Source organism: Pseudoalteromonas sp. SR43-5, assembly GCF_014163835.1.
GTDB lineage: Bacteria > Pseudomonadota > Gammaproteobacteria > Enterobacterales > Alteromonadaceae > Pseudoalteromonas > Pseudoalteromonas distincta.
The window spans coordinates 1-57,671 of sequence record NZ_JACJEA010000012.1; the positions used below are offsets into that span (position 1 = coordinate 1).

At 39.3% G+C, this 57,671-nt stretch carries 55 protein-coding genes and 1 tRNA gene (1 of these 56 running past the window's edge); 23 read left to right on the plus strand and 33 right to left on the minus strand.

Annotated features, from left to right (window positions below; translation table 11 throughout):
* The 9 genes from H5090_RS08745 to H5090_RS08785 all read left to right on the plus strand — a co-directional run.
* A partial coding sequence (locus tag H5090_RS08745; RefSeq protein WP_182695494.1) for a 50S ribosomal protein L11 methyltransferase occupies positions 1-223 on the plus strand: 223 nt, incomplete at its 5' end.
* Positions 224-483: 260 nt separating this feature from the next.
* Positions 484-1,455, plus strand: a complete 972-nt coding sequence (gene dusB, locus H5090_RS08750; protein ID WP_024603689.1) for a tRNA dihydrouridine synthase DusB — start codon at positions 484-486, stop codon at positions 1,453-1,455.
* A 19-nt stretch (positions 1,456-1,474) separates the two neighbouring features.
* Positions 1,475-1,765 carry a DNA-binding transcriptional regulator Fis gene (gene fis / locus H5090_RS08755; protein WP_002957804.1) on the plus strand — a complete coding sequence of 97 codons (291 nt, stop codon included), beginning with the start codon at positions 1,475-1,477 and terminating at the stop codon, positions 1,763-1,765.
* Positions 1,766-2,090: 325 nt separating this feature from the next.
* A complete protein-coding gene (gene purH, locus H5090_RS08760; protein ID WP_024603688.1) occupies positions 2,091-3,677 on the plus strand; it encodes a bifunctional phosphoribosylaminoimidazolecarboxamide formyltransferase/IMP cyclohydrolase in 1,587 nt (528 codons plus the stop codon).
* A gap of 106 nt (positions 3,678-3,783) precedes the next feature.
* Positions 3,784-4,605 carry a class I SAM-dependent methyltransferase gene (locus tag H5090_RS08765; RefSeq protein WP_024603687.1) on the plus strand — a complete coding sequence of 274 codons (822 nt, stop codon included), beginning with the start codon at positions 3,784-3,786 and terminating at the stop codon, positions 4,603-4,605.
* Positions 4,606-4,620: 15 nt separating this feature from the next.
* Positions 4,621-5,904, plus strand: a complete 1,284-nt coding sequence (gene purD / locus H5090_RS08770) for a phosphoribosylamine--glycine ligase (protein WP_138489712.1) — start codon at positions 4,621-4,623, stop codon at positions 5,902-5,904.
* 112 nt (positions 5,905-6,016) lie between these two features.
* Complete coding sequence (locus tag H5090_RS08775; protein ID WP_182695495.1) at positions 6,017-8,557, plus strand: EAL domain-containing protein; 2,541 nt, start codon at positions 6,017-6,019, stop codon at positions 8,555-8,557.
* A 22-nt stretch (positions 8,558-8,579) separates the two neighbouring features.
* Complete coding sequence (locus H5090_RS08780; protein WP_024597548.1) at positions 8,580-9,389, plus strand: DUF2797 domain-containing protein; 810 nt, start codon at positions 8,580-8,582, stop codon at positions 9,387-9,389.
* A gap of 6 nt (positions 9,390-9,395) precedes the next feature.
* Positions 9,396-9,689, plus strand: coding sequence for a hypothetical protein (locus tag H5090_RS08785; protein WP_182695496.1), 294 nt, complete (start codon positions 9,396-9,398; stop codon positions 9,687-9,689).
* A gap of 13 nt (positions 9,690-9,702) precedes the next feature.
* On the opposite strand, the gene H5090_RS08790 is transcribed toward H5090_RS08785, so the two are convergent.
* From H5090_RS08790 to H5090_RS08815, 6 genes are all read right to left on the minus strand, one after another.
* Complete coding sequence (locus H5090_RS08790; RefSeq protein ID WP_076925013.1) at positions 9,703-10,620, minus strand: histone deacetylase family protein; 918 nt, start codon at positions 10,618-10,620, stop codon at positions 9,703-9,705.
* A 100-nt stretch (positions 10,621-10,720) separates the two neighbouring features.
* Complete coding sequence (locus H5090_RS08795) at positions 10,721-12,262, minus strand: serine hydrolase (protein WP_024605482.1); 1,542 nt, start codon at positions 12,260-12,262, stop codon at positions 10,721-10,723.
* A gap of 15 nt (positions 12,263-12,277) precedes the next feature.
* Positions 12,278-12,772, minus strand: a complete 495-nt coding sequence (locus H5090_RS08800) for a gamma-glutamylcyclotransferase family protein (protein ID WP_182695497.1) — start codon at positions 12,770-12,772, stop codon at positions 12,278-12,280.
* A gap of 27 nt (positions 12,773-12,799) precedes the next feature.
* Positions 12,800-13,438 carry a LysE family transporter gene (locus H5090_RS08805; protein ID WP_182695498.1) on the minus strand — a complete coding sequence of 213 codons (639 nt, stop codon included), beginning with the start codon at positions 13,436-13,438 and terminating at the stop codon, positions 12,800-12,802.
* An 11-nt stretch (positions 13,439-13,449) separates the two neighbouring features.
* Positions 13,450-14,223, minus strand: a complete 774-nt coding sequence (locus H5090_RS08810) for a hypothetical protein (RefSeq protein ID WP_002957816.1) — start codon at positions 14,221-14,223, stop codon at positions 13,450-13,452.
* 47 nt (positions 14,224-14,270) lie between these two features.
* Positions 14,271-14,756 carry a CreA family protein gene (locus H5090_RS08815; protein ID WP_002957817.1) on the minus strand — a complete coding sequence of 162 codons (486 nt, stop codon included), beginning with the start codon at positions 14,754-14,756 and terminating at the stop codon, positions 14,271-14,273.
* Positions 14,757-14,963: 207 nt separating this feature from the next.
* Here H5090_RS08815 and H5090_RS08820 point away from each other — a divergent pair, with 207 nt between their 5' ends.
* On the plus strand, positions 14,964-15,293 hold the full coding sequence (locus H5090_RS08820; protein WP_002957818.1) for a 5-carboxymethyl-2-hydroxymuconate Delta-isomerase: 330 nt from the start codon (positions 14,964-14,966) through the stop codon (positions 15,291-15,293).
* Positions 15,294-15,603: 310 nt separating this feature from the next.
* Here the strand turns inward: H5090_RS08820 and H5090_RS08825 are convergent.
* The 4 genes from H5090_RS08825 to H5090_RS08840 form a co-directional block, all read right to left on the minus strand.
* Positions 15,604-15,680 (minus strand) — tRNA-Ile (locus H5090_RS08825).
* Positions 15,681-15,933: 253 nt separating this feature from the next.
* Complete coding sequence (locus H5090_RS08830) at positions 15,934-16,431, minus strand: hypothetical protein (protein ID WP_259395074.1); 498 nt, start codon at positions 16,429-16,431, stop codon at positions 15,934-15,936.
* A gap of 369 nt (positions 16,432-16,800) precedes the next feature.
* The gene (locus H5090_RS08835; RefSeq protein WP_002957822.1) at positions 16,801-16,959 is read right to left on the minus strand and encodes a YqaE/Pmp3 family membrane protein; all 159 of its coding nucleotides are present in this window, start codon (positions 16,957-16,959) and stop codon (positions 16,801-16,803) included.
* A 72-nt stretch (positions 16,960-17,031) separates the two neighbouring features.
* Positions 17,032-17,598 carry a BON domain-containing protein gene (locus tag H5090_RS08840; protein WP_182693927.1) on the minus strand — a complete coding sequence of 189 codons (567 nt, stop codon included), beginning with the start codon at positions 17,596-17,598 and terminating at the stop codon, positions 17,032-17,034.
* A gap of 328 nt (positions 17,599-17,926) precedes the next feature.
* On the opposite strand from H5090_RS08840, the gene H5090_RS08845 reads away from it, so the two are divergent.
* Complete coding sequence (locus tag H5090_RS08845; RefSeq protein WP_076924056.1) at positions 17,927-18,589, plus strand: LiaF domain-containing protein; 663 nt, start codon at positions 17,927-17,929, stop codon at positions 18,587-18,589.
* A gap of 38 nt (positions 18,590-18,627) precedes the next feature.
* Here the strand turns inward: H5090_RS08845 and H5090_RS08850 are convergent, their stop codons facing one another.
* Complete coding sequence (locus H5090_RS08850) at positions 18,628-19,044, minus strand: VOC family protein (RefSeq protein WP_182695499.1); 417 nt, start codon at positions 19,042-19,044, stop codon at positions 18,628-18,630.
* 243 nt (positions 19,045-19,287) lie between these two features.
* Between H5090_RS08850 and suhB the strand changes: the two genes are divergently transcribed.
* Positions 19,288-20,091 (plus strand): inositol-1-monophosphatase, encoded by an 804-nt coding sequence (suhB, locus tag H5090_RS08855; RefSeq protein WP_002957826.1) that lies wholly within the window; start codon positions 19,288-19,290, stop codon positions 20,089-20,091.
* 53 nt (positions 20,092-20,144) lie between these two features.
* Here suhB and H5090_RS08860 read toward each other — a convergent pair whose 3' ends face one another.
* The 7 genes from H5090_RS08860 to queA form a co-directional block, all read right to left on the minus strand.
* Positions 20,145-20,954, minus strand: a complete 810-nt coding sequence (locus H5090_RS08860; protein WP_182695500.1) for an ABC transporter substrate-binding protein — start codon at positions 20,952-20,954, stop codon at positions 20,145-20,147.
* A gap of 19 nt (positions 20,955-20,973) precedes the next feature.
* Positions 20,974-22,761 carry a bifunctional diguanylate cyclase/phosphodiesterase gene (locus H5090_RS08865; RefSeq protein ID WP_182695501.1) on the minus strand — a complete coding sequence of 596 codons (1,788 nt, stop codon included), beginning with the start codon at positions 22,759-22,761 and terminating at the stop codon, positions 20,974-20,976.
* Between the two features lie 129 nt (positions 22,762-22,890).
* Entirely contained in the window at positions 22,891-23,838 is a 948-nt protein-coding gene (gene secF / locus H5090_RS08870; RefSeq protein WP_002957828.1) for a protein translocase subunit SecF, read from the minus strand.
* Between the two features lie 9 nt (positions 23,839-23,847).
* A complete protein-coding gene (gene secD / locus H5090_RS08875) occupies positions 23,848-25,707 on the minus strand; it encodes a protein translocase subunit SecD (protein ID WP_182695502.1) in 1,860 nt (619 codons plus the stop codon).
* Positions 25,708-25,726: 19 nt separating this feature from the next.
* A complete protein-coding gene (gene yajC, locus H5090_RS08880; protein WP_002957830.1) occupies positions 25,727-26,062 on the minus strand; it encodes a preprotein translocase subunit YajC in 336 nt (111 codons plus the stop codon).
* 25 nt (positions 26,063-26,087) lie between these two features.
* A complete protein-coding gene (tgt, locus tag H5090_RS08885) occupies positions 26,088-27,215 on the minus strand; it encodes a tRNA guanosine(34) transglycosylase Tgt (RefSeq protein WP_182695503.1) in 1,128 nt (375 codons plus the stop codon).
* 183 nt (positions 27,216-27,398) lie between these two features.
* Positions 27,399-28,430: a tRNA preQ1(34) S-adenosylmethionine ribosyltransferase-isomerase QueA gene (queA, locus tag H5090_RS08890; RefSeq protein ID WP_182695504.1), complete on the minus strand. Its 1,032-nt coding sequence runs from the start codon at positions 28,428-28,430 to the stop codon at positions 27,399-27,401.
* Positions 28,431-28,616: 186 nt separating this feature from the next.
* Here queA and H5090_RS08895 point away from each other — a divergent pair, with 186 nt between their 5' ends.
* Together H5090_RS08895 and H5090_RS08900 are read left to right on the plus strand one after the other, a co-directional pair.
* On the plus strand, positions 28,617-31,148 hold the full coding sequence (locus H5090_RS08895; RefSeq protein ID WP_182695505.1) for a GGDEF domain-containing protein: 2,532 nt from the start codon (positions 28,617-28,619) through the stop codon (positions 31,146-31,148).
* A 191-nt stretch (positions 31,149-31,339) separates the two neighbouring features.
* Entirely contained in the window at positions 31,340-31,552 is a 213-nt protein-coding gene (locus H5090_RS08900) for a hypothetical protein (protein ID WP_002957835.1), read from the plus strand.
* 18 nt (positions 31,553-31,570) lie between these two features.
* On the opposite strand, the gene H5090_RS08905 is transcribed toward H5090_RS08900, so the two are convergent.
* The 7 genes from H5090_RS08905 to H5090_RS08935 all read right to left on the minus strand — a co-directional run bounded on the left by H5090_RS08905 (position 31,571) and on the right by H5090_RS08935 (position 40,217).
* Positions 31,571-32,497, minus strand: a complete 927-nt coding sequence (locus tag H5090_RS08905; protein WP_002957836.1) for a hydrogen peroxide-inducible genes activator — start codon at positions 32,495-32,497, stop codon at positions 31,571-31,573.
* An 81-nt stretch (positions 32,498-32,578) separates the two neighbouring features.
* The gene (locus H5090_RS08910) at positions 32,579-33,847 is read right to left on the minus strand and encodes an inorganic phosphate transporter (protein ID WP_024597536.1); all 1,269 of its coding nucleotides are present in this window, start codon (positions 33,845-33,847) and stop codon (positions 32,579-32,581) included.
* A gap of 39 nt (positions 33,848-33,886) precedes the next feature.
* A complete protein-coding gene (locus tag H5090_RS08915) occupies positions 33,887-34,564 on the minus strand; it encodes a TIGR00153 family protein (RefSeq protein WP_002957838.1) in 678 nt (225 codons plus the stop codon).
* Positions 34,565-34,714: 150 nt separating this feature from the next.
* On the minus strand, positions 34,715-35,416 hold the full coding sequence (phoU, locus tag H5090_RS08920) for a phosphate signaling complex protein PhoU (RefSeq protein WP_007586465.1): 702 nt from the start codon (positions 35,414-35,416) through the stop codon (positions 34,715-34,717).
* 46 nt (positions 35,417-35,462) lie between these two features.
* On the minus strand, positions 35,463-36,290 hold the full coding sequence (gene pstB / locus H5090_RS08925) for a phosphate ABC transporter ATP-binding protein PstB (RefSeq protein ID WP_002957840.1): 828 nt from the start codon (positions 36,288-36,290) through the stop codon (positions 35,463-35,465).
* Positions 36,291-36,317: 27 nt separating this feature from the next.
* Positions 36,318-37,967 (minus strand): phosphate ABC transporter permease PstA, encoded by a 1,650-nt coding sequence (gene pstA / locus H5090_RS08930; protein WP_182695506.1) that lies wholly within the window; start codon positions 37,965-37,967, stop codon positions 36,318-36,320.
* 15 nt (positions 37,968-37,982) lie between these two features.
* Positions 37,983-40,217, minus strand: a complete 2,235-nt coding sequence (locus H5090_RS08935; RefSeq protein ID WP_024597535.1) for an ABC transporter permease subunit — start codon at positions 40,215-40,217, stop codon at positions 37,983-37,985.
* A gap of 380 nt (positions 40,218-40,597) precedes the next feature.
* Here H5090_RS08935 and H5090_RS08940 point away from each other — a divergent pair, with 380 nt between their 5' ends.
* Positions 40,598-41,104, plus strand: coding sequence for a glycine cleavage system protein R (locus H5090_RS08940; protein WP_002957843.1), 507 nt, complete (start codon positions 40,598-40,600; stop codon positions 41,102-41,104).
* A gap of 137 nt (positions 41,105-41,241) precedes the next feature.
* Here H5090_RS08940 and H5090_RS08945 read toward each other — a convergent pair whose 3' ends face one another.
* The 7 genes from H5090_RS08945 to H5090_RS08975 form a co-directional block, all read right to left on the minus strand.
* Entirely contained in the window at positions 41,242-41,697 is a 456-nt protein-coding gene (locus tag H5090_RS08945; protein ID WP_182695507.1) for a hypothetical protein, read from the minus strand.
* Positions 41,698-41,897: 200 nt separating this feature from the next.
* Positions 41,898-45,017 (minus strand): efflux RND transporter permease subunit, encoded by a 3,120-nt coding sequence (locus H5090_RS08950; RefSeq protein WP_182695508.1) that lies wholly within the window; start codon positions 45,015-45,017, stop codon positions 41,898-41,900.
* Positions 45,018-45,025: 8 nt separating this feature from the next.
* On the minus strand, positions 45,026-46,588 hold the full coding sequence (locus H5090_RS08955) for an efflux RND transporter periplasmic adaptor subunit (RefSeq protein ID WP_182695509.1): 1,563 nt from the start codon (positions 46,586-46,588) through the stop codon (positions 45,026-45,028).
* The gene (locus tag H5090_RS08960) at positions 46,578-47,954 is read right to left on the minus strand and encodes a TolC family protein (protein ID WP_182695510.1); all 1,377 of its coding nucleotides are present in this window, start codon (positions 47,952-47,954) and stop codon (positions 46,578-46,580) included. The genes H5090_RS08955 and H5090_RS08960 overlap by 11 nt, the downstream gene beginning before the upstream one ends.
* Before the next feature lie 257 nt (positions 47,955-48,211).
* On the minus strand, positions 48,212-48,574 hold the full coding sequence (locus tag H5090_RS08965) for a hypothetical protein (protein ID WP_259395075.1): 363 nt from the start codon (positions 48,572-48,574) through the stop codon (positions 48,212-48,214).
* 94 nt (positions 48,575-48,668) lie between these two features.
* Positions 48,669-49,283, minus strand: coding sequence for a paraquat-inducible protein A (locus H5090_RS08970; RefSeq protein WP_182695511.1), 615 nt, complete (start codon positions 49,281-49,283; stop codon positions 48,669-48,671).
* Between the two features lie 2 nt (positions 49,284-49,285).
* Positions 49,286-50,551 carry an EAL domain-containing protein gene (locus tag H5090_RS08975; RefSeq protein WP_182694109.1) on the minus strand — a complete coding sequence of 422 codons (1,266 nt, stop codon included), beginning with the start codon at positions 50,549-50,551 and terminating at the stop codon, positions 49,286-49,288.
* A gap of 149 nt (positions 50,552-50,700) precedes the next feature.
* Here H5090_RS08975 and H5090_RS08980 point away from each other — a divergent pair, with 149 nt between their 5' ends.
* The 3 genes from H5090_RS08980 to H5090_RS08990 all read left to right on the plus strand — a co-directional run bounded on the left by H5090_RS08980 (position 50,701) and on the right by H5090_RS08990 (position 53,035).
* On the plus strand, positions 50,701-51,450 hold the full coding sequence (locus H5090_RS08980) for an ABC transporter substrate-binding protein (RefSeq protein ID WP_024595823.1): 750 nt from the start codon (positions 50,701-50,703) through the stop codon (positions 51,448-51,450).
* 78 nt (positions 51,451-51,528) lie between these two features.
* Positions 51,529-52,095, plus strand: coding sequence for a PhnA domain-containing protein (locus H5090_RS08985; RefSeq protein ID WP_007586451.1), 567 nt, complete (start codon positions 51,529-51,531; stop codon positions 52,093-52,095).
* 121 nt (positions 52,096-52,216) lie between these two features.
* Entirely contained in the window at positions 52,217-53,035 is an 819-nt protein-coding gene (locus tag H5090_RS08990) for an META domain-containing protein (protein ID WP_182695512.1), read from the plus strand.
* A gap of 107 nt (positions 53,036-53,142) precedes the next feature.
* Here the strand turns inward: H5090_RS08990 and H5090_RS08995 are convergent, their stop codons facing one another.
* The gene (locus tag H5090_RS08995; protein WP_182671457.1) at positions 53,143-53,982 is read right to left on the minus strand and encodes a 23S rRNA (adenine(2030)-N(6))-methyltransferase RlmJ; all 840 of its coding nucleotides are present in this window, start codon (positions 53,980-53,982) and stop codon (positions 53,143-53,145) included.
* Positions 53,983-54,220: 238 nt separating this feature from the next.
* Between H5090_RS08995 and zapB the strand changes: the two genes are divergently transcribed.
* From zapB to H5090_RS09020, 5 genes are all read left to right on the plus strand, one after another.
* Positions 54,221-54,451, plus strand: coding sequence for a cell division protein ZapB (zapB, locus tag H5090_RS09000; RefSeq protein WP_002957855.1), 231 nt, complete (start codon positions 54,221-54,223; stop codon positions 54,449-54,451).
* Positions 54,451-54,756, plus strand: coding sequence for a cell division protein ZapA (locus H5090_RS09005; RefSeq protein WP_002957856.1), 306 nt, complete (start codon positions 54,451-54,453; stop codon positions 54,754-54,756). The genes zapB and H5090_RS09005 overlap by 1 nt, the downstream gene beginning before the upstream one ends.
* A 63-nt stretch (positions 54,757-54,819) precedes the next feature.
* Positions 54,820-55,842 (plus strand): MBL fold metallo-hydrolase, encoded by a 1,023-nt coding sequence (locus H5090_RS09010; protein ID WP_182695513.1) that lies wholly within the window; start codon positions 54,820-54,822, stop codon positions 55,840-55,842.
* A gap of 55 nt (positions 55,843-55,897) precedes the next feature.
* On the plus strand, positions 55,898-57,367 hold the full coding sequence (locus H5090_RS09015; protein WP_182695514.1) for a LysM peptidoglycan-binding domain-containing protein: 1,470 nt from the start codon (positions 55,898-55,900) through the stop codon (positions 57,365-57,367).
* 66 nt (positions 57,368-57,433) lie between these two features.
* Positions 57,434-57,671, plus strand: the 5' portion of a protein-coding gene (locus H5090_RS09020) for a peptidylprolyl isomerase (protein ID WP_002957860.1). Its footprint extends 251 nt past the window's final position; the window shows 238 of its 489 coding nt (coding positions 1-238); the start codon lies at positions 57,434-57,436; its stop codon lies off the right edge, out of view.

Consider the following 57,671-nt stretch of genomic DNA (forward strand, 5'->3'; position numbering starts at 1 on the left):
GGCCAATATTTTAGCCCAGCCACTTCGCGAATTACATAGTGTGATTTTAGGGTTATTAAAGCCAGGTGGTAAAATTGCCATGTCAGGTATTTTAGAAGAACAAGCACAATCGGTTGCTGACATTTATGCACCGTTTATTGAACTAGATGACATTGCCGTTGAAGGTGATTGGACTCGAGTAAGTGGCACTAAAAAGTGTAATAAATCGAACAATCAAATCTAGAGTATTAACTCAAAACATGCATGTAAAGCCTGTATTTAACAGGCTTTACTATTTTTTTACATATCAAAAAATTTTCTAGTTATCTTGTAAAAAATAAAATCTGTATGAATTTCAAACAAATCAACCTACTTGTCATGTGGTTATCAAATGTCAATACGAAAAGGGCAAAAAAAAGTTACTTTTGTTCAATTTATAGCCTTTGATTTTTGTGAAAAAAACCGTAAACTTAGCGCCCCTTGAAAAGAGGCCTATTGAATATAGTGCGTATCGGTAAATACCAACTTGAGAATAATGTAATTGTCGCGCCAATGGCAGGCATTACAGACAGACCATTCAGACAACTTTGTCGACGCTTAGGTGCGGGCTTAGCTGTGTCTGAAATGCTATCGTCAAATCCTAAGGTTTGGAAAACAGAAAAGTCGATGAACCGTATGGATCACAGCGGTGAGTCGGGTATACGCGCGGTGCAAATTGCAGGAGCAGATCCTGAGCTTATGGCGCAGGCCGCACAATTCAATGTTGCTAATGGTGCACAGATCATAGATATCAATATGGGGTGCCCAGCAAAAAAAGTGAACAAGAAACTCGCAGGCTCTGCCTTATTACAGTTTCCTGAACTTGTGGAAGAGATTATTGATGCAGTTGTTAATGCTGTTGATATACCTGTGACACTTAAAATCCGTACAGGATGGGATCCGGATAACCGTAATGGTGTAGAGATTGCGAGAATAGCTGAACGTTATGGCATTGCATCACTTGCTGTACATGGGCGTACGCGCGCATGTATGTACAAAGGTGATGCTGAGTACGCCACGATTAGGGATATAAAACGTTCAGTGTCGATTCCTGTTGTTGCCAATGGTGATATTACATCACCAGAAAAAGCAAAACAGGTTTTAGACTATACGGGTGCAGATGCCATTATGATTGGCCGAGCCGCCCAAGGTCGCCCTTGGATATTTAGGGAGATAGACCACTATTTGCGAACTGGGGAACATTTACAGCCACCTGCTATTGCAGAGGTGCGCAGTATATTAATGGAGCATTTAACAAACCTCCATATGTTTTACGGTGAGCCAATGGGAGCGCGAATTGCTCGCAAACATGTATCTTGGTATTTGCAAACCCATGACAGTGATGGTCAGTTTAGGCGAGTATTTAATGCGCTCGACAACCCACAGGCACAGGTCGTCGCATTAGAGCAATACTTTAAAACACTAGCAGCTAACTAAGAAAGAAAGAGACTTAATAATGTTCGAACAAAACGTGACTTCTCCATTTATCACTAACCCTCATGTTCAGTCACACGAGAAACCGCAGCCATTGCGTGATGCAGTAAAAAAAGCTGTTCACCACTATTTAAAGCAGCTTAACGGTCAAGATGTGCAAGACGTTTACGACCTTGTTCTTTCAGAGCTAGAAGCGCCATTACTTGAAGAAGTAATGACATATACACGTGGTAACCAAACTCGTGCAGCAATTTTACTAGGTATCAACCGTGGTACTTTACGTAAAAAGCTTAAAAAATACGGCATGAACTAATACCAATTATATTGAAAGCGTAAGTATTCTAACGAGCTAAACAAGCCCATAACGTCGCTAAAAGTTTTTTATGTAGAATAACTACACTGCAAAATTTTTGCCTTGTTATAGACTTGTTTTTCTATCGTTATTACTACTTACTAATCCAATACAACTGGTATTATGCAAAAAAAGCACCTTAGGGTGCTTTTTTTATGCCTACAGTTTATTAACTAAATTGCAAAATGCTCACGCTTATTGAGCCTTTATAAGTCGTTTTTTGAGTAGTAATCAGTTAAAATGCCCGCTTCTAAGCTAGCTCATTAACTGAGGAAATCAAACTACAATGGATACTCATCGTCCCATTCGTCGCGCACTATTAAGTGTGTCTGATAAAACCGGTATTGTTGAATTTGCCCGCGCACTTGAAGCGCAAGGCGTTGATATTTTATCAACTGGCGGCACATGTAAACTACTTGCTGATAACGCCATAAAAGTGACTGAAGTATCAGATCACACAGGCCACCCTGAAATCATGGATGGTCGCGTAAAAACTCTTCACCCAAAAATTCACGGCGGCATATTAGCCCGTCGCGGACAAGATGAAAGCGTAATGGCAGATAACAACATTTCTGCTATCGACATAGTTGTAGTTAACTTATACCCCTTTGCGAATACAGTCGCTCAAGAAAACTGCAGCCTTGAAGATGCCATTGAAAATATTGATATTGGCGGCCCTACAATGGTTCGTGCAGCCGCTAAAAACCACAAAGATGTAACAATCGTGGTAAACGCGAGCGACTACGACCGTGTTATTAGCGAAATGCAAAACAACAATGGTTCAACAACGTACAAAACACGTTTTGATTTAGCGATTGCCGCCTACGAGCACACTGCACAATACGATGGCATGATTGCTAACTACTTCGGTAAAATGGTGCCTGATTACACCGAGGAAGCTGCTGTAGAGACTAAATTCCCACGTACTATCAATATGCAGTTCACTAAAAAGCAAGATATGCGTTACGGTGAAAACTCACATCAAGATGCTGCTTTTTATGTTGAAAATGACATTGCTGAAGCATCAGTTGCAACAGCAACTCAATTGCAAGGTAAGGCCCTTTCGTTTAACAACATTGCAGATACCGATGCAGCACTTGAATGTGTTAAAGAATTTGACGTACCTGCGTGCGTAATTGTAAAACATGCTAATCCGTGTGGTGTTTCAATTGGCGACAATATTCTACAAGCATACGAGCGCGCTTTTAAAACAGACCCTACATCAGCATTTGGTGGCATTATTGCCTTTAACCGAGAGCTAGATGCAGCAACTGCACAAGCAATTGTTGACCGTCAGTTTGTTGAAGTAATTATTGCACCTAGTATTTCGAGCGACGCTGCAAAAATTGTTGAAGCTAAAAAGAACGTGCGCCTATTAGAATGTGGACAGTGGACAGGTAAAGCAGCTGGCCAAGATATTAAACGCGTTAACGGCGGTATTTTAGTTCAAGACCGCGACTTAGGCATGGTAACGCAAGGCGACTTAAAAGTTGTTTCTAAGCGCCAGCCTTCTGAGCAAGAACTTAAAGATTTACTGTTTTGCTGGAAAGTAGCTAAATTTGTTAAATCAAACGCAATTGTTTATGCCCGTGACGGTATGACCATTGGTGTAGGCGCAGGCCAAATGAGCCGCGTATACTCAGCTAAAATTGCAGGTATAAAAGCCGCCGACGAAAACCTTGAAGTTAAAGGTTCAGTTATGGCGTCTGACGCATTCTTCCCATTCCGTGATGGCATTGACGCAGCCGCAGCCGCTGGCATTACTGCGGTAATTCAGCCTGGTGGCTCAATGCGTGATGAAGAAGTGATTGCAGCTGCTGATGAAGCTGGCATGGCAATGGTACTAACTGGTATGCGCCATTTCCGCCACTAATCACACAAAGGGTTAAACGTTGGTTTAACCCTTTTTGTTTGCTATAAATTCACGTATTCTGATTATTCAATAACCTATTTAAAATTATAATGTGAAGGAACAAACAATGAAATTTGCGCTAAAATCGCTACTTGTAGCCACACTAACAATGACATCGACTATGGCGCTTAGCCATAACCACGAATCAAGCCTTGAACATGCACTTCAATCAAGCGAACGCAGTGCTAAAAACAGCGCTCGTGATGAATATCGTCACCCAGCTCAAACACTTGCATTTTTTGGCTTTAAACCAACCATGACAGTTGTTGAAATTGCACCCGGTGGTGGTTGGTATAGTGAAATTTTAGCGCCAGCATTAAAAGAACAAGGCACTTATTTTGCCGCGCACTTTCCTGCTGATTCATCAGTTGGCTACTACCAACGCTCTCTTGCAGGCTTTAAACAAAAAGTAGCAGAAGATGAGCGCTTTAGTAGCGTTAAAATTACTGAGTTTGCACCTGTAACACATTTAGATATTGCGCCAGCTGGCAGTGCCGATATGGTTTTAACATTTCGTAATGTACATAACTGGTATATGGGCAAAGATAAAAGCGGTGCACTAAGTGCATTCCAAGCTTTTTATAAAGCCCTTAAACCAGGCGGTACATTAGGTTTAGTTGAACACCGTTTAGCTGAAGAGCGTGCTGATGAAGATCAAAAAACATCAGGTTATATGAAGCAAAGCTACGTAGTAGACCTTGCTGAACAAGCTGGGTTTGAATTAGTAGCAAGCAGTGAAATAAATGCAAATCCAAAAGATACAGCCGATCACCCTAAAGGTGTATGGACGCTACCACCAAGCTTAAGACTCGGCGAACAAGATGCTGACAAATATAAAGCCATTGGTGAAAGCGACCGCATGACGCTGAAATTTAAGAAACCGCTTTAAATAGGAATTTTCGCCATGAATGTTTTAGTCATTGGCAGCGGCGGCCGCGAACACGCACTTGCGTTTAAAGCCGCTCAAAACACCAAAGTAAATACTGTATTTGTAGCCCCTGGTAATGCAGGTACTGCACTTGAACCAAAACTTGAAAACGTAGCAATAAACGTTGACGACTTAGATGGTTTACTTAGTTTTGCACAGCAAAATAAGGTAGAGCTTACTATTGTAGGTCCAGAAATACCGTTAGTACTGGGTGTTGTTGATAAGTTTCGTGAACATAACATGGCTATTTTTGGACCAACGGCGGGCGCAGCTCAGCTTGAAGGTTCGAAATCGTTTACTAAAGACTTTTTAGCACGTCATAAAATCCCAACGGGCGACTACCAAACGTTTGAACAAATTGAGCCTGCCCTTGCTTATTTAAAAGAGAAAGGCGCGCCAATTGTTGTAAAAGCAGATGGTTTGGCTGCGGGTAAAGGCGTAATTGTAGCCATGACGGAGGCCGATGCCGAAGAAGCTATTCGCGATATGCTTGCGGGTAATGCTTTTGGCGATGCGGGAAGTCGTGTTGTTATTGAAGAGTTTTTAGACGGTGAAGAAGCGTCTTTCATTGTAATGGTTGATGGTAAAAACGTATTACCATTTGCAACAAGCCAAGATCATAAACGCGCTTACAATGGCGATGCGGGTCCTAACACGGGTGGCATGGGTGCATACTCACCTGCGCCAGTTGTTACTGATGAAATCCACCAGCGTATTATGAACGAAGTGATCTACCCTACGGTAGAAGGCATGGCAAGCGAAGGCCATCCGTACACCGGCTTTTTATATGCAGGTTTAATGATTGACGAAACAGGCACCCCTAAAGTAATTGAGTACAATTGTCGCTTTGGCGATCCTGAAACTCAACCAATGATGCTACGTTTGCAATCAGATTTGGTTGAATTGATTGAAGCTGCTAACCGTGTAGAACTTGATAAAACAACAATTGAGTTTGACCCACGCGCAGCCGTTGGTGTTGTACTTGCCGCTAAAGGCTACCCTGGTGATTACCCTAAAGGTGACGCTATTTCGGGGCTAAAAGTGGATTACCCTGCAGGTGAAAAAGTGTTTCATGCGGGTACTAAACAAAGTGGCAATGACGTTGTAACCGCAGGCGGTCGCGTATTATGCGCAACAGCACTTGGTAACACTGTTACGCAAGCGCAGCAACGCGCCTATGAGCTTGTTAAACAAATTAGCTGGGATGGTATGGAATATCGTACAGATATAGCTTACCGTGCTATTGCACGCGAGCAATAGCCTATAATACCTATTCATTGGTATAACCAATTAATTTAACTAAAAAAGCGCAGTTTCCCTGCGCTTTTTTAGTGCTACACTAATTAAAAGGTTTTTTAAAAGTAAATTAACGTTGGAACTAAGAACTTTACGTTACCATGCAATTGCTGTTGCCATACTGATTTTTATATTTTTTATAATCAGTACATTGGCATCAAACTTAGTCGTGCCTACACGATATACAATTGATAAAACGGCTCCAATGTACCTCGATTACGCCTACTATATTGACGAAACCAAAACTAAAACATTCGATACCATCATTAACCAACCTGAATTACTTACTCATCAACCATTTTCAGATGTTCCATGGAGCTTTAGCCAACAAAATTATTGGTTGTTTCTTGATTTAGAAAATAAAAGCCTTAACAAGCAAAATGTTGTAGCACATTTTGACAACCCTATGGTCGATCACCTTACGGTTTATCGCCTCGATAAAAATAACAAACTAGTTGAAACATACAAACTCGGCGATAAAGAAGAAGCCCTCTCTTTATTTGAATACAGCGTGCCGCATATTCGCTTTTTAGTAGAAAGAAAATCATCACAACGCCTAGTAATAAAAATAGACACAATAGGCATAAGTAAAACACCTGTAAACTTGTATCGTGATAAAGAGTTTATTGACTTAGTGCGCTCTCAAACTGGGATCTGGGGTATTTTTGTAGGCGTGCTATTGATGGCTGCGCTTTACAACTTGGTCCTTTATTTTGGTATAAAAGACCGTGTTTATTTAATTTATATTGGCTACATCGTCAGCGCTATTACACTAATGGGTGCAGTACTGGGCTTTGGTTTTTATTTATGGCCTAAGCAATGGCAGCTCTTTATTCACGAACAAATTGTGTTTAGTAATTATGGGGTCGCCTTTTTCACCCTTGCTTTTTGCACCATGTTTTTGCGCTATCATAAAGATAAATGTTGGCGTTACAAAATGAGTATAGCTCTACTTTGGCTTATGTTTACTCTTGCTGTATGTAGCTTGTTTATTCCTGAAAATATAGCGGCTCCTATATTTTTTGGTGTAATGGTACTGCTTTATATTACTTGTATTATTTTAATATATAACAAGTTACGCAGTGGTTTTAGGTGGGCTAAGTTTTATGTTTTATCATGGATACCGCTAATTTTTGGTGCGGCAATTCAACCTATGGAACTCACTGGTGTTTTACCGTATACCTTTGCAACCCGCCATGCCTTTTTAGTCGCTATTTTGTGCGAAGTTATTTTAATGGCGATGGCATTAGCAGACAGGGTAAGGTATCAGCGAGAACGTGCGCTTTACCATGCCACGCATACACAACAAACACGATTACTTAATAGCTCCAAGCTAAAACAAGCATTTATGGCACTACAGAGCCAAAATCGCTCAACAACGTTGTGTTTAATAAAAATACGTCACTTTAATTCACTCAATACGATTATTACCTCTTCTCAGGGCTACACACTTATAAAGCATATAGCCAAAGAGCTTGAATTAGAACTCAGCCATGAACGTGAATTTACAAACCTCGAAACAGATTTAAACACCAGTCCTCGCTTAGCCGATTTAAGCAGTGGTGTATTTGCCTGTATTTCTACAAAAACACAAAACCAAGAAATGCTAGAAGCACTACTGACTAAAATAATTAGTAGCTTACCAAAACAATATGAAATTAAAGGGCTAAACCTGCAGCTTAGTTACAGTATAGGTATTAGTAGTGCAGGTAAAAGTAACGACTTTGAATATTGGTTAAAGCGTGGTTATTTAGCGCTTAAAAAAGCAAAAGGTAGCGTTAATCAAGTTGGGTCATCGTCAAACGGTAATAATCTGATGATGGACGTTGCTCTAGCCGCTAAGCTGCAACAAGCAATCAAAACAAATCAACTGGCGCTTTATTACCAACCTCAAATAAACTTATTAAGTAACCACGTAAGTGGTGCTGAAGCTTTATTACGTTGGCCCGACCCAACTTACAGCAACTTATCAATTGAAGAGCTAATAATACTTGCTGAACACACAGGTATTATTAACGAGCTAACACTGTGGGTAATAGAGCAAGCCTGTAAAGACATAGTTGAGCTTACAAAAAATGGCTATAACGAGCACACAATTAGCGTAAATTTAAGTGCTAAAAACTTAACCATAAATAACTTAGCCGAAAAAGTAGAAAATATTTTAATTAAATACCAAGTGCCGGCACACTTACTTAAATTTGAACTAACCGAATCGGCCTTCGTAGATAGTCAAGATGCACTTATAAAGTTAGTTGATGAGTTAACCGCATTAGGTATTAAAGTGGTACTGGATGACTTTGGGACAGGCTACGCGTCACTTAGCTACTTAGTTAATTATCACTTTAGTGAGCTTAAAATAGATAAGTCATTTGTTTTTGATTTGCCTAATAACCCAACTCACCAAGTTATTGTACAAACAGCCATTGATATGGCGCATAACCTCAATTTATCAATAACAATTGAGGGGGTAGAAACCCAAGAAATCCATCACTTGCTCAAAGATATGAACGCTGATTCCGCCCAAGGTTATTTATACGCAAAAGCACTGCCTTACACCGACTATTTACACTTCTTAAAAAGCCAATATAGCTTAAAAATGTTAGACTCCTCTTTTTAACATCTTTAGGGGCCAAGTAAAGATGCAAGGCACACTGCGTAAACTAAAATCGAGCTTAACCGAACCAGTACAATATCACTTACCTGTAGGTGAACACTTAGTAGACTTAAATGCATTTATAGGTAAGGAGCTTACGCTTACCTTTAGTGGCACTATTTTATGTTCTAACTGCGGTAAAAAAACCAAAAAAAGCTATTCTCAAGGTCACTGTTTTGTATGTATGCGCAAGCTTGCTAGTTGCGATATGTGCATAATGAAACCAGAAACCTGCCACTACGATCAAGGCACTTGCCGAGAGCCGCAGTGGGGCGAAGAAAACTGCATGATCCCACACTATGTATATCTCGCTAATACCTCAGGTTTAAAGGTAGGTATTACCCGCCACACACAAATACCGACTCGCTGGGTTGATCAAGGCGCCACTCAGGCATTACCTATTTTTAAAGTGCAAACTCGCCTGCAATCTGGTTTAGTAGAAGTTGCATTGGCTGAATTTATTGCCGACAAAACTAATTGGCGCAATATGCTAAAAGGTCAAAACGACGCAATTGACTTAAAAGCAGCGGCAGCCGAGCTGATCCCACAAATTAGTGAAAAGCTAAACGAGCTCAGTGAATTATTTGGCGCAACAGCAATAGAGCAACTTGATGAAGATGTGGTTGATTTAAACTTTCCAGTAACCGAATACCCAACAAAAATCAGCTCATTTAACTTTGATAAAGACCCTGTTGTAAGTGGTGTTTTACAAGGTATTAAAGGTCAGTACTTAATCTTTGAAAAAGGCGTTATTAATATACGTAAATTTACGTCTTATGAAGTAACCGTAGGCTAACGGGCCATGTTAAACAGCTACCCACAATTATTGGTTATTTATAATGAGCTTGAGATAGCCCATAACCAACAAGAGCAACAAGAATGCTTGCACAGCGTTACGCAAAGTGAGCTAAGCGATGCGCGAGTACTTAACAAGCAAGGTGACTACCTTAATTTACAAGGCACTGTTTGCCCTAAATTGAATGGCGAGCAACTAGCACAGCTTGTTACAGCTTACTTATTAAATGAAGGGCAATGCTGCCTTGGTAAAATCAAAACCCTAAGTACTGCGCAGGCGTTTGATTTACTAGGACTATAAACACTCTCTTCATTTAAACCTCAGTAAGCACTTTTATATGCGCTACAGCACTGCGACCTAAAGCTGATAGCGCATAGCCACCTTCTAAATACGAAATAACCCCTTTACAACCGCCCTCTTTAGCAACACCACATAGTTGCTCGGTAAGCCAAATATAGTCATCCTCTACAAACTTTAAGCTTGCCATATCATCTTCTAGGTGAGCATCGAACCCTGCGCTTATAAAAAGTAATTCAGGTTTAAACGCTTTTAATTTTGGTAGCCATTGCTGAGCAAACACCTCTTTTAAATCGTCGCCATTACTGGCAATTGGCAGAGGTGAATTAACTATATGGCTATTATTTTTAACCGCTGTATTTGGATAAAACGGATACTGAAATAACGAACAAAGCAGTACATTTTCGTCATCAATAAAAATATCTTGCGTGCCATTACCGTGGTGTACATCAAAATCCGCAATAGCAATGCGCTTAACCCCTTTGCTTTGTGCGTACTTAACAGCAATAGCTAAGTTATTAAACACACAAAACCCAGATGATGAGTTTTTATTAGCGTGATGCCCTGGCGGGCGTACTGAGCAAAAAGCAGCATCGAGTTTATCGGCAAGTATTTCATCAACAGCTAACAACCCCGCACCTACTGCACGCTCAATCGCTTTAAATGAATCGGGGCACAGCCACGTATCGCCATCTAAATTAGCCAGCCCTTCTGTTGGTAGCGTATTTTCTACGTGTTTAAGTAAAGCTTCATCGTGAGCAAGTAAGTAATGCTCACGCTCGGCCTTGGGTGCTTGTAGGTGTGTTAAGCCAACATCTACGCCGCTGGCAAGTAATCGGTCTGTTATGGCATCTAAGCGTTCTGGGCACTCGGGGTGGTCGTCTATCATTTTATGCTTACGGCAATGAGGATGAGAAATAACAGCGGTACGCATAAAAAGTCCCTTACAAGGTGTAAAAACTTAATATAGCAAAGCCACCGATGGGTGGCTTTGCGACTTTGGTTTATATCAATACTTTAAATATCATTATTAACTATTTTGCTTTTAAATGTAGGTTTCTAAAGTCAAAGCTAAAGTCGGTCACTTGTGTTGATACCGCACGCATTTTGGCACTGTTTACACGATTTTGTGAGCTCATTTCAAAACGAATAAACGCATCCGCCTCAAGTAGCTTTTCATCCCACTTAACAATAAATGTATTACCAGTGTAATGCTCAAGAGTGCCTTTCAAGCGTTTAGTGTGCGTAAAATCAATGCGTAATTTACCATCTAACTGCTCAATAATTACATCGCCATACCAATCATCGTGTAATGTACCGGTGTAATTAATGTTTGGTAATTGTGGTTGGTAGTCAGCGGGGGCTTCTGGTTTTGCATTAACATACGCTTGTTGTTTGCCTTCAAAATGGCTTTTAGCTAAATCCTCTACCCAGTCTTTATCTTCAAGCTCAAGTGCATCTTCAAGTACTTCATGGGTTACCGCCGAAAGCGCACCAAAAGCTTGTTGATTAGATAAAATAACAATACCAAGTTTTTTCTCAGGCAATAAAGTAACTTGCGATACCATTCCTAAAATACCACCGCCATGACCTAGCTTTTTAAAGCCATGGTAGTCTTCAATGCTCCAGCCTAACCCATAACCCCTAAACTGCTGATGATACGATTCAAACGCACTTTTAGACGCCATAGATGTAATATGTGGGTGCCACATTTGCGCTTGTTGCTTTTCACTAAATAGCTGCTCGCCACTTGGCATTTTACCGCCTGCTAATTGCGTACGAAGCCATTGGCTCATGTCGCTTACACTTGATGCAATGGCGCCTGCGCCTCTAAAGTCCTCAAGGTAGTTCACAAAAAATGGATGAAGCGTGCCATCCATAGGAATATGACCTGTCGCCCAGTTTTTATTACTTTTTGGAATACGTGAAAAGCCCGCGCGTGAGTTATCCATGTGCAGCGGCTGTAAAATATTTTTTTCGATGTAATCGTTCCAGCTCATACCCGATACGCGTGCAACCACTTCACCAGCGGTAACAAACATCAAGTTGTTATAAGCGTACTTACTACGAAAACTGCTCGCTGGTTTTAAATACTGTAATCCCGCTAAAATTTCATCAACTGATTTATCGGTACTTGGCCAAATCATTAAATCGCCTTGCCCAAGCCCAAGCCCACTGCGATGGCTTAATAAGTCACGAATACGCATTTCGCGTGTTACGTACGAATCGTACAATCTAAACTCTGGTAAATGATCAATTACGCGATCATCCCAGCTTAATTTACCTTCATCAACCAACTTTGCCAGTGCCGCAGTAGTGAATGCTTTTGTGTTTGAAGCAATACCAAATAAAGTGTCTTTGTTTACTTTTTTGTTGGTATCGAGATTAGTTACACCAAAGCCTTTAGCAAATATTACTTTATCGTTTTCAACAATGGCAACTGCCATACCGGGTACGTCAAAACGTGCCATTGACGCTTTAATTACGTCGTCAATTTTGTTGGTATCAACTTGTGCCCAGCTGCTAAACGTAGTGCCTGCTAATAGTGCAATTGCGGCAAGTTTGGTTAATTTCATATCAATCCTATTTTATTATTTTTGATGAACTGCAAATTCAATTGCTGCGCGCTCTTGATTGGTGTCGCTTTTTTGTGCGCGATTTAATATGGCATCACTGTATTCTTTTGGTACGCCCGCTTCAAGTGAACCGCGATGAACGTGTTTTATGTACCAATCATATGGGAGTACATTGCTGTCATGGGTATTAGCTATATAACAATGTGCGGCTACAGTCTCACCCGTTAAAAGCGTTGGGGCTATATCTACACAATCGTAACCTACGCCCTCAATACCATCTAAAATAGCTTTTTCTTCTTCATTGAGCTCATAAATAACGCCGTAAACCAATGCATTTTCTTTATCGCTTGGACAAATACTGCATTTACCTGAGCCATCTTTAAATAGCATATCAAAAGTAAGCTCGTAGCCTTTAAGTATCGCAGTTCCTACACGCTTTACATTGGGCAAGCGCGCTAACAAACGATTAGATGACATATTAGAACCAAACGAGAAATTATATAGCGGCATTTTTATCTCCTGCGCTTTTTGAATAAGTTAAATAACAACACGTACTGCAAGTGCAATTAAAATAATGCCAATTCCACGGTCAAACCAATAACCGCGTTGTTGGAAAAAGCCCCTTACATTATCGCGAGAAAGCATCATTGAAAGCATTGAAAACCACGCCCAAGTAGCCAATGCCATGTACACGCCGTAGCCGACCTGTACGCTAGTAGGTGTTGTTGGGCTAATCACGAGTGTAAATAACGACATAAAAAATAACGTGGCTTTTGGGTTTAATGCATTGGTGAAAAAGCCGCGCCTAAAAGCCACCCAAACGGGTTCCTCTTGAACGGTTTTGTTTTCAACATCTTTTACAGCCTCGCCTTCATTACTTGCAGGCGGTTTTGCAGCTCTAAGAGCTTGTACGCCTAAGTAAGCTAAATATGCACCAGCAAGGTACTTGAGCGCCATAAATAAACTAGGCGATTGCGTTAAAATAAGCGCAACACCTAAAACACAATAGGCAACGTGCAGTAAAATAGCAGCGCCAACACCTGCGCTTGTCCACAATGCATTGCGCCTTCCTTGTTGCACACTTTGCTTAAGTACTACGGCAAAGTCAGGCCCTGGGCTTGCTACTGCAAAAAAATGAGCAATAACAATCAGTAAAAATTCATCTAAGTATTCCACGCAGATCCTTGCTAGTTTGGCGAATAAGCTAATAACAGCGGGTTGGCCGAGTTATTTACCAATGCTTTAATTTCTTTTTGTGCTTTTTTAAACTGGCCACGTAAATGCGGCTTTAAATGCTTTTTAGACACTTTATCGTTTTTAAAGTAACTAATTAGGGCATGCATAAATACCGTATGCGTTTCACTTAACTTAGCTTCACGGTTAGCGTATGGGTTATAGCAAGAGCCACACCCGCCTTTAAACTGATACACCGTATTACTCATCATCACACCAAACCCTAAAAAACAAGCAAGTGCATCAGCAGCTTGTGGTAAATACTCCCTACCACCTGGCGGTAGCACCCCAACGTGATGAATAAGTATGGTGGCCAGAGTACCTGCATAACTAGCCACTAAATCTTGTGGCTGATTAATCTGGTTAGGATTAAAAGAAATATTAATCGTATGGCTTGGCGGCACAATTAAATGGCTGCCTTCGCCACGTATTTCATTGCTAAATTCAAAGTGTGGAAAAACTTGCGGTTGTAATTGCTGCGGTGCAACTAGTTGGATAGGCCATGCGTTCATACCCGCGTAATTAGTAACGCGGTTAAAAACATTACTCGCCATTTCTTCAATGCTCGATACCGAATCAGGGAAAAAAGTGGCTGTTGGCAGTATTATTTGAGTGTGCTTTGTAAAAAACTCAGCATCAAAGTTTTCTACAGCCCAAATAAATGTATCAATAAGCCATTGCTGTTCTTGCTGCTCTAATAATGGCTTTGATTTAAATAAAGCTAACATAGTGTGCTCTTTTAGGTTTTAGTTTAGGTGCTTACGTAGGTGCTAACTTAGTCTTTTTGTGTAAGCGCCCAGTCCCACGCTTGAGTATTGTATAACGGCACTGTTGATAGCGCATGGTGGTGGCTACCACTGGACTCTTTAGTTGAGTACGATAAGTACAATAAAGTACGATTTTCAGCATCGTAAATACGACGCACTTTTAGTGATTTAAATAATATACTTTTAGATGATTTAAAGATCACTTCGCCCGACTTGCTACGGTCTATTTTTTGTAGCTGCTGCGCTGTAATTGGCCCCGTTTGACGACACGCTATAGACATATCAGAGGGATCAGAAAAGTCCAAATTAGCCTCTATATGACTAATATGACAAGTAACGCCCTCAACAATAGGATCTTGCTGCGAATTCACCACAACATCTTTAGTTGTAAATAACCCAAGGCTTACCGAAGCAACATCGTCAGAGCAAGCACTTAACGTAACAATTGCACCTGCAAGTAAAGCTAAACGTTTAAATTTTTGTGGTAATTTCATACTTATCCTTAATCAATATATAGGTAACTTAGTAGATAAGTTACTAAGCGAAGGTTCACCTGTTTGTTTTTATACTAACATCAAAAATAAATACGACTAAATTAGTTTAAAGTAAAGATTTTAGATAGCTCAGGGTTTAGTGACCCCTCTTGTATTTGGTACAATTACCTCTCGCTCATGCAGTAACTCATAATAGGAAACGCCTAAATGCCGCACATTATTATTGAACACTCAGAAGACCTCCCCGTTTTACCTCAAGTACTGGTAGAAAAAATTCATACAACCGCTTTCGAAAGTAACTTGTTTGAATTAGAAACCATAAAAACACGTGCTATTGCTTATCAGCAATATCAACTTGGCGCAGGAAAATCAGGGTTTATACATATCGCGGTACATATTTTGGCAGGACGCTCAATTGAGCAAAAACAAATGTTAAGCGAACTGCTACTTTCATGTTTAAAAACATATTGCAGAGCATCAGACAGTCTAAGCGTAAATATTTACGATATTGAGCATGAGATATACCGTAAAAATTAGTTAACTCTTGTAGCTTTGAGCAATAAAAGTAAACACTAGTAAGTAAAAAGCCCCAATAGGGGCTTTTTTGTCTTCTGACATTAAATGCTGATCACTGTCACTTATAAAGCAAAGCATCTGATCTAACGCTGGAATTTAATAGTGCATTCGCACTATTCCAAATTTAAGAAAGCTTAGCTTAATCTATGGATTAACTTTATTTAGATTACGTTTATTCTTAGGGGTAACTAAAGAATAAAAATTACACAATATTAAATTAATGTAGCTTTAAATAATTTGGATAGATATTTACTTGGGAAATTTGTAAAAGTGGTGGCCCCTCCCAGACTCGAACTGGGGACCTAACGATTATGAGTCGTGTGCTCTAACCAACTGAGCTAAGGGGCCAACTTTATATAACTGCTAGGCAGTTAATTTTTGAAGCGTTCAGTCACAGAGCGACTAAAGCGGGTTGCAGTATAAAAACTTTTTAGGTGCTTGTCACTACCAAAAACCTTTATTTTAACAATCAACAAGCTAACTGCTTAAATAGTAATCTTTTAAGTGGGCATTAACATAAAATGTAAGATATTTACCGTGCTATTCACTGCATTAAATTATAAACAAAACCTATCCCATATAGTCTTTTATATTTAACCCTCTACTTTTTAAGCAAAGCTAACATATATGTGTAGGCATACAAGGCTGTAAAAAATATGCTTGGGGCTACTGTCAGTGCCAGATTAGGTGTCTGATTAACTACATTCACCATAATCACTAAGCTCGATTGAACAGTAATCGGAATAATAGGCGCAAAAAGTACGCCTGCTATTTTTTTATTACTTAAATACGAGGCGCTAGAGTTAATTGCATTATTAAAACTTTGTCGTATTGCGACGTTTTGTGGTGTTTTAGAATGAAACATACAAATAATTGGAGTTACGAACGCAAGCGTTACATAACTAAACTTATACTTGTTGACGACCTTTTCTAAAATAAAGGTAAAAAACAGCGTTACAAATCCACTATACAACCCTTGCACTAATGCAGCTTGAAAAGTGACCGATTTAGCAATGTCTGCCGCACTATTTGCCCTGAAGGCCCAACTAAAATAAAAAATGAATGACACAACGCCTGACATTATAAGTCGAATATTCAATTAACTACCTCAACATGCCTAAAAACCTAGTTTAATGATAACACTAGAAGTGAAGGTAATATTGTCACTAAATAATAAGGTATTTGATTGTATATTATAGATGTATAAACACACTAATGTTGAAGATTTCCTAAATGGCATCAAATCAGAATCTGAGCGCGACTGTTAGCTGGAAAGCTTATTAGTAAACAATAAGTATAGTTTTAAAATAATATTGGGAGTGAGTTAAGGAAGTGAATTAATGGGTTGAAGAGTTTTAAAAAATGGATTTAATCTAAAAACTCTCTAAAAACTAATATTGTGAGCCGATCGGTACTAAAGTATTTAGCTAAACCTCAGTAGTCGGCTTACACAATATATAATCTGTCATTATTTTTTCGCAATAATGTAGATTGCATGTATTAACCCTGGGAAATAACCTAGCAGTGTTAATAGAATATTTAACCAAAAATGCATACCTAAGCCAACTTGCAAAAACACACCTAATGGCGGTAATAAAACCGAAAGTATTATACGAATAATATCCATGATCAAACTCCATTTAAATTAAACATTGAAAAGACTTAAAGCCCAGTATTACTGGGCCTTAACTATACTGTATTATTCAGCAACAATAGCTAGTTTATCAACTACGTCGCGAACATCTTCAGCATTTTTAGCAATTTTAACTGCTAGTTGCTTTTCAGCTTCAGACTCTACAGAGCCATTCAGAGTTACCACACCGTTGTCGGTATCAACATCAATGTCTGTACCACCTACTTCTGAGTCAAACAGGAAGCGAGTTGTGATTACAGTGGTGATTTTAGCGTCCGTTAGGTCGTTATCATCATCGTCCATCATGTCGTTGTTTTTATCTTCGGTGTCCATGCTTTTAACAACAGTAAGGCTGTTATCAACATCAGTTACACCATCTAGGCTAAGTACAAGTTCTTCTGCTAGCTCTTTATCGAGTTCGCTATTAACTTTACCTGTAAGTACTACCTTGCCATTTTTTACATCAGTGTTAATGTCAAAGTTGTTTAGATTAGTGTTCATAAGTAGAACGGTTTCTGCCTTACCATCAATCCAAGCATCTTTACTTTCGTTTTCCCAGCTGTTTGCTTGGGCACCCATAGCCGTAGTACCAAGAACTAGAGCTGCGATAATAGATTTGTTAAATGTTTTCATAATCTTTCTCCTTTTGATTAAAGACACTTTAACTAATGCGAGCTTCAGGCCAACTTTATTTATACTTAAAATTCAAAGGCTTGAATTAATTAAAAGATAAAACCTTATCTATGTTTGTGTAACTATTTACAGGCTACTCGGTAAAACTTTCTCAAATAGTGAAAATAGCTAGATAATTGCTCTTTTGGTTAATCTATCGTTAATATAACAAAACAAAAAACACCGTTAAAAAATAACCAATTGATAATTAATGAAATTATATTTGGTACGCGGTTTGCAGCCTAACTACAAGAGCAGTATCAATAGTAAATATAATAAGGAATAACTCATGTCTGTAAAAGTTGAAGACCGCCCAATAGAGCAAGTACGCGAACAAGTGATTGATCAATTAATTTATAATTACAGTCATGGTGTTATTTCTGTTGATGCATTCGAAAGACGTTTAGATAATGCGATGGATGCACCTAATAACGAAGCTCTGCTAGCCTTAGTAGAAGACTTAACACTTAATACCGATCAGCAATATAAAGCAGAAAAACAATCGCAATTTACACCACATTATAGTGCACAGCAAAACAGTGATGATGATTTTACATTACGCAGTATTTTAGGATCTAACGAGCGAAGTGGTCAGTGGGTTGTGCCAAAAAATATATATTTGAGTAACTTTATGGGATCGGTGGTGCTTGATTTTACCGATGCTATTTTTGCGCATCAAAATGTAACTATTCACGTTAACTGTATTTTTGGTAGCGATGAAATTTACGTACCAGAGCATGTCAATGTAGTGTCTAAAATGTTTTGTATTTTAAGTAGCCTTGAAAATAAATCTGTGTCGCTTAACAAACGCCAAGGCCCTACAATTCATATTGAAGGAAAGGCAGTAATGGGCTCAGTCGAAGTAAAAATAAAGCGCACAATTAAAGAAAAATTTATGAGCTTTGCTAATGAGCTAAAAACACAACTTGGCGCTGGAAATAATCGTTCATAAAGCTTCGTTAAGCACCGCACTTTGCGGTGCTTAACCTATTATAAATCGTTATTTCGCTCACTTGGGATATCACTTAAATATTCTACAAATTCTACTTCAAACCCTGCAGGATCAATAAAGTAGACATTCTTTCTGAAAGGATTCTCGTTACCTTGCTTGCTTAGAGTAAAACCCACTTTATTTAAGCGCATTACTACTGCGCTTAAATTATTAGTTACATAAGCAAAGTGTGCAAAACCAATTTGATGGCCCGATAAGTTTCTGTTTTCACCTTCACCATGACTGCTTATCGCAATGTAATGCGTGTCATCCCCAAAGTGTACCCAGCGTCTTGGTTTTCCATGCCAATCGCCTCTGCCCTCACTTCTAATCGACCAATGTGGAAATACAGCGCGATAAAATGTAAGCATATTATCTATATCACTCGCGACTAAGTTTACGTGCTCTAAATACATAATGTTATCCTATCAGTTAAATTAGGAGTACGATAAAACCTCAAGTTAACTTTAGGTAAAGTGTTATTTAAATTTAATTTATTTAAATGCAGATAATTATTTTTTAAAAATATATAAACTTTTCAATCTTGTATAAAAAACAAACACAAGTATTTGGGGTTTATTGTTTACTTTATGGCAAAAGTCGCTAAAATACGCCGGCTGAAATATATAAACGTTCTTTTACAACCCAAAGGTAATACCATGCATCCAATGTTAAACATTGCGGTTCGCGCTGCGCGCAACGCAGGCAAAATTTTACTTCGCGCAAGTGAAGATTTATCAAAAGTTGAAGTGCAACAAAAAGGCGCTAACGACTTAGTAACTAACATTGATAAAGAAGCCGAAGCCGTAATTCGTGACACTATTTTACAGTCTTACCCTACTCACTCAATTGTTGGTGAAGAACTAGGTGAGCATAAAGGCAAGGATGATGATTACCAATGGATTGTAGATCCTATCGATGGAACAACTAACTTCATCAAAGGTATCCCTCATTACGCGGTTTCTATCGCACTTAAAGTTAAAGGTCGTTTAGACCAAGCTGTTATTTATGATCCAATTCGTGGTGAGCTTTTCACTGCATCTCGCGGTCAAGGCACTCAGTTAAACAGTAAACGTCTACGCGTTAGCAAAACTACGGTTCTTGCAGGCACTGTACTTGCTACTGGTTTCCCTTTCAAAAACAAAAACCACATGGATGCATACACTGAAGCGTTTAAAGCATTGTTTGTACACACTGCTGATATTCGCCGTGCAGGTTGTTCTGCTTTAGATATGGCATACGTTGCAGCTGGCCGTGTTGATGGATTTTTTGAAATTGGTTTAAAACCTTGGAACTCTGCTGCGGGCGAACTAATGGTTAAAGAAGCGGGCGGTATGGTTGTAGATTTCGCCGGTGGTAATAACTATAACCACAGCGGCAATATTATCTGTGGTTCACCAAAACTGACTCAAGCAATTATCCGCGAAATTCGTCCAGTATTAACTGAGTCGTTACTTCGCTAATTAAATGCTATTAATAGCATACTAAAAAGGAGCCTAGGCTCCTTTTTTTGTGCCTAAAAATAAGGGTTATCGAGCTTAATCTCTATTGTTTTACCTTTTGTATAAGGTAGTGTATTTAAATCCTTTGCGAAGTATTCATTAAATAATGCATCAAACTCGCCGTTTGTCTGCATTAATATTAAGCCCTCCTCTACTGCCTTTGCCAATTCGGGTTTACTCTTAGTCACAAAATAATAAATACCCGTTGGGTAGCTTATATATAAATCAGGCACAACGACTAAGTTACTTTGTTTGTTTTCAATAAGCTCAGAATTAACCTCAATAAACGAGCGAGGAAAGTAATCTATTCGCCCACGGCTCGTTAAAGTGAACATGGCTTGGTAATTGGTAAGCGGCCTTACACGTAAGCCGTTATAGGACATTATTCTTGTATCTGGCCAGTTGTGACCCTGCACTGCTGAAAACTCTCCTAGCTGCTCTAGGGTTTTTACGTCTTTAAAGCGTGCTACGTTTTGTTTATTAGTGAGTAAAGCCCGCTTTCCTATATAACCTTTAAATAGTGGTATTTTAATAGCTAAAGCAAGTGCCTCTCGCTCTGGACTACTCATACTCCAATACATATCTAGTTCGTTATCATTTAGGTTTATGAGCTTACGTTTTTGCTGATCTGATATGGGAGTCATCCTAATAACCCCAGGATAGTTAACACTCTCAAGTGCACGTACCAGTAGCTCACTTAAGTACTCTTCTCGTGCGTTTTGAGTATCTTGCTTTTGGGCTACATTAATTATTTGCTCTTGCGCCATAAGTGCAAAACTTGCAAGCAGACCAAGTACACTGGTCGAGATTTTTATTGGCAACATAATAATTACCTATTTTTATTTAAATTACCTGCTTATTGCTTGCTAGGCGTACCACTGCGGGCGCAGGCCCTTTACGTTTGCAAATAAACAAATAACTATGGCGATAACGTTTGGCTTCTTTTTTAGCATCAGTTGCGAGTGCTGCAACTTGGTGACTGTTTTTACATTGTTGTAAATCAGGCTCAACTAAGCCAATCGATAACGTTAGTAGCGGCACAAATTGCTTTTCTCCTTCACGATTTGTGGCCCAATACCCTTCGCTCTTTATGTGCTCAGGTGTAAAAAATATACGAGACTGGAGTTGAAATTGCTCAATAATGGTATTACATATATCAACCGCGTTGTGCTGATCAAACACCACCATAAAGTCATCGCCACCTATATGTCCTACAAAGTTAGCACTATTTTTACACGCTTGCACTGTTACATCAGCTAATAGTTTAATTACACTGTCGCCGCTAGCGTAGCCGTATAAGTCATTAAATTGCTTAAAATGATTTAAGTCTATATACGCGAGTGAAAACGGATTACTACCTTTTAATCGCTGCTCTATAGCTTCATTAATTGCCACATTACCAGGGAGCATAGTCAGTGGATTAGCGTGTTGTGCATGGCGTATTTTTTCTTCGGTTATGTGTTTTAAAATATCGCGAAGCGGCGCTAACCCTAAATAAGCGTTTTCTCTGGTTATCACTATATGGCGGCGTATATCAAAGTCCTGCTCAGTTATTTGCTTACTTACGGTATCGAGTAATTGATTTTCGTCAACGACTAAGGGCTGCTTATCCATCAGTGCAGTAACGGGGCGTTTATCGTAAAGAGCATGCCCATAGGGCGCTGCAAAAACTTCTGTTAATTGATCTCTGTGAAGTAACCCTACTGGCTGGTTTTCAGTATTTAACACTGCAATGCTTATGAGTGATTTATCTTGCTCAAAGAGCTTATGCGCATCTTTACAGCGAGTGTCGCTGCTTATTGCAAGTTGCGTAATCGATAAGCGACCTATAGCCATAGATTGATCAAACAATGTGTTTGATTGCGTAAATGAAAGAGCTTTTAGTTGCTCTGAGCTGAAATCTTCACTTGGCTTTATGCTTGGCTTTTCGAGTAAAAACCCTTGTACATTACTAATGCCTAAGTTTTCTACAAATGTAAGCTCTTCTGGACGCTCAATGCCTTCAGCAATAACCTGAGTATTAGTAGCTCTGGCCAAAATAGTAATAGATTTCAAAAACTCTTTTTTAACTTCGCTTTCATCACAATGATCAATAAAATAGCGGTCAATTTTTACAAAATCAGGGCATAGTTCAGACCATTGCTTTAACCCTGAATACCCAGCGCCTAAATCATCTATTGCTATAGTAAAACCGAGCTCTCGGTAATGGGCTATCGTTTTTAATAACAAGAAGCCATCATCTACTTTTTCTTGCTCAGTAACCTCTATAACTACACGGTTAGCAGCTAAGCCAAATTGCTCTATTAGGTGCAATGTTTCCCCTTTAGGGTGGCAAGGGTCTAGTAGTGTTTTAGGGCTTACATTTAAAAATAATTTACCTTGTAGGTTAAGCCTTACAAAGTTTTCAATCGCTTTAGAGCGACATAGTAATTCAAGCTCCGAAATTAAACATTCCTCATGGGCAACTTTAAATAACGTATTAGGCATTTCTAACGGGCTATTTTTAGGTCCTCGACTAAGTGCTTCGTAACCTAAAATAACTTGATTACTAATATCAAAAATAGGCTGAAACAGCGTTGTTATTTCACCGCTTTTTAAAATGTACTCTAATACTTTGCGCTGAATCGTCACGTATTTGCCTTACAACTATTTTGATTGGAGCAATAAAGTACCAAGTGTGTATGACATTTTTATTGCGCAAAAAAATGCGCTCATAAAAAAACCGCTCATAAGAGCGGTTTTTATTAAGTACAAACCTAGTTACGGCATAGCGTCTTGGTCTGCGCCTTCTTTTTCAATTACTTCAGGTATTAAATCTTCTTTGCTTACGCCCATTGCTATAGCAACAGAGCTTGCAACATAAATCGAAGAATAAGTACCAATAAACACACCAAACAGTAATGCAGTTGCAAAACCATGAATGGTTTGTCCGCCCCATGCAAACAAGGCAATCAATACTAAAATAGTCGTGATTGATGTTACAAGTGTACGGTTAAGTGTTTGTGTAAGTGAAATATCAATAATTTCTATCGTATCGTCAATGCGTACCTTACGGAAGTTTTCACGTATACGGTCTGATACAACAATCGTATCATTGAGTGAATAACCAATTACCGCAAGAATTGCCGCTAATATAGTTAAATCAAACTCTAAACCTAATACCGAAAATAAACCCACAGTAATGATAACATCGTGTAGTAGTGCACCTACCGCACCTACTGCAAAGCGCCATTCAAAACGAAACGCAACGTAGATTAAGATACAAATAAGCGCTGTTAACATGGCAAGGCCACCCTGCTCTTTTAAGTCTTCACCTACACTTGGGCCTACAAATTCAATACGGCGCATTACTACGCTGTCGTCTGCTTTTTTAAGTGCATCGATTACTTGGTTACCAATTACTTCAGCTTTTACATCGCTACCGCGTGGTGCTAAGCGAACTAAAATTTCTTGGCTTGAACCAAATAGCTGCACTGATGCATCAGCAAAACCATTATCAGCTAGTGCATCACGTACTTTTTTAAGGTCAGCCGGTTGTGAAAAACCCACTTCTACCGCAGTACCGCCGGTAAAATCTAAACCAAAGTTTAGGCCTTTGATAAAAATTGATGCAAACGACGCTAAAATTAGTAGCGTCGAGAAACCCATAGCCACTTTTCGAAGAGACATGAAACGAAGGGTTCTACTACCCAAACTTAAAATTTGCATGTCTGCTCCTTAAATCGAAAGTTTATCAATGCGTTTACCACCAACAAATAAGTTGATTACCGCACGGGTACCAACGATGGCTGTAAACATTGAAGTTAAAATACCAATCGCAAGTGTCACTGCAAAGCCCGCAATCGGACCAGTGCCCACTGCAAACAGTATAATGGCAGCAATTAGTGTCGTGATGTTGGCATCAAATATAGTGCTAAATGCGCTATCGTAACCAAAATGAATCGCTTGTTGAGGGCTACGACCATCGGCCAGCTCTTCACGAATACGTTCAAAAATAAGTACGTTAGCATCAACCGCCATACCTACCGTTAATACAATACCGGCAATACCTGGTAGCGTAAGTGTAGCGCCCGGAATTAAAGACATAACACCTACAATTAGTACTAAGTTAGCCGCAAGCGCAAGGTTTGCAACCATACCAAAACCTTTGTAGTACACAAGCATAAACACAAGTACAAACGCAAAGCCAAGTGCAACCGCAGTCATACCCGCTTCAATATTTTCTTGTCCTAAGCTTGGACCTACTGTGCGCTCTTCAACAATTTGAATTGGCGCTACAAGTGCACCAGCACGAAGTAGTAAGCTTAAGTTATGTGCTTCTGCTGGGTTATCAATGCCGGTAATACGGAACGAGCGATCAAGACGGGCTTGAATCGTTGCTACGTTAATAACTTCTTCAACCTTAATAGGCGGAAGCGCTTTACCGTTTGCATCTTTTTTACCTGATGGCTTGTACTCAATAAATACCGTTGCCATACGCTTACCAATAGCACGTTTGGTAAAGGCATTCATTTTTGCCCCACCTTTGCTATCTAGCGTAATACTCACTTGCGGGCGTTGGTATTCATCAGCGCCAGATTGCGCGCCAGTTATATGGCTGCCTTCTAGAATAATACGCTTTTTAAGTACAACAGGGTAACCGTCGCGGCTCATGATCATTTCAGTACCCGCAGGGATACGACCTTGAGCAGCAGCGCTAATATCAGCGTTTTCGTCTACTTCACGAAATTCAAGTGTTGCTGTTGCGCCTAAAATTTCTTTAGCGCGTGCTGTGTCTTGAATACCAGGTAGTTGAACAATAATACGCTCAGCGCCTTGGCGTTGTACGTTAGGTTCTGCAACACCAATTTGGTTGATACGGTTACGAATAATCGTTTCATTTTGCTTGATAGCGTAGTCACGAATTTCTTTGAGTTTTTGCTCACTCATTGTCGCAAAAAATGCTTTATCGTTACTGCTGTCATCAATGTAGACATTTAGCGGGTAGCGAGTTTCTAAGAAGCTCTCTGCTGCATTTTTGTCTTCTTCAGTACGCATTTCTACACGCATACGATCGGAGCCTGCTACGCGGCGAACACTACGATAACGTAGTTTTTCTTCGCGCAGGTCACTGCGAAAATCTTGTTCCATTTGCTCAAGCTGGTTATCAACCGCTGTTGCCATGTCGATTTCCATGGTGAAATGTACGCCACCACTTAAATCAAGACCTAGCTTCATAGGGTTACCACCAACCGCTTTTAACCAAGCTGGTTGAGCAGGTGCCATATTAATAGCAGAAATGTAATCATCGCTCAGCGAATCACGCAGTAAATCATGCGCTTTAAGCTGTTCTTCAACATTTTTAAAACGAACTAAAATTTGCCCATCTTCAAGTATTGTCGATTTAGCGGTTACATTATTTTTTTCAAGGATTGCGTTTACTTTGTCTACAACACTGAGATCGACATCAGCGCCTTTAGCACCTGAAACTTGTATGGCCGGATCACGACCATACAAGTTTGGAGAGGCATATAAAAGGCCAATGGCTACCACAGCTAAAACAAGTAAATACTTCCAAACTGGAAACTTGTTTAACACGGGGTCGTCCTTATTATTTTTATAGCGACTTCATTGTGCCTTTTGGCAATACTGCAGATACTGCAGATTTTTGTACTGTAACTTCTGCTTGCTCGTTTAAAGAGATAACGATGAAATCTTTCTCTTCAGAAATTTTCACAATTTTACCCACTAAACCGCCTTGGGTAAGTACTTCATCACCTTTAGCCATCATACTCATTAAGCTTTTGTGCTCTTTAACGCGCTTAGCTTGTGGGCGGTAGATTAAAAAGTAAAAAACCAAACCGAAAATAGCTAACATTATTAGCATTTCCCAACCACCGCCTGCCGCAGGTTGACCAGCTGCTGCGTGTGCATTTGAAATAAATAAACTCATGATACTTCCTCTTTAATTTTAAAGTTTAATTTTTTATATCTGCTAACTCTGGCACATCTTGGCCTCGGCGAGCATAAAAATCTTGTACAAATTCTTCTAATTTAACTTCGCTAATTGCATTACGTAAACCTTCCATAACACGTTGATAGTAACGTAAGTTATGAATTGTGTTTAGTCGCGCACCTAAAATTTCGTTACATTTATCAAGGTGATGCAAATAAGCTCGTGAATAGTTTTTACACGTATGGCAATCACACTCAGGGTCAAGTGGCCCTGTATCTGTTTTATGCACTGCGTTACGTATTTTTACTACACCCGTGGTAATAAATAAATGCCCGTTACGCGCATTACGTGTTGGCATAACACAGTCAAACATATCAATACCACGGCGAACCGACTCAACTAAGTCTTCTGGCTTGCCTACACCCATAAGGTAACGAGGCTTGTCTTCTGGCATTTTAAACGCACAATGATCAAGGATATTCATCATTTCGTTTTTAGGCTCACCTACTGATAGGCCACCTAATGCATAACCGTCAAAACCAATTTCTTCAAGGCCAGCTTGTGATTGTGCACGTAATTCTGGGTACATACCACCTTGGATAATACCAAATAAAGCAGATGGATTATCGCCATGCCCTTCTTTTGAACGCTTAGCCCAACGAAGAGATAACTCCATAGAATCTTTAGCTTCTTTTTCAGTTGCTGGGTATGGCGTACACTCGTCAAAAATCATAACGATGTCTGAGCCTAAGTCGCGCTGTACTTCCATCGACTTTTCAGGCGACATCATAATTTCATCACCATTTACTGGAGATTGAAATAAAACGCCTTCTTCAGTGATTTTGCGCATTGCGCCTAAGCTAAATACTTGAAAACCGCCTGAGTCAGTTAAAATTGGGAAGTCCCAATTCATAAAGTCGTGTAAATCACCATGTTGTTTAATGATCTCAGTACCTGGGCGAAGCATTAAATGAAAGGTATTACCTAAACATATTTGCGCACCAGTGGCTTTAACTTCATCTGGCGTCATACCTTTTACAGTACCGTAAGTACCAACAGGCATAAAAGCAGGTGTTTCTATTACACCACGGTCAAAAATTAAGCGGCCGCGGCGCGCTTTTCCGTCAGTACAATCTAATTCAAATTTCATATCATCCTCAATGTCGGAAAAACAGTCCAACAAGCTATAATTTAACCGCCTGATTCTACCCTTTTTGCCTCACTAATACTATTAGCTGCGATAAATTCAGTTTTGCCAATTGCCGCAAACAAAAACCCCAGCAACTAAGCTGGGGGTTTTAATATATTCTACTGAGTATTAAACAATATTTTGTTACTTACGTGTTAAAAACATCGCGTCGCCATAACTAAAAAAGCGGTACTGCTGCTCTATTGCAGTATTGTAAGCGCCCATAATATTGTCTTGGCCGCTAAAAGCACTTACTAACATAATGAGCGTTGATTCTGGTAAGTGAAAATTTGTGACCATGGCATCAACAACATTAAATTGATAACCCGGAAAAATAAATATATCGGTATCACCAAAATACGTATCTAACTTGCCGCCGTGAACTTTAGCAGCCGACTCTAATGAGCGAACTGAAGTTGTGCCTATCGCAATTACACGCCCACCATTTGCTTTAGTTTGCGCAACAGCTGCAACTACGTCATCAGGTACTTCTATGTATTCTGAGTGCATTACATGCTCATCAACACTATCAACTCGTACCGGCTGAAAAGTACCAGCGCCAACGTGTAGCGTAACAAAAGCCATATTTACGCCTTTATCTTTGAGTGCTGTCATTAACTTATCGTCAAAATGTAGACCTGCAGTTGGTGCTGCAACTGCACCTGGTTTTTCACCATAAACAGTTTGGTAACGCTCACGGTCAGCATCGGTATCAGGTCGGTCAATATAAGGAGGCAGTGGCATATGGCCAATATCATTAAGTATATCTAGCACATTTTGGCTATGATCGAACTCAAGCTCAAATAAAGTATCGTGGCGTGCAACCATTGTTGCCTTGGCTTTGCCTTCTAAAATAACTTCGTTACCAACCTTAAGCGACTTGCTCGCCCGTACATGCGCAAGTACGCGATGTTCATCTAATACCCGCTCTACAAGTACTTCAACTTTTCCGCCTGAAGCTTTTTGACCAAACATACGTGCTGGAATAACGCGTGTATTGTTAAAGACCAATAAATCGCCTTCGTTTACTAAATCAAGTATATCGCTAAACACTTTATGTTCTAAAGTTCCGCTTGGGCCATCTAAAGTGAGTAGACGGCTGCTGGTTCTGTCCGCTTTAGGAAAACGAGCTATTAATTCATCAGGTAAGTCAAAGCTAAAGTCAGCCACGCGCATAATTAGTAATCCACATCATTTAAAATCGCGCCAAGTGTATATGTATCGGATATTAAGCTCAAGAAATCAGCCAAACTTATAATGTCTGTTTGCGTGTTTGCCATTAAATTCTCTTGTTCTTATGGTTAAATGTCACTATTCTTATTCGGCTAAATTATTATAAGTTATATTAGGGGTGTTCAACTCGTGCCAAACCAGCTTAAATTGCTAATATTAAACGCAAGTAGTGCTGAACGTCGCGCGATTAAGGGCACTTTAGAGAGCTTAAATGTATTTACCTTTATTGATGCCCAAGACAGCCAACAAGCTTTAAAGCTTTTAAAACAACACCCTGTTGATATTATAATAACGGGCATTAATGTTGGTAAAATTGATGGCTGGCGCTTTTCTAGGATGATCCGCTCAGGATTATTAAAAACACCAAAAAACACACCAATCTTACTTATTCCGCCAATTTACTGTGAGCGGATTGCCGAAACAACAGCCCGAAGCTATGGGATAGATGCTGTACTACCGTTTGAGCACAAAGATATGCTCCCTCAAGTACTTGCGAATGTTTTATCTACTCACTTAGAAAAAAGTAGCCGGCTAAACTTATTATTATTAGAGCCACTTCAAAATACGGCAGACAAAATAAGTGAACAGTTAAAGTTAAACTTTGCTATCACTCACGTAACTTCAGCTAAAGCGGCACTTAACGCTTATAACCAACAGCAGTTTTCAATTGTGCTACTCGATGCCACTACATCAAGTGCAGAGAGCTCGAGTGTACTCGTTGAAGAAATCCTCCAGCACAATTCTAAACAAGCTATTGTTACAATTATAGAAAGTGACGATGCCGATTACGCTGAGCAGCTTTTGCTTTCGGGTGTTACCGACTTTATTAGAGCCCCTTACGATCCTTCATTTTTAAACAAAGTGTGTGACCACGCCGCACGACGTGAAGATTTTATGGTGAGTTATGCTGAATTTGCTTACAAAGTAGAACAATTAAGCGTGAGCGAAGTGCGTTACAAGGAGTTATTTTCAGCTCATCAGCGTATTTTATTGCACTTAAATACAGTTGTTTTAGAGCTCGATCAGCAAGGTAATATTCGTTTTATTAACCCCGCATGGGAAACATTAAGCGGTTTTGGTGTTAAATCATCACTACAAAACCCATTAAGCGCTTATTGTAATAACGAAGATAAAGGAAGGCTTGACTACACTATTAACGATATTTTACATGGTGGCGAGCAACAGCAACAAATAGAAGTAAAGTTAACCCACAAAAATGGCAATTTAATTTGGGTTGAATGCAGATTGCAGCTAATAAAAAATAGCCGTAATAACGCGACCATAACCGCAACTATCGACAATATACACGAACGAAAGCAAGCTGAGATTCAACTACGTCATTTAGCACACCATGACCCATTAACTGGTTTACATAATCGTTATTATTTTGATCAACAGCTTAATAAAATATGCCAAGATAAATACACCTATGATGGCATTGAGCATGCTGTTATTTATATTGACCTCGATCACTTTAAAATAATAAACGACAGTAAAGGCCATCATCAGGGCGATATAGTTTTAAAAGAAGTGGCGCAATTATTTAAAGCAAATATTGGCGACGATCACCTGGTATGCAGAATTGGTGGGGATGAATTTGCAGTCATACTTACCAATATGAATTTACTGGATGCACACCTTATTGCAGAAGGTGTGTGTAGTGCGATAGAAAAACATGCTTTTAAATCAGAAGATCAGATATACACTATTAGGTGCTCTATTGGTTTAACTCAAATCACGACACAAAATAACGACCCTAATGAGTGTTTAAAACAAGCCGATATTGCTTTGTATATTGCCAAAAACCTAGGGCGTAACTTAGTACATTGCTATTCAAAAGAAGATGCTCAAAACAATACACTACAAACAGGGCTTGAATGGGGCCACGAAATTCGCCAAGCACTACAGCAAGATAATATTGAACTACATTACCAACCTATTTGGGATTTTAAAGAGTGTAAAGTTGCTTATTTTGAAGCGCTTTTACGCTTAAAACTAAAAGGTGAACTCGTATACCCAAACCAGTTTATTCCCTCTTTAGAAATGCTTAACGACACATTTTTGATGGATCAATGCGTTATACGTAATGCTATTGCTTGTGTATCTAAGCACCCAGAGTTAAACCAAGTTGCTATTAATTTGTCAGCACAATCGTTCTTAGATGAGCGCTTATTGCCATTAATTGAATCAAACCTTGAAAAGTATAACGTGCCTGCTTCGCGGATAATTTTTGAAATAACTGAATCTGCGAGTATTAATAACCTAAAGGCCACTCGTAAAATGATTGAGAAGCTTAATAGCTTAGGCTGTCATTTTTCTATCGATGATTTTGGAACTGGATTTAGTACATTTAATTATTTAAAACAGCTACCAGCACAGCATGTAAAAATTGATGGCTCATTTGTAAGTGATATGCTCAATGACCCTATAGATTTAGCGTTAGTAAAAGCAATAAATGATATTAGTCGGTCTCTCGATAAGCGCTCTGTAGCTGAGTACGTTGAAAACGAAGAGATATTTTTTGCACTAAAAGAAATTGGTGTTGATTATGGGCAAGGCTACTTTATTGCACGTCCAATACCTGTTGAAAAAGTAAAAGATGAACTCGAAAAAATTTCTAAAAATAAAACGTTTTACCAACAACAAGCTAGCCCAAAATAAACAAAATTAAACAATTTTAATCATTTTATTACTACCAATATTACCTTTCTTGCCTATACTTTCAGCATCAAATAAAAAATGTCGTGCCTTTTTATGTATTTCACTTTAAAAACATGACATTACCTTTTGGCGGCGTAGTACCGATATTTATAGTGGGTTTCAAAGCTATTGAAGCTTTTAAGGAAGAAGGTATGACACAACTAGTTATGTTATTACTGATTATACATTTTGCAATCGCGTATCAGTGTTACCGCTACGCGAATATTAAAGGCTACCCAGTTAAGGTTTTTACTGTATTAGGCTGTGTGCCTTACTTTAACTTGGTGGTATGGATTTATTTATTATTTTTACCTGAACTTGAGCCTTTTGAAAGCCATCTTCAAAATCAAAAGCAGCCTTTGTAGGCTGCTTTAGTTCACTTATTATTCTGCTTTAGAAAAATCTAAACTACATTGACGCTTTAAAAACACCTCAAGCTGTTGACTAAATAGCCTAAAGTCTCGAATTCGGCCCGTAGTTTTACGCCACAAGATACCAATATCTCTATATGCATCACTTTGTGATGGTGTAGCCACCATATTTTTATTATCTAAAATACCCGCATTAATCGCCATCTGTGGTAAAAAAGTCACCCCGAGCTGATGCTCAACCATGCTTAATAGAGTATGTAAGCTTGCAGCTTCAAATGGGTTAATACAACTGGCACGGTTTAAGTGACATGCACTAAGCGCATGGCCCGTCATGCAGTGCTCGCGCTCTAATAAGAATACGCTAGCCTCTGGTAATAGATTAAAGTCGACTACGCCCTTTGCAGCGCTGTAATCCTTATGGTGCACTAAACTAAACTGATCTTTTGCCAATACTTGTGTATGAAATTTATCTGTTTCGTACGGCAGTGCAAGTAGCGCTAAATCAATATGCCCATGTTCAAGTTTATCCAGTAGCTTGTCACTCGTATCTTCAATTAATACCAGCTCTAAATCACAAAAGGTTTCTTTACAAAAATGATAAAGCGGAGCCGCTATAAAGCTTGCAATTGTAGGTATAACACCCACAGTCAGCTTACCACTTAGTGGTGTTAAAAAGCTTTTTGTAAGCTCTTTTAAACTAATTGTATCGTTAATTATTTTACGAGAACGCTCAACAACTTCTTCACCAATACTGGTAAACATCAGGCTGCGATTTTCACGCTCAATTAGCTGACAGCCTAGTGTTTCTTCAAGATTTTGAATAGCGCTACTTAAAGTAGATTGTCCTATAAAGCAGGCACTAGCGGCTCTGCCAAAGTGCTGATGTTGATGAACAGCTAATAAATACTGTAGTTGTTTAATACTTGGAAGGTTAGTCATTTTTTCTTTCCACAAATAAAAAGACCCCAACACCTAGGGCATTGAGATCTTTTCAAGCTAAAAGTCTTTGAGTACTTTTTATTAAACCCCAAATGCGGTTCTTAGTACGTAGAAAATAACAATAGCAAGGGCAGCGCCAACTGGCAATGTAATTACCCAAGAAACTACAATGTTTCTGATAACACCCATGTTAAGCGCGCCAATTCCACGTGCCATACCTACACCTAATACCGCACCCACTAAGGTTTGAGTAGTAGAGATTGGCATACCAGTACCTGAGGCAATAACAACGGTAGAAGCAGCAGCTAGTTCAGCAGCAAAACCACGGCTAGGTGTTAAATGTGTAATACCTTCACCAATTGTTTTGATTACTTTTTTGCCTAAAATAGCAAGACCAGCAACAATACCAAAACCACCTAGAGGTAGAATCCACCAAGCAATAGCTGCTTTTTTAGCAATTTCACCATTGTTTTCAACAATGTTTACAACAGCTGCTAGTGGACCAATTGCATTAGCAACGTCATTAGAACCATGTGCAAATGCCATACAACATGCTGTAAGTACCATAAGAACAGCAAATACTTTTTCAACATTGTTGAACTGCATTTGTTTATCTGCTTTTGGATCAATATTTAAGCGAGATATGGCAATTTTACCAATCACAGCAACAACTATTGCAACACCTACTGACAGTGCATAGCCTTCAGCTGAGCCTAGGTCTATACCAACGTGCTTTAAGCCCTTTTTAATTGTAACCAATGCCATGATAAAACCTGCTAAGCCCATATAAAGAGGGACATAACGTTTAGCATTTTTTAGTGGTGCATCTGTATTAAAAATAAGTTTTTGTGCACTCATGAATATTAAGTATGCAATAAAGCCTGATATGGCAGGTGTTATAATCCAACTACCTACGATACCACCTACTTTATCCCATTGAATCGCCTCAGTACCTACTGCAACTAACGCAAAACCAATGATTGCACCAATGATTGAGTGAGTTGTAGATACAGGCCAACCTAAGAACGAGGCCATTAATAACCAAGCACCGGCTGCAAATAAAGACGAAATCATACCCAGAACCATTAATTCCGGAATATCTGCAAATGGTGCTGCATCAATAATTCCTTTACGAATTGTTGATGTAACCTCACCACCTGCTAAATAGGCGCCTGCAAATTCAAAAATCATCGCTATAAAAATAGCTTGTTTGATTGTTAGCGCTTTTGAACCTACAGATGTACCCATGGCGTTCGCTACGTCGTTCGCGCCAATACCATAAGCCATAAAAAAGCCGACTGCTGCGGCAATTAAAATTAATACCGTGCCGTAAGATGCAATGATATCCATTGTAAAACCTTAATCTTTCGTGTTTGAACTGATTTTAAATTAACGAGCTAACATCAGCTCAAGACGTGATCCTACGCGCTCTGCAATATCTGCAAGCTCGCCAACCCATTCAATGATTTTGTACAAAAACATCACATCAATTGGGTTTAACTCACCCTCTACATCACGTAGCTGGCGGCGTACTTTTATCTGCATTTCGTCCGTGTCTTGTTCTATGGCATCCAATTCAACTAACATTTTTTCTACTAAGGTGACTTCTCGACCTTTAAAACCCGTTTCTAGCAATTCTTCTAATTCGTTAATTGCTTTAGATGCTTGTTTAGTCGCATCTACACAACGGGTTAAGTAAGCTAAGAAATCAGCTTGCATAACTTTAGGAATGGTCATTTCACGACCAATCACTCGTCCTGCAATATCTTTTGCTTTATTGGCAATTTTATCTTGTTGAGTTACTAATTCGAGAAGATCTGTACGCTCTACCGGCATGAATAAACCACGTGGCAATTGTAAGCGTATATCTCTTTTCATATCATCAGCTTCACGTTCTAAATTGCGAATAGTGATGCGAAGCTCTTCAGCTTGTACCCACTCTTCTTTAAATACGTGATTAAAAAAAGGTATCAAAGCTTTACTTGCTTGATGAACCTTCTTGATGTGTTCTTCCATTGGTTTGATAGGAGATTTTGCAAATACTCCTAAAAACGCGTTTGTAGGCATAACTGACCCTTTAATCAAATTGATATGCTTTGCAGCATGAATTTTACAGTATTAACCAAGATTGTGAACGCTTTTTATTACTTCACTAAGGCTTGCAATGCACAAAGCGGCACTAAGCCGCTTTAATAAAAAAGAAAAATAGGTAAAAAATTATAGCGATTTTTCTATATCTTCTTGAGATGTATGACGAATATCTTTGCCATTTACAAAATAAATAATGTATTCCGCAATATTTTGACAGCGATCACCTATGCGCTCTAATGAACGAACAGACCAAACTAAGTCCATAATTTTAGGGATTGAGCGTGGATCTTCCATCATATAAGTCATTATTTGACGTGTGATAGCTTCATATTCACGGTCAACTTTTGCATCTTCTTTATGTACTTGAAATGCGCGCTGCACATCCATACGTGCAAATGCGTCTAGTACATCATGTAACATCTTTAGAACTTGGCGGCCCATATTCTCAATATTTACTAACAAGTCTTGTTGATCTTTAGTAAATGAGTCTAGTGCAACTTTAGCAATTCGCTCAGCTTCATCGCCAATACGTTCTAAATCTGCAATAGTTTTTGCAATTGCAATCACTAAACGTAAGTCACTTGCTGCAGGCTGACGACGAGCAATGATACGCGTACATTCTTCATCAATGCTGACTTCCATTGCATTTACTTTGTAATCGTTCTGACGTACCTTTTGAGCAAGCTCAGCATCGTTACGACTCACCGCATCAAGCGCGCTATTTAATTGCTGCTCAACTAAGCCACCCATACTCAATACATGGTTACGTACATTTTCTAGTTCTTGGTTAAAGCGCCCAGAAATATGCTTATTAATATTATGTTCCATAGTTACCTTCTCTCTTAATCTTGTACAACACGCTATAACGGGCTAATTAACCGTAACGACCGGTAATGTAATCTTCAGTCTTTTTCTTCGTTGGTGTAGTAAATAAGGTATTTGTGTCTGAGTATTCAATCAATTCGCCCATATACATAAAGGCTGTTTGATCAGATACACGCGCTGCTTGTTGCATGTTGTGTGTAACAATAACAACGGTAAATTTGTTTTTTAAATCGTTTATTAGCTCTTCGATTACCAAAGTAGAAATAGGGTCGAGTGCTGATGTTGGTTCATCAAGTAAAAGTACCTCAGGCTCAATTGCAATTGAGCGAGCTATAACTAAACGTTGTTGCTGACCACCCGATAAGCCAAACGCGCTATCGTGCAATCTATCTTTTACTTCATCCCACAAAGCAGCACCACGAAGTGATTGCTCTACTACTTCATCTAATTTACGTTTCTCTTTAATGCCTTGTAAGCGCAGGCCATAAACTACATTTTCATAAATTGATTTAGGAAATGGATTAGGGCGCTGAAACACCATGCCTACATTACGACGAAGTGCTGCTACATCTACGCTCTTATCGTAAATATTTTGACCATGGAGTAATATTTCACCTTCAATACGGCAAATATCAACCAAATCATTCATGCGATTAATACAACGCAGTAATGTTGATTTACCACACCCAGACGGCCCGATAAACGCAGTTACTTGGCCTTTAGGAATGTTCATATTAACTTTATTAAGCGCCTGCTTATCACCGTAGTAAAGATCGAGGTCTTTAATCTCTAGCGCTTTTTGATCATCCGTTAAATTTTCTAGGTCTAACTTTTGACCAATATTAGCTTGGTTTACTTGTGGAGCGACTGTAATCATTTTTGTTACCTATAAAATCTTTACTAATTAGTGTTCAAGCGATCTGAATTTTTCACGTAAATGGTTACGTATACCAATGGCCGTTATGTTTAGGGTAATAATCACCGACACCAATAAAAAGGCAGTGGCGTATACCAGCGGACGTGCCGCTTCAACATTAGGGCTTTGGAAGCCAACATCGTATATATGAAAGCCTAAGTGCATGAACTTTCTATCTAAGTGAAAATACGGGAAGTTACCATCAAGTGGTAATGTAGGGGCCATTTTTACAACGCCTACTAACATTAATGGTGCAACTTCACCTGCAGCACGCGCAACTGCCAGTATTAAACCAGTCATAATTGCAGGGCTTGCCATTGGAATAATTATGCGCCATAACGTTTCAACCTTTGTTGCGCCAAGCGCTAGTGAACCGTCACGTACGGTACTTGGAATACGAGATAAGCCTTCCTCAGTCGATACAATAACAACTGGCAAAGTTAATATAGCAAGCGTTAACGCCGACCACATTACACCTGGCGTACCAAATACTGGCGTTGGTGCCGCTTCAGGGTAAAATAATTGGTCTAAGCTACCACCTAACATGTATACAAAAAAGCCGAGGCCAAACACACCGTACACAATTGAAGGCACACCGGCCAAGTTAATCACCGCAATACGAATCATCTTAGTGACTGCATTTTTAGCGGCATACTCGTGTAAGTAAATTGCAGCAACAACACCAAACGGCGTCACTATTACAGCCATCAGCATAACCATAAACACAGTACCAAATATAGCAGGGAAAACACCGCCCTCTGTATTTGCTTCACGTGGGTCATCAGATACAAACTTACCTAGCTGCACAAAGTAGTGCCCTAGCTTTGCAAAAAAGCCCATATCATTTGGAAACCAAACATCAAGTACTTGATACATTGGAATCGTAACTACTTCACCGCGCATATCTTTTACAGTTACGTGGTCACGTTTAGCTTGTTTACGTAGTGCAAATAAATCTTTTTCAAGTACACCATACTGCGCACGTAATTCAGTACGCTCTTGAGCAAGCTCAGCAACACGTTCATCAGTGAGTGCGTTATCTAGTAAGTAGCCCTTTTCTTTTAAACGAAGACGCTCAAGCTCATAGTTAATATGCCCAATGTCACCATTTTGTAAATCAAGTGCTTCGTCGTTTAAATCCACGGCACGCTCTACAAGTTCATGTAGAGCTTCAATTTTATCGCCTTCGACTGGTTTACCATCTTTAATTACACTTTCAACATAACCATAAAAATTACCGTTTTTACTACGCTCAAATACAGCAAGCGTTGCAGGCGTTGTTTTATTTTTAATGTCGGTTTCTAATATCCAACGAAAGTCTAAATCTACATACTCACGATTACCTGTTTTAATAAGTAAGCGCTCTATTTCTTCTTTTTCAAATCCGCTAACGTCAATACCTGTCGCGGCTAAACGCGTTTTTGGTACTAATTCACGGTCATAAACTTCGCCAATAACGGTTTGTTTTGAAATTGACCCTTCAAGTTCAAACTGCACAACTTCTGAAGGCCAGAAAAAACTTAATCCTTTCCAGGCTATCATTGCTAATAAGCCTAGAACTGAAATTAAACTGATGCTCACTGCACCACCGGTCATCCAAATCCAAGGAGAACCAGACTTAAACCACTGCTTTACCATGTCATGTCTCTCCGCTTACATTGAGCTATATTTTTCACGCAGTTGCTGGCGAACAAACTCAGCGACTGTGTTAAAAATGAATGTGAATATGAATAGTACAAAGGCCGCTAAGAACAATATTCTGTAATGCGAACTACCTACTTCTGACTCAGGCATTTCAACTGCAATATTTGCTGCAAGCGTACGCATACCTTGGAAGATGCTCCAATCCATAATAGGTGTATTACCCGTTGCCATAAGTACAATCATGGTTTCGCCAACGGCGCGGCCAAGTCCCATCATTACCGCAGAGAAAATACCAGGGCTTGCTGTTAGTAATACAACACGTATTAGTGTTTGCCACTGCGTTGCACCTAATGCTAATGAGCCATTTGATAAATGCTTTGGAACACTAAATACGGCGTCTTCTGCAATTGAGAATATAGTTGGAATAACTGCAAACCCCATCGCAATACCTACAACCAGCGAGTTACGTTGATCGAATGTCATACCTAGCTCATTTGTTAAGTACTGACGTACATTGCCGTCAAACATCCAAAGCTCAACAAATTCACTCATCGCAAACGAAAACCAGCCAATAAGTAAAACGACCGGAATAAGGATAATTGAATGAGATCCTTCAGGAATTCGATGACGGATTTTGGTTGGTAATTTAGTCCAAGCTAAACCTGTCGCTAACATACCTAAAGGTAATAATATGAGTAACCCAACAATTGCAGGTAAGTGCTCTTCTATCAAAGGAGCTAACCAAAGACCGGCTAAAAAACCTAAAATAACGGTTGGTAATGCTTCCATTATTTCAACAGTAGGCTTAACTACCTTACGTAATTTACTCGACATAAAGTATGCCGTGTAAATTGCCGCCGAAAGCGCAATAGGCACTGCAAATAACATCGCATAAAGGGCTGCTTTTAATGTACCGAACGAAATTGGCACTAATGAAAACTTAGATTCAAAGTCATCACTGGCTGATGTTGACTGCCATATATAACCTGGCTCTGGGTAACCTTCGTACCACACTTCTTGCCAAAGCGCTGACCAAGTGACTTCTGGATGCTCGTTATGTATTTCTAATACTGTTAGTTTGTTATCCGCCAAAATTAATGCAGCATTTGAACGCGGTGAAATTGCAAAGTTTTGTATTGCGCCTTCACTTACTTTACCTTGCCATAATTTTGCTTCGCTTGTTGTGTAGTACACCCCAAGCTCACCGTTACTGCTGGTCGTAAAAAAAGTACGACGGTAGAACTCTGTAAATACATTTAATTTACTTTGCTTAGTCGTTTCAAATGAACGTATTTTTTCATATTCGCGGCCAGTGTCAGTGTTAACTTCAAACCACTGCGAAACTTCGCCGTTATCATTGGCAAGCATTAATGAGTTTGCACCTGCTAGTAATTGTGCAGATACAATATTGGCATTTTCTTCGTTAGCTGAAAGTAGCTGAATTTGCTCTACATCACTTGGGTCACGTGTATCGTATACGTAAACTTGATTAGCAGAACGTACAAAAGTACGGGTTGTATCTGGCGACATTAATAGCTCATCTACACGCCCTTCAACATCTAGCTCTGTGCGCTCAACAACCCACTCAACTTCGCCAGTAAACATATTCTCTTCAGCAACAAAACTGCTAAACAGCACCCGTTTGTCTTCTGTAAGTGCGACAACAGCTGTTCTGTCTTCATAGTGGCTAAATGCAAAGCGTTTAATAGCTGAGCCTTGTTCATCTACTTCCAAAGCCATTTCCCCAAGAGGAAAGTCTAAACGAGGCGTTAATTTACGCTCATTATTAGGAAAGGTGACCAAAAATTTAGGTGCTACGACCATTACAGTGCCATCTTTTAAACCAAACGCATAATACCCTTGAAAAGGCGCGCTAGTTGCAAAGCTTGTTGCATCACTTGGTAGCTCGGCGTTTAATGTTTTAAGCTTTTTACCAAAGCTGCCATCTTGCACACTGTAAAAATCAACCTGACCTTGCTGACTGAGTAAATAAGCAACTTCAGTTTGCTCTTCTACACCTAGGCCTGCTATTTGCTGCGAATTAGCGACCTGAAAGCTATCGCGTTTTTCTACTTTTGCTGATTCAAAAATTGGCTGTACTACATAAAGAAGGTAAAAGAATATTAATAGCAGTGCTACCAATACCATTATCCCACCTGCGGTTATACCAAATTTGGCAAACCGATCTTTAAATAGACGGCTTCGATCCGTATTAAAAGTCGGTTTATTCGGATTTGAAGTCATCAAAACACCCTTAAATCTTAACGTTGTATAAATTATATTTCATCAAGATGACAGTAATGTTACAGCAGTAATAATAAGCACGTTAAAACGGTTTTAAATAAAACTAGCGAAGAAAATCGCTAAATAAGTCTCATATAGATGATTTTTAAGTGAACTAAATTATAAAATAATTGGACAAAGCATTTATCGAGGTCAATACTAAAAGAGTACTTACTAAATAAGAATGACTATTAATACCGCGTATAGTCAACACAACCACATTCAATTTTATTATTTTAAAATCAACGATTTATAAAAGTGCAACAATACACAATTTAGATTAGACAATACACTTAATGCCTATGCATTTACTTTCTTTGGGCTTAAAAAGAGAATTATTTATGAAGCAGTTGGTTATAACTATTCTAGGGCAAGATCGCCCTGGTTTAGTAGAGAGTATCTCATCCGTCGTGTTACAAAATCATGGCAACTGGCTAAGCAGTAACTTAAGCCATTTATTAGGTCATTTTGCAGGTATTATTCAACTTGAAGTTGCTGAGGAGCACTTTCAATCACTACAAAGCGCTTTAAATAAGTTACCTAAGTTAGACGTTCGAATTGAAACCGGAAACACAGAAATTGAACCATCAACATTAGAACAAATCAATCTGGTTATAACAGGTAACGATCGCCCAGGTATTGTTCAAGAGTTGGCGAGTGTAATACGCCACAAAGGCGCTAACATTACTCATTTAAATTCAAGGCAGCAAAGTGCGCCTAATTGGGGGGTGCCTATTTTTAGCGCTGTTGCTACCGTTACTTTACCCAATGGTATGAATAAAGACGAAGTCATTGAAGCATTGGAATCAATAACAAGTGATTTAATTGTAGATACAGAAGAAGTTTGATCTCCCTAGGTGCGTGCCACACTGTTGACACGCATATTATTTTAGCCAGTTTATCAAAGCCCTCTGCGGGTTATTTAACGCAGACATAAAATAAGCCGATGCAAGCATCGGCTATTTTGAATAGTTATCTTATAAAGCTACATATCCATATGACGATTCGTACTTTGCATCATTTGCTTTATACCTTGCTTTTCCAGCTCTAGTATTTGTTGCAGCTTTTCTTGGCCACTTTGAGTTTCAGCGCGCTCAAGTAAGTATTCGTATAATTCAATTATTTTTTGATGCTGCTCTGATAAATAAGCTTGAATAACTTTCTCATCAAATTGCTGGTCTTTACTAATGTCTTCGAAAGTAATTAGCTCAGGATTTTTAGCAAAGTATTCATAACAGTACGTATCGAGCGTATTTATTTCGGTTATCGCTTTAAACCCGACTAAATCTTCAGCGAGTTTTTTTTCGTAATTTAGGTAGTAGTCCACCAGCATTGCATTATGTTCATCGAGTAAATCCTTTACGCTATGAAAATTAGCCGCCATTTGCGTATGAAACAAAACGGTCCAATCGTATACCTCTTTAATTGTTTTAACTTGCATGTGCATTCCTTACTTAGTTGACTGTATAGGTACTACACTGCGTAAAGCGTGCCAATTAAAAAACCATTTAAAAACAGAAGGTTAATTTTAAAATAGATATTAGTTAGCAATTTAATAGAATAACTTACAAATTATAGGTAATTTTTATAGAGCAATGCGTGGGTAGTAACCGCACTGCTCTATCGTCTTGTTGCTTTATATTATTTAAGTCCTTGTTTGCGCCACAGTAGGTAAACCGCAGGAATAACAAGTAAGGTGAGTACAATTGCACTGCCCATACCGCCAACCATAGGTGCAGCTATTCGACTCATTACTTCGCTTCCGGTGCCTGTGCCATACAGCACAGGTAGCAAGCCAATAATAATTGTCGCGACAGTCATCATAACCGGGCGTACTCGAAGCCCTGCACCTTCAATAATAGCTTGCTGTAATTGCACTAAACTAAGTGGCTTATCTGCCTGCTCTGCTTCGATGCATTTTTCTTGATAGGCTTGGTTTAAATACACCAACATAATGACCCCAATTTCTACCGCTACCCCAGCTAAGGCAATAAAACCTACACCCACTGCAACTGAAAAGTTAAAGCCCTCTAAATACATTAGCCATACGCCACCAATCATTGCCAGTGGCAAAGTAGCCATAATAATAGTGACCTCAGCAAAGCTTCTAAAATTAAGATAAAGCAACACAATAATAATCGCTAATGTAAGTGGTAATACATAAGTCAGTTTGTCTTTAGCGCGCTGCATGTATTCATACTGCCCAGCCCACGTAATTGAGTAGCCAGCAGGTAGTATTAGGTCCTTATCGAGCACTTGCTGAGCGTGCTCAACGTAAGTACCAATATCAACGCCATCTATATCAATAAAACTCCAACCGTTTAAACGTGCATTTTCGCTTTTTATACCAGGCGGTCCATCTTCAATAAATACATTGGCTACATCACCAAGTGCTATACGCTGCCCTGTAGGCGTTACAATGGGTAACAGCATTAGCTCTTCTGGCGAGTCTCTGTATGCTTGCGGGTAACGCAAATTAACTGGGTAACGCTCTTGCCCTTCTACGGTTTGAGTTACGTTTGTACCACCAATTGCAGTAGATACAACTTGCTGTATGTCGCTAATATTTAAGCTATAGCGCGCGGCTTTTTCACGATTTATATCTACTTTTATATAACGTCCACCGGCTACTCGCTCTGAGTAAACCGATGCAGTGCCTTGCACATCTTTCAATAACACTTCTATTTGTTGACCAATTTTTTGAATTTCACTCAACTTTGGTCCCGCAACTTTAATACCCACAGGGGTTTTAATACCGGTTGCGAGCATATCAATACGTGTTTTAATTGGCATTACCCACGCGTTCGTCAACCCCGGAAACTTAACCAAACCGTCGAGTTCTTTTTTAAGTTTTTCAAGCGTCATACCCTCGCGCCATTCGTTTTTTGGTTTTAACTGAATAAACGTCTCTATCATTGTAAGCGGCGCAGGATCTGTTGCTGTTTCTGCTCGCCCAACTTTACCAAATACTGTTTTAACCTCGGGCACTGTGGCAATTAACTTGTCGGTTTGCTGTAGTATTTCGCGCGCTTTACCTACCGATAAACTAGGATACGTTGTGGGCATATACATTAAATCGCCCTCATCAAGTGGCGGAATAAATTCACTGCCTATTTTGTTTACCGGGTAAAAGCCAATAACAGAAACAACCACCGCGAGTACCAATGTCATTTTTGGAAATTTAAGCACCCAGTTAAGTAGTGGGCGATACGCTGCGACGAGTAATCGGTTAACTGGATTTTTTTGCTCCGAAATAACTTTACCTCTAATAAAGTAACCCATTAATACCGGCACTAAGGTAATCGCAAGCCCAGCAGACGCTGCCATAGCATAGGTTTTAGTGTAAGCCAGTGGCGCAAACATACGTCCTTCTTGCGCTTCTAAAATAAATACCGGCATAAAGCTGACGGTAATAATTAATAAACTAAAAAATAATGCAGGACCCACTTCACTCGCCGATTTAGCCACAACTTCCCAGCGGTTTTCGTTGGTAAGGGGCGTATTTTCCATATGTTTGTGCATATTTTCAATCATGACGATAGCGCCGTCGGTCATTGCACCTATCGCTATTGCAATTCCTCCTAAAGACATAATGTTGGCGTTAATCCCCTGCCAATACATAATTATAAATGCCGTTAAAATGCCAAGCGGTAACGTAATAATTGCCACCAATGATGAGCGCACATGAAACAAAAACACCACACACACTAAAGCAACTACAATCAGCTCTTCAATTAGCTTACTTGTTAGATTATCTACCGCGTTATTTATTAAGTTGGAGCGATCGTACACAGGGATTATTTCAACGCCCTCTGGTAATCCCTTTTTAAGTGATTCTAATTTTGCTTTTACCAGCTCAATAGTTTTTTGTGCATTTTCGCCATAGCGCATAATAACGATGCCGCCGGTCACTTCGCCTTCGCCATTAAGCTCTGCAATACCACGGCGCATTTGCGGCCCGACTCTAATATCGGCTACATCACGCAATTGCAGCGCAGTACCATTAGCGTTTACACCAAGCGGAATAGCTTCTAGGTCGGCAACACTTTTAATGTAGCCTGTGCTTGTTACCATGTATTCAGCTTCAGCCATTTCAACTACCGAGGCGCCCATCTCTTGGTTGCCTTGTTGAATCGCCGTTTGAATAAGGCTAAGCGGGATACCATATGCACGTAATTTATCAGGCTCTACATTGACTTGGTATTGCTTAACCATGCCACCAACAGCAGCCACTTCAGATACACCGGGCACAGTTTGTAGCTCAAACTTTAAAAACCAATCTTGTAAGCTTCGTAGCTGACTAATATCGTGTTTATTTGTTTTATCAATTAGTGCGTATAAGTAAATCCAACCTACGCCTGTTGCATCAGGGCCAAGCTCTGGCGTAGCGCTATCGGGCAATCGGTTTGCTGCTTGGCTTAGGTATTCTTGTACTCGGCTACGCGCCCAATACAAATCAGTTTTTTCGTCAAAAATAACGTAAACGTACGAGTCACCAAAAAACGAAAAACCCCTTACAGTTTGTGCACCCGGCACAGAAAGCATTGCAGTGGTGAGCGGAAATGTAACTTGGTCTTGCACTACTTGCGGCGCTTGCCCCGGGTAAGTAGTTTTTATAATGACCTGAACATCAGATAAGTCAGGTAAGGCATCCACGGGCGTATTTTTTAGTGCAAACAATCCTCCACCCAGTAAAATTAATGTAAGCAACAACACAAAAAAGCGATTGCCAACAGACCAACGAATAATGGCAGTTATCATAATGGCTCCTAGTGAGAACTGTGTTGCATAGGTTGCATAGTAGAATGATCAATCGGCTCTGCGTTTTGCGCGTTAGTAATTACAAATTCATCATTAATAATGCTAAAAGTAAAATTAATATACTGGGCATTTTCAAACTTGGTAATATCAATATCTGGCGCTAATACAAAGTCCATTGTGGCGGGTTCTCGATTCCATTTTTCAATGGCCTCTCGACTAATATTAATAATGCGATTTTGTGTATCTATGGCATTAATAGTGCCGTTAACCGTGGCGCTTTGTGGCTGTATATCCATGTTCATATTTGAGTCTGAACCAGAATCCGAACTCATACCTGAGCTAATGCTAGAACTAGGCATTTCCATTCGTTTAAAGTCGGAGCTCTTACTTGACTCAGAATCTATTAAAAATTGCGCTGAGGTCACTACCGTGTTACCTGTCGTCACACCTGACAAAATGACCGCTTCATTACTATTAATTTGCCCAACTTCGACTTCTACCGATTTAAAACGACCCTCACCTAATGCAATAACCACACGGTTTTGATGCTGCGTGCGAATTACCGCTTCTTTAGGGACTGTAAATTGCGCTTTACTCGCCTTAGCGTGAATGCTCACTTGTGCAAACATATTTGGTTTTAACCGATGATCTGCATTTTCAAACCTGAGTCTTACACGCAGCGTTCGGTTTTTAGCATCAAGCGCGGGGTAAATGTAATCAACCTTACCTTCCCACTTTTGACCTTTTAAGTAATCAAGCGTCATTGTAACGGGCAAGCCCACGCTCACTTGTTCTGATTGGCGTTCAAACACTTCTGCCTCTACCCAAATTTCATCAAGCTGAGCAATACTCATCATTGATGTGCCTGGTTTAACGTAAAAGCCTTCTCGTACTGTTAGCTCATCTACCACACCACTTTGCTTTGCGTAAAAAGTAATATTTTGCATTATCTTTTTATTTTTTTGTAAGCGCTCGATAAATCCATCAGACACATTTAACGACTCTAAACGTGCCTTTGCTGCGCGAATTAACACTGTATTATTACGATTAACCGCCAATAAAAATTCTTCCTGTGCATTCACCAATTGTGGGGAATACAAAGTATATAAAGGCTCACCGGCTTTAACTTGTGCACCTTGCGCTTTAACATATAAACTTTCAATCCAGCCCTCTACACGCGGATGAATGTGAATAAGTTGGTCTTGGTTATATTGCACATAACCCACAGTATTTATATCGCTGTGAAGTGTTTTAAGCTCTACTTTGGCAGTTCTTACACCCAAGTTATTAACTACTGCAGGCGAAATAGTTACTGCACCTGGTCCATCCTGAGCGTTAGTATCGCTTTCATACACAGGGACTAAATCCATTCCCATTGGCGACAACCCTGGTGCGTCACGCCTGTAATTACTATCCATAGGGGCTACCCAATATAAGGGCTGTTTGTCAGCGCTTTGTTGTTCATTCATTGCCGAGTTGCTAGGTAAAAACTGCATTACTAAGGCGCCAATTAACGCAAATGCGCCCGCACCGATTAAGGCAGCAACAAGTAACTTTAAATTAGTATTCATTATGTAATTCTCCAGTTTTATCGCTCATTACTTGGGGGTCTAAGCTACTTGCATAATAATTAAGGCGAGCGGTAATAATATGCTGTTCTACTTGAATATTAAGCGCGTCTATTTTGGCGTTAAGTTCACCAATGCGCGCGCGCATCACGTCAGAAAAATCCCCATCGTCGCGCGTATAAGCATTAAGTGTTGCTTGAGATTGCTCTGACATTTGCGGTAATAACGTATTTTGATAAAGCGCATCGCGTTTTTGCAAACGAGCGAGTTGGCTAAACTCCTTAAAGTACATGCCTTTGAGTTTTTGAAGCGCCACCAGCTTTTGTGTTTTAGTAGCTTCTGCACTAGCAATAGCCGATTTAACCTGTTGATCTTGTCTGTTATCAGTAAACAATGGCAAATCAATGCTAAATCCTACTGAAAGTAAATCAGCTCGCGACTCCCCCATAGGCGTTTCATCTCGGTAACCATAACCCACATTAACGCCCATTTGAGGTTTGTAACTTTGCTTGGCGAGTGCAACTTCGGTTTGCTTTGCGGTGACGGTTTTTTCTATCGCAATAATTGCGGGATGCGCCATAAGCAACTGTATTAATTTATCAAATTCAAGGTTTGCAAAATCAACCAGCCCTGTGGTTTTAGTAAATTCGGCATTTAAAGGCTGCATAAGCATATTCATAGGTAACCACTGTGCTAAACGGTTTTTAGCACTTTCAAATTGCTGCTCAAGCATAACCAACTTATCTTCAAGGCGAGTGAGTTCTAATTGCGCACGAATAATATCTTGCTGGCGTGTTTTACCTAAGGTACTTGCGTAGCTTGCTTCGGTAACTTCAATAAGCTGAGTAAATAGCCCTTTATCTTGCTCAATTAAAGCAATACTTCGCTGAGCACGATACGCGTTTAACCACGACTCAATCACAATTGCTTTTACTTGTGCTAAGCGATCGGCGCGCTGCCAAGAATATTGTTGAGCAGACTGAGCTAATGCCTTTTGTTTAAGCGCTAAACTATTCCCTCGGCTAAACTTTTGGCTCAAATCGACTTTAAGCTGCGTCATCCCTTCTTGATCAAACGCATAACCGTTAGTAGGTAAGTTAAGTAAGCCAACCGTTAAAACAGGATCGGGTAAGGTGCCTGCGGCAATACTTTGTGCTATTGCGGCATCTTCTTGGTAGCCACTCGCTTTTAGCCATGGCTCATGCGTTAGTGCATAATTAAGCGCTTGCGTTAAGCTAAGCGTTTGCTCATTGCGGGCTTGCTTTAGCGTATCGATATTTAGGTTATTTGAATTGTTTTGCGCATTAACAACTGTGCTAAATAACACAACACTACATAATACGGCTTTAATACTTACAGCGTGGTTCATCACCTGCTCCATCTAAAAATAAAAGAAATTCTTAAATTAGGAAGCAAAAAAGGTGTTTAGGAGTTTTACAAAAACCTTTTATATCAATTTCATTGAATTAATGATCTATTATTGCGGTAGGAAAATTGCTCTATAACAAGGAAAAAATTACGCAGTATAGTTGCTTTATATAAGTAATTTTTAACGCAGTTAGAGAGGTATTTAGTTCCTAGAATGAGCATGTTTTCAATAAAATTGATATTACACCTATCCTGCTATTAAGCAGACATAGGAGGGCGGTAGAGTGAACGAGGTATATTAATTTGTGTAGTAAATACACTTATATTTACTTTTTCAGATTCAAGTAAAGTAACGCTAAATAAAGTATCAACATTAAGCATTGAATTAGCAGCGCAGCCACTGATAGGGCATTTGCAATCATTCTGTGGCGTACTTTCGTCGTCGCAACAATCCATCTGCATCATATTTTCAGACATGCTAGCAACAGCTGTTGCATCACTACTGTGTGTCATTGGCATTTGGGCATGCATTGCTGTTTTCGTTGGCAAATGTGGCATTTCGCATACCATAGCTACAGACGCCACTGCCTGACCCACAAAAGTGAGCAGTAAAGTTATCATGAGTAAACTAGAGTAAAAACGTTGCAACATTATGCCTTTTAATAAATTTTAAAATGATTGTAAGATAACCTAACGGCAACCACAAATACTTTAATTATGTAGACTGCGGTTTATCAGGTGTTTTAATTAAGTTACTCGCGATAATTGCAAATATACAATATGCGCTAAAATACCAAAAACCCTCACCAAATTGTGCATTCATAACAAGTAGCTCACCACTTTTACCATGAGCGTTACCTGCTAGGTAAGTCACTATTAATGCAATAACAAATACATCAACCATGCTCCACTTACTTAATGCACAAATAACCAGACCGAGCTTTTGCTTCAACCCATTCAAAGGTAGGCAACAATAAAGCAATTGTAATAGCAGCTTCAAGCTTGGAATAACAATAGAAAACAACCCCACTAAAGCAGCTACAAATAAATTATTATTGCTAGAAAGCTCTTGAACTGTGCCTAAAATACTTTGTGTTTTGTTATAGGCGCTAATCTCGCCCTCTAACTTATCAAGCCCTAGCATATTCGAGAACATCATTAGCATGCTACGAGTCCGACCATCACCCTCTTCAGCAAGCATTTCAATGCCCGCTTGCGCTAATTTTGATTTATCTATGTTGCCCTCTATTGTTAATACTGGTTTTGTAATACCAGGAAACAATAAACAAAGAGCAACCACTACACTTATAACCGACAACCAATTACGCATATTTATTCTGCTATTGCCTCAATAATGTCATCACTGTATAAAACAGCATCCAATAAAAAATTAAATATATCGCCAATATGCAGCTCTGAGTTTATGTTGGCCAAATGGACCATAGCTTCATCTATATTATCTAATTCAAACTCTTTTATAAGCGATAAACAGTTCCCTAAGATGCCGCTCTCTAATAGTAACGCATCAGATATTGCAGCATCTAAAGTAAACTCTTTAACTATATCTTTTAATTCAGCATCTAAAATAGCATCAAGCACCGAGAACAAACCCACCAGATACCCTTGCTCGGTCAACTCTTTATTATTTTGCTCCAATATTAGCGACATAAATTGAGCCCGCGTTAAAGCAAGCTTAGTTAATTCGGTTGGTTTTTCGACCCCTAACTCACTAATTGCTAATACGCGAACAAATTGTCTTATTGTGTCCTCACCTAAATAAATAACCGCTTGTGAAATAGACGTAATGACTAAATTTGCTTTGCCTGAACGCGCGTTAGCTAGCTTTAAAACCCTCGCTGTTATGGCGACATCTCTGGCCACTCGTTGATGAACTTCTTTAAAGCAAAGTGTTTCTTTTGCTGTAAAACGCAATAGATCAAAAACGGTTAGCTTTGAAGGCTCTACACCTTTATACGTAATCATTTCTGGGCGAGAAAAAAAGAACCCCTGAAATAAATCGCAGCCAGCCAATTTTAATACATTAAATTGTTCATGCGTCTCTATTCGTTCAACAATTATTTTTGCATGTGGATTTGCGCGTTTTATTTTTTTAATGCGCATATTGGTTTTAATAACCGGATCATCTATCTCAATTTTTATGTAATCAACATGTGCTAACAGTGGCTCCCATTTTGGATCGCCATCGTAATCATCAAGTGCAAAAACATAGCCTTCTTTTTTAAGTTCTTGCACACGCTCAGCCACCGCAGGAATATTACCCGTGCGCTCCACTATTTCAATAACACTATTTTCTGGCAATAAAAGTTTGGGGAAGTTATCGAGAATAGTTTCTGATGACAAGTTTATAAAAGCTAAATGATGTGCGGTAAGTCTATCTAAACCAACCAACATTAAAGCATTAAAAAATAGGCGGCTTGTCGCATGGACATCAGAAGTGCCTACAGGAAACGCATTATTGGCTGAGTCTCTATAAAGCAATTCGTACGAGAAAACATTCTGGTCTATATCAAAAATAGGTTGCCGCGCAACAAACTGAGTTATTTTTTGTACTTCATCAGGTATGTTATGTAATTTCACTTGGCTCTAAACCTATAAATAAAAGATGGCAAAACAGCCAATAATATGTGTACTTTAATGCAACACGCATAAGATAAATATAGTCGTCATTGCAAAAACGTTAAAATTACACAACACTAATATAAAATATTAATATAAAAGGTAGAGATTTGACTAACTTTATTCGGTTATTAGTACTGAGCCCTCTGCTATTTGTATTTTTTAGCTATGCCAGCATTAATCCTACTCCCCTCAAATATAATGTCAGCGCGTCAGGGAGTCATTATCCATATTATACAAATGATCCAGAAAAGCCTGGCATATTACCCGAAATTATTGAAAAAGTACTCGATGATGCCAATATTGCAGCTTCTCATATCGACCTACCTACAAAGCGTATTACCAAATATTTACAAGATGAAATAATCGATTTTGATGTTATTTCATTAGAATGGCTCTCAAAGAGTGAGAGAAATGACCCTCGTTATGTTTTTTCAGAGCCGCTTATTTATGCCACAGAAATGATTGTTACCTTGCCTAAAAATGCCCAGCATTGGCAAAGCGCTGATAGCTTGAAGGGTAAAAATATAGGAACGGTACTAGGTTACTATTACTTTAATGACAACACCTTTGAGCGTGTTGACTTTCCATCCGAAAAAGAACTTATGACAGCCCTATCAAGAAACCGTGTAGAAGCTGCACTAGTAGGTAAGTTAACTGCGCTCTATTGGGCAAAGCAGTTAGGGATAAACATTGCCTTTGGCGCACAGCATTCCCATGGTTTTTTAAGAATTCGCTTATTGAGCAAACACAAAGAATTATTGCCCCAGATAAACCTAGCAATTAAAAACCTTCACGCTCAAGGATATATAAAAACTATTGAAGATAAGTATATGAGTAATATACCCACACAAAATTAAGGGACTAATGGCGCAGAGCTCGTGTTTTGGAGTACAATAGCAGCAAATGTTAACTCGACCAGAATCAGAAAGAGCCCCATGAGTATTGAAAAAGCCTTAATCGAACGTAGTAATAATCAATGTGAATTGTGTGCAGCCACCGAGAACTTATCTGTTTATGAAGTACCACCGGTAACTGAAACCCACTCAGATAAATGTATTTACACGTGTCAAACATGTAAAGATCAAATCGAGAATAACAGCGAAATAACGCCTACGCATTGGCACTGTTTAAACGATAGCATGTGGAGCCAAACCCCTGCAGTACAAGTTGTAGCTTACAGAATGCTTTCGCGTTTAGCGCCTGATAATGGCTGGGCACAAGATGCGCTAGACATGATTTACCTTGAAGAAGATACGCTAACGTGGGCTAAAAAAGCACTTGCTGAAGATGACGATTTAAAGCATGTAGATAGCAACGGTGTAGTACTTCAAGCAGGCGATACTGTTACCCTAATTAAAGACTTAGACGTTAAAGGTAGTAGCCTTACAGCTAAACGCGGAACAGCTGTTCGTAATATTGGCCTAACCAGCAACCCTGAACATATTGAAGGGCGAGTTGACGGCCAGCGCATAGTTATTTTAACTAAGTTTGTTAAAAAATAATCGTTTGTTTTTAATTATTAAAGGCGCTAATGCGCCTTTTTTTATGTTTAAAATAAGTTAAGGAATGATTAAGTCACTAGGTAATACACTAGGGGGATAATATTGAGTAAGGATAACAAACATGGAAAAGCATCAAGCAGTACATTCACGTAAAAAAGCACTTACAGGACTTAGTTTATTAGCACTGAGCGCTTTTGCTATAACCGGTTGTGATCAACAAACAAAGCCGACTGAAAATACAGAGCAAGCAAAATCAATATCGACTCTAACTACCCAAGTTAGCTACAAAGATCGCAGTATGCTTCGCCCCGGTTCACAGTTAATAGTTACGCTTTCGGATGTATCTAAAATGGATGTAAAAGCAGATATAATAACCCAAGAAGTGATTGATATTACCCAAGCCCCACCATTTACTGTAGAGCTAACTTATGATGCCAGTAAAGTTAACGATAAACACCGCTATAGCCTAAGCGCCAGAATCATAAATAAAGACAAAGTACTTTACACAAGTACCACAAATAACGACCCATTTAGAGAATCCCAGCTAACTGGCCCTTATAAAATTGAGCTTTCAAAAGTATCCGTTGAAAAGCCAGACATAACGCTTACAAACACGTACTGGAAAGCAATAACAATCAATGCTCAAACAGTAAATGTTAGAACTAAAGAGCCGTTTATTCAGTTCGATAAAGACTACCGTGTTAATGGCTTTTTAGGCTGTAATAATTTTAGCGGAAGTTATAGCACCGAGCAGCACACAATTACACTTAGTCAGTTAGCGAGTACAAAAAAGATGTGTTCGGAGAATATGGACCAAGAGGCAGCTATGTCTAACGTACTTAACAATACTTCAAAGTGGGAAATTACAGGCGAGTCACTAAAACTTAAAAACAACAGCGGTAATACGCTTGCTACTTTTAACGCAGTTTATTTTAATTAATATTTAGCTCCCTAATATATGTGTTACCTAACACATTCGTATTGATTTTAAATAAAATGCCCAGCAAAACTGGGCATTTTATCATTCATTGTAAGCACTATTTAAAGCTACTCATCAACGAGTTGTTCACTTCTGTAAAAACCACTTGGCTCACTCAACAAATCAACAAGTTCAGGCATTATTGCATCCATTGTTTGCTTTAGCTTCCATGGAGGGTTAATCACAATCATGCCAGATGCTGTCATGCCGTGTACGTCAGTGTCCGCTTCAGTGCCTAATTCAAATAGCTGAATGTTGCGCATTCCTGAATCAATTAAGCCCTGCTCCATATTATCAATGCGCTCTCTGTCTACTACCGGATACCAAATCATATAAGTACCTGTAGCAAAACGCTGATGAGCTTTAACTAAGGTTTTTACAACCGTTTCGTAGTCATCTTTAATTTCGTACGGAGGGTCAATTAACACACACGCTCTGCGAGATGCTGGTGGTAATAATCCTACTAAGCCGGTAAAGCCATCTTCTCCGCGCACACGAATGGAGCGCTTACCTTGCATATTTTCTTCAAGTAATAATAAATCGCGCGGGTGCAGTTCAAAAAACCAACCCTTATCTTGGCGGCGCAAGTAATGCTCTGCAATTTTTGGTGAACCCGGATAAAATGCAAGTTCGTCAGTGTCGTTAAATGACTTAATTAATTCAATGTACTCATTAAGCTCAGCATGTTCACTTTTATGTTGCCAAAGTTTTTCAATACCATCTTGATACTCTTGCGTTTTTTGCGCATCAGCAGCTGCCAGTTCAAAAAAGCCAGCACCTGAATGCGTGTCTATATAATCAAGCGGTTTATCTTTAATTGTTTGATAATTTAGTACTTGTGCCAGTACTAAATGTTTAAGTACATCGGCAGGATTACCCGCATGAAATGAGTGTCTGTAACTAAGCATTATTTATTTTCGCCATACGCAATTTAATATCGTAAGTGAACCATAAGCACTAGGCTTTGGCAACTCACACCAAGATAAGAGAGTGTTAAAGTGAACCATTTCTGAATGAAAAAGCTCATATACTGAATTATCCCTTAACGCAGAAGAAAAATCAGCTAAAACCACCGTAAATGCTGGCAAATCAACACACTTTGCTTTACATTTGCATGACATTAATTACAGTTATATGAGCGCCTTTATGAACAACACTACTCTTCAACAACTCGAACAACTGATCGATTCTTTAATCGAACGTAATAATCAATTACAAACAGATGTTGCTACTTTAAAAGAACAGAACACTAAACTAAGTGATGAAAACGAATTACTACAGCTTGAAGCTTTAGAAAATGAAGAAAAGCAAAAAGATGCCAGCACTACTTTATCTGGTCTTCTTGATAAATTACAAAGCGCACAACAGGCTAGCTAATGTCTGAGCTGCAAAACCAGCGGGTCACTGTTGAGTTGCTAGGTAAAGAGCAGCAATTTGCTTGCCCCGAAGGGCAGGAAGATGCATTAATAGCAGCAGCTAAAAATCTAAATGACTTAGTTGAGCAAATGAAACAACGCTCAACCGTTAGAAACGATCAAAAAGCCCTACTAATGGCAGCATTAAACTTAAGCCACGAATTGCTAGAAGCAAAAACACAGGCTACAGTTGAACAACAGCATCAAGACCAATTGATTGATAAACTCAGTCAGCATTTGGCAAATGACCCCAAACACCAAAAATAAAAAGCGCATACTGCGCTTTTTGTTTATTATTAAAGTAATTAAACCTCAGCGTAGAGATAATAAATGAAGTTAAAACTTTCAAACATAACCTCTTCATATAAGCACTTACTATTGGCATGCACTTTATTATCAATAGCACCTAACACCTACGCTGCCGTTACTTGGAATACAATAAACCCTCATGTTCAGTTTTTAAAGCAACAAGACAAGCTTCGCTTTTACGACTCTAACCAAGTATTAATTGAAGGCGAAAAATGTGCCCTACTGGTTGATACGAGTGCCAATTTTGCTGCAGTTGAACAACTTGCTGAAGATTTAAAAAAACGCCTTAAAACACCTTTATGCTATTTGGTTGCCACGCATTACCATGACGATCACTTGCTAGGTATGGCGGTTATGCAAAATTTTTATCCTGATGCCAAGCTCGTTGTTCATCAGCAAGTAAATAAAAATTTTAGCCTTTACCAAACAGCATATACCGACAAACTAGACACCTATGAAAAGAGCATTGAGCTGAGCTACCAACGATTAGCGAATGTCCCTAAAGAAGAGCAAGCTAAATGGCGTGATAAGTTAAAGCTTGCAAAAAAGCGACTTTTTCGCTGGCAGGAGTATCAGCTTAGCAAACCCGAAATAGTAATTAATAGTCGTAAAATTATCGACCTTGGTGGTTTTGAGGTAACGCTTGAGCCGCAGCAAGCCCATACTAACGGTGATTTAACTATTACTACTAATAAGGGCAGTGTGCTGATTGGTGGCGATATCGTTGACTGGCTTCCTTACCCTGGTCACGGCGAACTTAAAAGTTGGCAAACGTTGCTTAAGCAATATATTAACGACGAAAAGCTCACTATTATTATACCTGGCCACGGCGGCACATTAACAAAAGAGCAGCTGAAACAGCCGCTATCATTTTTAACAGCCATAACGGAGCATGTTAAAAACAGTAAAGATCAAAGTATTGAGCAGTTAATGCTGTCGTTTCCTGAATCAGTTATTGAGCCTTATAAACAAGAAGCGCTTAATATAAAATCGAGTAACTTTTTTTTACAAGCAGGCCTAAATCGCGTAAAAAGCGCAGAATAACTCAACACAACGGATTGTGTTAAAATAATAAAAGGAATTTACAAAAGTGATCACTATGCGCAGTTTGGTTTTATGTTGTTTGGGTATTTTGTTATTTGGTTGTCAATCAACGGAGCAAGAACCACAAGAAGCTCCACAAATATTTACTCATTTTGAGCCTGACTATACTTATGATATTGACGAGGAAGTAGCTCAAACGCCTCAAGTTAATGAGCCAGTTACGCCACTTCAATTCAAAAAAACAATCGTAAAAAAGCGCCCACCAAAAACCACCGATCTGTGGGTGCATATAGCCAATAATCTACACTTTACGATTTATCAAAATCGCGCGTTAAAAAAGCGTATCAGCTGGTATGCAAAGCAACCTAACTACTTACAAACGGTGAGCAAACGCGCAGCGCCTTACCTGTATCACATCGTAAAAAAAATTGAGCAAAAGCAATTACCTATGGAGCTCGCATTACTACCATTTGTAGAAAGCGATTTTAGACCAACAATAGCCTCATCACAGCAAGCTGTTGGTGTTTGGCAGTTAGTTGGCGCAACGGCGCATCACTTTGGTGTTAAGTCAGACCAATGGTATGACGGGCGCCAAGACGTACTTGCTTCAACCGATGCTGCACTTGATTACTTAAGTTACTTACATAAACGCTTTGATGGTAATTGGCTACACGCTTTGGCCGCTTATAACAGTGGTGAAGGCCGCGTTAAACGCGCAATAGAAAAAAATAAAAAACGCGGTAAAAGCACCGATTACTGGTCGCTCAGCCTGCCAAAAGAAACCGCTGATTATGTACCCAAATTACTCGCTTTAAGCTATTTAGTTAAACATCCACAAAAGGGCATTAAACGCCCAAAGCTTGCATATAAACCATTTACAACACAGATGAACATAGGCCAGCAGTTCGACTTTTCAGTCATCGCCAAGCTCTCTGGTATAGGTTCAAAGCAGTTACATGCTATTAATCAGGGATATTTAAAAAATCAAAGCTCACCTAACGGGCCGCACACTTTACTGCTGCCTATAGGGCAAGAAGCATTATTAAAAAGTCAGTTCTTCAAATCAAACTTTGCTGGAGAGTACATCGTTAAACAAAACGATACGCTTTACAGTATCGCCAGGCGTTTTAGTATGTCTGTAAAAGCTTTAAAACAACTTAATAATAAAAATAATAATTTAATAGGTGTTGGAGAAAAGTTATTAGTTGGACAACCTAAAACTCTGCCAAGCACATTAACTGTTGATTACAAAATCAGCCCTTATTTAGAACACCAAGAGATTGCGATCCCCACCATTGAAATAGATTACGAAGTTAAGTCAGGCGATAGCCTTTGGAGTATAAGTCAGCTTTATGATGTACCTCATAGCGACTTGGCAAAATGGAACAAACTCTCTGCATCAAGTATTTTAAAGCCTGGCACTCAATTAGTACTGTTTATACCACAGGCTGAAAAGCAAAAAGCAGCACCAATAAAAAAAGATTTACTGCTAGATTTACAAAAAACACTAAATCAGCCACGTTAAGTTTATAAACAAGTATATTTCGCGTAAAATTGCGCCCTAACATAGTTATTATTTGAAGAGACAAGCATGCAAATTAGCAAAAATTCAGCAGTTGAATTTCATTACACCCTTAGCGAAGCGGGCGAGCAAATTGAAAGTAGCACAAACGAAGCGCCACTTACTTACATTCATGGCAGCGAAGGCATGCTTCCTGGTTTAGAAAAAGCACTTGAAGGTAAAGAAGCCGGCGAAAAATTTAGTGTAACTCTAGAGCCAAGTGAATCGTACGGCGAGCGTGTTGATGATTTAATTCAACGTATTCCGC

Excerpts from the sequence above, each read along its gene's own strand:
- queA (WP_182695504.1), bottom strand. The coding sequence starts at position 28,430 with ATGCGCGTGGCTGACTTTAGCTTTGACTTACCTGATGAATTAATAGCT.
- H5090_RS08835 (WP_002957822.1), bottom strand. The coding sequence starts at position 16,959 with ATGGATATTATTCGTATAATACTTTCGGTTTTATTACCGCCATTAGGT.
- H5090_RS09005 (WP_002957856.1), top strand. The coding sequence starts at position 54,451 with ATGTCTGAGCTGCAAAACCAGCGGGTCACTGTTGAGTTGCTAGGTAAA.
- H5090_RS08840 (WP_182693927.1), bottom strand. The coding sequence starts at position 17,598 with ATGAAAACATTTAACAAATCTATTATCGCAGCTCTAGTTCTTGGTACT.
- pstA (WP_182695506.1), bottom strand. The coding sequence starts at position 37,967 with ATGGTAAAGCAGTGGTTTAAGTCTGGTTCTCCTTGGATTTGGATGACC.
- H5090_RS08960 (WP_182695510.1), bottom strand. The coding sequence starts at position 47,954 with ATGAACCACGCTGTAAGTATTAAAGCCGTATTATGTAGTGTTGTGTTA.
- tgt (WP_182695503.1), bottom strand. The coding sequence starts at position 27,215 with ATGAAATTTGAATTAGATTGTACTGACGGAAAAGCGCGCCGCGGCCGC.
- H5090_RS08990 (WP_182695512.1), top strand. The coding sequence starts at position 52,217 with ATGGAAAAGCATCAAGCAGTACATTCACGTAAAAAAGCACTTACAGGA.
- H5090_RS08910 (WP_024597536.1), bottom strand. The coding sequence starts at position 33,847 with ATGGATATCATTGCATCTTACGGCACGGTATTAATTTTAATTGCCGCA.
- H5090_RS08900 (WP_002957835.1), top strand. The coding sequence starts at position 31,340 with ATGACACAACTAGTTATGTTATTACTGATTATACATTTTGCAATCGCG.
- H5090_RS08940 (WP_002957843.1), top strand. The coding sequence starts at position 40,598 with ATGAAGCAGTTGGTTATAACTATTCTAGGGCAAGATCGCCCTGGTTTA.
- H5090_RS08905 (WP_002957836.1), bottom strand. The coding sequence starts at position 32,497 with ATGACTAACCTTCCAAGTATTAAACAACTACAGTATTTATTAGCTGTT.
- H5090_RS08850 (WP_182695499.1), bottom strand. The coding sequence starts at position 19,044 with ATGTATTTAGAGCACGTAAACTTAGTCGCGAGTGATATAGATAATATG.
- H5090_RS08915 (WP_002957838.1), bottom strand. The coding sequence starts at position 34,564 with ATGCCTACAAACGCGTTTTTAGGAGTATTTGCAAAATCTCCTATCAAA.
- H5090_RS08995 (WP_182671457.1), bottom strand. The coding sequence starts at position 53,982 with ATGCTTAGTTACAGACACTCATTTCATGCGGGTAATCCTGCCGATGTA.
- purH (WP_024603688.1), top strand. The coding sequence starts at position 2,091 with ATGGATACTCATCGTCCCATTCGTCGCGCACTATTAAGTGTGTCTGAT.
- H5090_RS08845 (WP_076924056.1), top strand. The coding sequence starts at position 17,927 with ATGTCTGTAAAAGTTGAAGACCGCCCAATAGAGCAAGTACGCGAACAA.
- H5090_RS08970 (WP_182695511.1), bottom strand. The coding sequence starts at position 49,283 with ATGCGTAATTGGTTGTCGGTTATAAGTGTAGTGGTTGCTCTTTGTTTA.
- H5090_RS08800 (WP_182695497.1), bottom strand. The coding sequence starts at position 12,772 with ATGCCGCTATATAATTTCTCGTTTGGTTCTAATATGTCATCTAATCGT.
- H5090_RS08790 (WP_076925013.1), bottom strand. The coding sequence starts at position 10,620 with ATGCGTACCGCTGTTATTTCTCATCCTCATTGCCGTAAGCATAAAATG.
- H5090_RS08950 (WP_182695508.1), bottom strand. The coding sequence starts at position 45,017 with ATGATAACTGCCATTATTCGTTGGTCTGTTGGCAATCGCTTTTTTGTG.
- H5090_RS09010 (WP_182695513.1), top strand. The coding sequence starts at position 54,820 with ATGAAGTTAAAACTTTCAAACATAACCTCTTCATATAAGCACTTACTA.
- H5090_RS08985 (WP_007586451.1), top strand. The coding sequence starts at position 51,529 with ATGAGTATTGAAAAAGCCTTAATCGAACGTAGTAATAATCAATGTGAA.
- H5090_RS08780 (WP_024597548.1), top strand. The coding sequence starts at position 8,580 with ATGCAAGGCACACTGCGTAAACTAAAATCGAGCTTAACCGAACCAGTA.
- zapB (WP_002957855.1), top strand. The coding sequence starts at position 54,221 with ATGAACAACACTACTCTTCAACAACTCGAACAACTGATCGATTCTTTA.
- H5090_RS08810 (WP_002957816.1), bottom strand. The coding sequence starts at position 14,223 with ATGTTAGCTTTATTTAAATCAAAGCCATTATTAGAGCAGCAAGAACAG.
- H5090_RS08945 (WP_182695507.1), bottom strand. The coding sequence starts at position 41,697 with ATGCAAGTTAAAACAATTAAAGAGGTATACGATTGGACCGTTTTGTTT.
- H5090_RS08820 (WP_002957818.1), top strand. The coding sequence starts at position 14,964 with ATGCCGCACATTATTATTGAACACTCAGAAGACCTCCCCGTTTTACCT.
- purD (WP_138489712.1), top strand. The coding sequence starts at position 4,621 with ATGAATGTTTTAGTCATTGGCAGCGGCGGCCGCGAACACGCACTTGCG.
- H5090_RS08795 (WP_024605482.1), bottom strand. The coding sequence starts at position 12,262 with ATGAAATTAACCAAACTTGCCGCAATTGCACTATTAGCAGGCACTACG.
- H5090_RS08785 (WP_182695496.1), top strand. The coding sequence starts at position 9,396 with ATGTTAAACAGCTACCCACAATTATTGGTTATTTATAATGAGCTTGAG.
- secF (WP_002957828.1), bottom strand. The coding sequence starts at position 23,838 with ATGCAAATTTTAAGTTTGGGTAGTAGAACCCTTCGTTTCATGTCTCTT.
- H5090_RS08935 (WP_024597535.1), bottom strand. The coding sequence starts at position 40,217 with ATGACTTCAAATCCGAATAAACCGACTTTTAATACGGATCGAAGCCGT.
- H5090_RS08815 (WP_002957817.1), bottom strand. The coding sequence starts at position 14,756 with ATGAAATTACCACAAAAATTTAAACGTTTAGCTTTACTTGCAGGTGCA.
- H5090_RS08965 (WP_259395075.1), bottom strand. The coding sequence starts at position 48,574 with ATGATAACTTTACTGCTCACTTTTGTGGGTCAGGCAGTGGCGTCTGTA.
- fis (WP_002957804.1), top strand. The coding sequence starts at position 1,475 with ATGTTCGAACAAAACGTGACTTCTCCATTTATCACTAACCCTCATGTT.
- H5090_RS09015 (WP_182695514.1), top strand. The coding sequence starts at position 55,898 with ATGCGCAGTTTGGTTTTATGTTGTTTGGGTATTTTGTTATTTGGTTGT.
- pstB (WP_002957840.1), bottom strand. The coding sequence starts at position 36,290 with ATGATTACAGTCGCTCCACAAGTAAACCAAGCTAATATTGGTCAAAAG.
- phoU (WP_007586465.1), bottom strand. The coding sequence starts at position 35,416 with ATGGAACATAATATTAATAAGCATATTTCTGGGCGCTTTAACCAAGAA.
- yajC (WP_002957830.1), bottom strand. The coding sequence starts at position 26,062 with ATGAGTTTATTTATTTCAAATGCACACGCAGCAGCTGGTCAACCTGCG.
- H5090_RS08765 (WP_024603687.1), top strand. The coding sequence starts at position 3,784 with ATGAAATTTGCGCTAAAATCGCTACTTGTAGCCACACTAACAATGACA.
- H5090_RS08955 (WP_182695509.1), bottom strand. The coding sequence starts at position 46,588 with ATGAATACTAATTTAAAGTTACTTGTTGCTGCCTTAATCGGTGCGGGC.
- suhB (WP_002957826.1), top strand. The coding sequence starts at position 19,288 with ATGCATCCAATGTTAAACATTGCGGTTCGCGCTGCGCGCAACGCAGGC.
- H5090_RS08860 (WP_182695500.1), bottom strand. The coding sequence starts at position 20,954 with ATGTTGCCAATAAAAATCTCGACCAGTGTACTTGGTCTGCTTGCAAGT.